Annotated in this window: 52 protein-coding genes, 1 tRNA gene and 1 riboswitch (2 of these 54 only partly in view); of the genes, 24 read left to right on the top strand and 29 right to left on the bottom strand. The window is 74.2% G+C overall.

The features are described from left to right. Positions 1-379: the 5' end (the start) of an alpha-amylase gene (locus V6U81_RS07020; protein ID WP_334485668.1), read on the bottom strand. The gene continues 1067 nt to the left of window position 1, outside the view; only the first 379 of its 1446 coding nucleotides appear in the window; it begins with the start codon at positions 377-379; the stop codon falls past the left edge of the window. A gap of 295 nt (positions 380-674) precedes the next feature. Between V6U81_RS07020 and V6U81_RS07025 the strand changes: the two genes are divergently transcribed. Genes V6U81_RS07025 through V6U81_RS07040 form a run of 4 tightly spaced genes read left to right on the top strand, consistent with a single transcriptional unit; the run spans position 675 to position 5108 of the window. Beyond that, positions 675-2102, top strand: coding sequence for a ferric reductase-like transmembrane domain-containing protein (locus V6U81_RS07025; protein WP_334485670.1), 1428 nt, complete (start codon positions 675-677; stop codon positions 2100-2102). After that, positions 2099-3565 carry an NADH-ubiquinone oxidoreductase-F iron-sulfur binding region domain-containing protein gene (locus V6U81_RS07030; RefSeq protein WP_334485672.1) on the top strand — a complete coding sequence of 489 codons (1467 nt, stop codon included), beginning with the start codon at positions 2099-2101 and terminating at the stop codon, positions 3563-3565. The genes V6U81_RS07025 and V6U81_RS07030 overlap by 4 nt, the downstream gene beginning before the upstream one ends. 23 nt (positions 3566-3588) lie before the next feature. Continuing rightward, entirely contained in the window at positions 3589-4227 is a 639-nt protein-coding gene (locus tag V6U81_RS07035; protein WP_334485673.1) for a TlpA family protein disulfide reductase, read from the top strand. Beyond that, complete coding sequence (locus V6U81_RS07040; protein ID WP_334485675.1) at positions 4227-5108, top strand: cytochrome c biogenesis CcdA family protein; 882 nt, start codon at positions 4227-4229, stop codon at positions 5106-5108. The genes V6U81_RS07035 and V6U81_RS07040 overlap by 1 nt, the downstream gene beginning before the upstream one ends. Here the strand turns inward: V6U81_RS07040 and serS are convergent. The 3 genes from serS to V6U81_RS07055 all read right to left on the bottom strand — a co-directional run bounded on the left by serS (position 5092) and on the right by V6U81_RS07055 (position 8610). Next, positions 5092-6378 carry a serine--tRNA ligase gene (gene serS / locus V6U81_RS07045; RefSeq protein WP_334485677.1) on the bottom strand — a complete coding sequence of 429 codons (1287 nt, stop codon included), beginning with the start codon at positions 6376-6378 and terminating at the stop codon, positions 5092-5094. The genes V6U81_RS07040 and serS overlap by 17 nt on opposite strands. A 482-nt stretch (positions 6379-6860) precedes the next feature. Beyond that, on the bottom strand, positions 6861-7946 hold the full coding sequence (locus tag V6U81_RS07050; protein WP_334485932.1) for a DNA polymerase III subunit beta family protein: 1086 nt from the start codon (positions 7944-7946) through the stop codon (positions 6861-6863). Positions 7947-7992: 46 nt separating this feature from the next. Beyond that, positions 7993-8610 (bottom strand): TetR/AcrR family transcriptional regulator, encoded by a 618-nt coding sequence (locus V6U81_RS07055; RefSeq protein WP_334485679.1) that lies wholly within the window; start codon positions 8608-8610, stop codon positions 7993-7995. A gap of 86 nt (positions 8611-8696) precedes the next feature. Here V6U81_RS07055 and V6U81_RS07060 point away from each other — a divergent pair, with 86 nt between their 5' ends. Next, a complete protein-coding gene (locus V6U81_RS07060; protein WP_334485681.1) occupies positions 8697-9377 on the top strand; it encodes a lysophospholipid acyltransferase family protein in 681 nt (226 codons plus the stop codon). 4 nt (positions 9378-9381) lie between these two features. On the opposite strand, the gene V6U81_RS07065 is transcribed toward V6U81_RS07060, so the two are convergent. Then, complete coding sequence (locus V6U81_RS07065; protein WP_334485683.1) at positions 9382-10563, bottom strand: saccharopine dehydrogenase family protein; 1182 nt, start codon at positions 10561-10563, stop codon at positions 9382-9384. Positions 10564-10592: 29 nt separating this feature from the next. Further along, on the bottom strand, positions 10593-11030 hold the full coding sequence (locus V6U81_RS07070) for a hypothetical protein (RefSeq protein ID WP_334485685.1): 438 nt from the start codon (positions 11028-11030) through the stop codon (positions 10593-10595). Between the two features lie 180 nt (positions 11031-11210). Here V6U81_RS07070 and V6U81_RS07075 point away from each other — a divergent pair, with 180 nt between their 5' ends. Next, positions 11211-13943: a winged helix-turn-helix domain-containing protein gene (locus V6U81_RS07075; protein ID WP_334485687.1), complete on the top strand. Its 2733-nt coding sequence runs from the start codon at positions 11211-11213 to the stop codon at positions 13941-13943. 24 nt (positions 13944-13967) lie between these two features. Here V6U81_RS07075 and V6U81_RS07080 read toward each other — a convergent pair whose 3' ends face one another. Genes V6U81_RS07080 through V6U81_RS07090 form a run of 3 tightly spaced genes read right to left on the bottom strand, consistent with a single transcriptional unit; the run spans position 13968 to position 15373 of the window. After that, complete coding sequence (locus V6U81_RS07080) at positions 13968-14516, bottom strand: DsbA family protein (protein ID WP_334485689.1); 549 nt, start codon at positions 14514-14516, stop codon at positions 13968-13970. Further along, positions 14513-14638, bottom strand: coding sequence for a hypothetical protein (locus tag V6U81_RS07085; protein WP_334485691.1), 126 nt, complete (start codon positions 14636-14638; stop codon positions 14513-14515). Before V6U81_RS07085 ends, V6U81_RS07080 begins: the two co-directional genes overlap by 4 nt. A 54-nt stretch (positions 14639-14692) precedes the next feature. Next, positions 14693-15373, bottom strand: coding sequence for a BON domain-containing protein (locus V6U81_RS07090; RefSeq protein ID WP_334485693.1), 681 nt, complete (start codon positions 15371-15373; stop codon positions 14693-14695). 189 nt (positions 15374-15562) lie between these two features. On the opposite strand from V6U81_RS07090, the gene V6U81_RS07095 reads away from it, so the two are divergent. Then, complete coding sequence (locus V6U81_RS07095; protein WP_334485695.1) at positions 15563-17278, top strand: hypothetical protein; 1716 nt, start codon at positions 15563-15565, stop codon at positions 17276-17278. An 88-nt stretch (positions 17279-17366) separates the two neighbouring features. Here the strand turns inward: V6U81_RS07095 and V6U81_RS07100 are convergent, their stop codons facing one another. Continuing rightward, on the bottom strand, positions 17367-17774 hold the full coding sequence (locus tag V6U81_RS07100; protein ID WP_334485697.1) for a hypothetical protein: 408 nt from the start codon (positions 17772-17774) through the stop codon (positions 17367-17369). Positions 17775-17893: 119 nt separating this feature from the next. After that, positions 17894-18040: a hypothetical protein gene (locus V6U81_RS07105; protein ID WP_334485699.1), complete on the bottom strand. Its 147-nt coding sequence runs from the start codon at positions 18038-18040 to the stop codon at positions 17894-17896. 294 nt (positions 18041-18334) lie between these two features. On the opposite strand from V6U81_RS07105, the gene V6U81_RS07110 reads away from it, so the two are divergent. Both V6U81_RS07110 and V6U81_RS07115 read left to right on the top strand, forming a co-directional pair. Beyond that, entirely contained in the window at positions 18335-18697 is a 363-nt protein-coding gene (locus V6U81_RS07110) for an STAS domain-containing protein (protein WP_334485701.1), read from the top strand. A gap of 229 nt (positions 18698-18926) precedes the next feature. Then, the gene (locus V6U81_RS07115; RefSeq protein WP_334485703.1) at positions 18927-19385 is read left to right on the top strand and encodes an SRPBCC family protein; all 459 of its coding nucleotides are present in this window, start codon (positions 18927-18929) and stop codon (positions 19383-19385) included. A 572-nt stretch (positions 19386-19957) separates the two neighbouring features. Here the strand turns inward: V6U81_RS07115 and V6U81_RS07120 are convergent. The 4 genes from V6U81_RS07120 to V6U81_RS07135 all read right to left on the bottom strand — a co-directional run bounded on the left by V6U81_RS07120 (position 19958) and on the right by V6U81_RS07135 (position 25515). Beyond that, entirely contained in the window at positions 19958-21031 is a 1074-nt protein-coding gene (locus V6U81_RS07120) for a coiled-coil domain-containing protein (RefSeq protein ID WP_334485705.1), read from the bottom strand. Positions 21032-21035: 4 nt separating this feature from the next. Beyond that, positions 21036-21166: riboswitch (cyclic di-AMP (ydaO/yuaA leader) on the bottom strand. Between the two features lie 154 nt (positions 21167-21320). Next, on the bottom strand, positions 21321-22235 hold the full coding sequence (locus V6U81_RS07125) for a cation diffusion facilitator family transporter (RefSeq protein WP_334485707.1): 915 nt from the start codon (positions 22233-22235) through the stop codon (positions 21321-21323). 115 nt (positions 22236-22350) lie between these two features. Further along, positions 22351-24468, bottom strand: a complete 2118-nt coding sequence (locus V6U81_RS07130) for a HelD family protein (RefSeq protein WP_334485709.1) — start codon at positions 24466-24468, stop codon at positions 22351-22353. A gap of 123 nt (positions 24469-24591) precedes the next feature. Further along, positions 24592-25515 carry an alpha/beta fold hydrolase gene (locus V6U81_RS07135; RefSeq protein ID WP_334485711.1) on the bottom strand — a complete coding sequence of 308 codons (924 nt, stop codon included), beginning with the start codon at positions 25513-25515 and terminating at the stop codon, positions 24592-24594. Between the two features lie 152 nt (positions 25516-25667). On the opposite strand from V6U81_RS07135, the gene V6U81_RS07140 reads away from it, so the two are divergent. Continuing rightward, positions 25668-26294 (top strand): carbonic anhydrase, encoded by a 627-nt coding sequence (locus V6U81_RS07140; protein WP_334485713.1) that lies wholly within the window; start codon positions 25668-25670, stop codon positions 26292-26294. 82 nt (positions 26295-26376) lie between these two features. Here the strand turns inward: V6U81_RS07140 and V6U81_RS07145 are convergent, their stop codons facing one another. Beyond that, entirely contained in the window at positions 26377-26706 is a 330-nt protein-coding gene (locus tag V6U81_RS07145; protein WP_088960914.1) for a hypothetical protein, read from the bottom strand. A 319-nt stretch (positions 26707-27025) separates the two neighbouring features. Between V6U81_RS07145 and V6U81_RS07150 the strand changes: the two genes are divergently transcribed. The 3 genes from V6U81_RS07150 to V6U81_RS07160 all read left to right on the top strand — a co-directional run bounded on the left by V6U81_RS07150 (position 27026) and on the right by V6U81_RS07160 (position 31754). Next, the gene (locus V6U81_RS07150; protein WP_334485715.1) at positions 27026-27517 is read left to right on the top strand and encodes a DUF3145 domain-containing protein; all 492 of its coding nucleotides are present in this window, start codon (positions 27026-27028) and stop codon (positions 27515-27517) included. Between the two features lie 97 nt (positions 27518-27614). Next, positions 27615-29357 (top strand): glycoside hydrolase family 3 protein, encoded by a 1743-nt coding sequence (locus V6U81_RS07155; RefSeq protein WP_334485717.1) that lies wholly within the window; start codon positions 27615-27617, stop codon positions 29355-29357. 120 nt (positions 29358-29477) lie between these two features. Further along, complete coding sequence (locus V6U81_RS07160) at positions 29478-31754, top strand: hypothetical protein (RefSeq protein WP_334485719.1); 2277 nt, start codon at positions 29478-29480, stop codon at positions 31752-31754. Positions 31755-31770: 16 nt separating this feature from the next. On the opposite strand, the gene V6U81_RS07165 is transcribed toward V6U81_RS07160, so the two are convergent. The 7 genes from V6U81_RS07165 to V6U81_RS07195 all read right to left on the bottom strand — a co-directional run bounded on the left by V6U81_RS07165 (position 31771) and on the right by V6U81_RS07195 (position 39295). Further along, the gene (locus V6U81_RS07165; RefSeq protein WP_334485721.1) at positions 31771-32484 is read right to left on the bottom strand and encodes a class I SAM-dependent methyltransferase; all 714 of its coding nucleotides are present in this window, start codon (positions 32482-32484) and stop codon (positions 31771-31773) included. Between the two features lie 162 nt (positions 32485-32646). Further along, positions 32647-34071 carry an acyl-CoA carboxylase subunit beta gene (locus V6U81_RS07170; protein ID WP_334485724.1) on the bottom strand — a complete coding sequence of 475 codons (1425 nt, stop codon included), beginning with the start codon at positions 34069-34071 and terminating at the stop codon, positions 32647-32649. A gap of 22 nt (positions 34072-34093) precedes the next feature. Further along, the gene (gene fabF, locus V6U81_RS07175) at positions 34094-35320 is read right to left on the bottom strand and encodes a beta-ketoacyl-ACP synthase II (RefSeq protein WP_334485726.1); all 1227 of its coding nucleotides are present in this window, start codon (positions 35318-35320) and stop codon (positions 34094-34096) included. Between the two features lies 1 nt (position 35321). Next, the gene (locus V6U81_RS07180; RefSeq protein ID WP_334485728.1) at positions 35322-35561 is read right to left on the bottom strand and encodes an acyl carrier protein; all 240 of its coding nucleotides are present in this window, start codon (positions 35559-35561) and stop codon (positions 35322-35324) included. Between the two features lie 66 nt (positions 35562-35627). Continuing rightward, on the bottom strand, positions 35628-36572 hold the full coding sequence (locus tag V6U81_RS07185) for a beta-ketoacyl-ACP synthase III (protein ID WP_334485730.1): 945 nt from the start codon (positions 36570-36572) through the stop codon (positions 35628-35630). Then, a complete protein-coding gene (locus V6U81_RS07190) occupies positions 36572-37741 on the bottom strand; it encodes an acyltransferase domain-containing protein (RefSeq protein WP_334485732.1) in 1170 nt (389 codons plus the stop codon). Before V6U81_RS07190 ends, V6U81_RS07185 begins: the two co-directional genes overlap by 1 nt. Before the next feature lie 78 nt (positions 37742-37819). Next, positions 37820-39295, bottom strand: a complete 1476-nt coding sequence (locus V6U81_RS07195) for a PucR family transcriptional regulator (protein ID WP_420883987.1) — start codon at positions 39293-39295, stop codon at positions 37820-37822. Here V6U81_RS07195 and V6U81_RS07200 point away from each other — a divergent pair. Continuing rightward, positions 39287-39655: a hypothetical protein gene (locus tag V6U81_RS07200; protein ID WP_334485736.1), complete on the top strand. Its 369-nt coding sequence runs from the start codon at positions 39287-39289 to the stop codon at positions 39653-39655. The genes V6U81_RS07195 and V6U81_RS07200 overlap by 9 nt on opposite strands. Positions 39656-39670: 15 nt before the next feature. Here the strand turns inward: V6U81_RS07200 and V6U81_RS07205 are convergent, their stop codons facing one another. Beyond that, the gene (locus V6U81_RS07205) at positions 39671-40327 is read right to left on the bottom strand and encodes a hypothetical protein (protein ID WP_334485738.1); all 657 of its coding nucleotides are present in this window, start codon (positions 40325-40327) and stop codon (positions 39671-39673) included. 275 nt (positions 40328-40602) lie between these two features. Between V6U81_RS07205 and V6U81_RS07210 the strand changes: the two genes are divergently transcribed. Next, on the top strand, positions 40603-41163 hold the full coding sequence (locus tag V6U81_RS07210; protein WP_334485740.1) for a copper resistance CopC family protein: 561 nt from the start codon (positions 40603-40605) through the stop codon (positions 41161-41163). Positions 41164-41268: 105 nt separating this feature from the next. Here V6U81_RS07210 and gltX read toward each other — a convergent pair whose 3' ends face one another. Genes gltX through V6U81_RS07225 form a run of 3 tightly spaced genes read right to left on the bottom strand, consistent with a single transcriptional unit; the run spans position 41269 to position 45321 of the window. Beyond that, positions 41269-42678, bottom strand: coding sequence for a glutamate--tRNA ligase (gene gltX, locus V6U81_RS07215; RefSeq protein ID WP_334485742.1), 1410 nt, complete (start codon positions 42676-42678; stop codon positions 41269-41271). A 43-nt stretch (positions 42679-42721) separates the two neighbouring features. Further along, positions 42722-43999, bottom strand: a complete 1278-nt coding sequence (locus tag V6U81_RS07220) for an MFS transporter (protein WP_334485744.1) — start codon at positions 43997-43999, stop codon at positions 42722-42724. After that, on the bottom strand, positions 43996-45321 hold the full coding sequence (locus V6U81_RS07225) for a GH1 family beta-glucosidase (protein ID WP_334485746.1): 1326 nt from the start codon (positions 45319-45321) through the stop codon (positions 43996-43998). The genes V6U81_RS07220 and V6U81_RS07225 overlap by 4 nt, the downstream gene beginning before the upstream one ends. Before the next feature lie 183 nt (positions 45322-45504). Here V6U81_RS07225 and V6U81_RS07230 point away from each other — a divergent pair, with 183 nt between their 5' ends. Then, positions 45505-45951 carry an SRPBCC family protein gene (locus tag V6U81_RS07230; protein ID WP_334485748.1) on the top strand — a complete coding sequence of 149 codons (447 nt, stop codon included), beginning with the start codon at positions 45505-45507 and terminating at the stop codon, positions 45949-45951. A 159-nt stretch (positions 45952-46110) separates the two neighbouring features. Here V6U81_RS07230 and aceE read toward each other — a convergent pair whose 3' ends face one another. Then, positions 46111-48855: a pyruvate dehydrogenase (acetyl-transferring), homodimeric type gene (gene aceE, locus V6U81_RS07235; protein WP_334485750.1), complete on the bottom strand. Its 2745-nt coding sequence runs from the start codon at positions 48853-48855 to the stop codon at positions 46111-46113. A 180-nt stretch (positions 48856-49035) separates the two neighbouring features. Between aceE and V6U81_RS07240 the strand changes: the two genes are divergently transcribed. The 7 genes from V6U81_RS07240 (at position 49036) to V6U81_RS07270 (ending at position 54517) form a co-directional block, all read left to right on the top strand. After that, a complete protein-coding gene (locus V6U81_RS07240; protein WP_334485752.1) occupies positions 49036-49443 on the top strand; it encodes a hypothetical protein in 408 nt (135 codons plus the stop codon). A 23-nt stretch (positions 49444-49466) separates the two neighbouring features. Continuing rightward, entirely contained in the window at positions 49467-49871 is a 405-nt protein-coding gene (locus V6U81_RS07245) for a YjbQ family protein (protein WP_334485754.1), read from the top strand. A gap of 76 nt (positions 49872-49947) precedes the next feature. Then, a complete protein-coding gene (locus tag V6U81_RS07250) occupies positions 49948-50427 on the top strand; it encodes a MarR family winged helix-turn-helix transcriptional regulator (protein ID WP_334485756.1) in 480 nt (159 codons plus the stop codon). 657 nt (positions 50428-51084) lie between these two features. Then, the gene (locus V6U81_RS07255; protein ID WP_420883990.1) at positions 51085-53259 is read left to right on the top strand and encodes a thiamine pyrophosphate-dependent enzyme; all 2175 of its coding nucleotides are present in this window, start codon (positions 51085-51087) and stop codon (positions 53257-53259) included. A gap of 111 nt (positions 53260-53370) precedes the next feature. Further along, complete coding sequence (locus V6U81_RS07260) at positions 53371-53808, top strand: DUF3052 domain-containing protein (protein ID WP_334485758.1); 438 nt, start codon at positions 53371-53373, stop codon at positions 53806-53808. Positions 53809-53891: 83 nt separating this feature from the next. Next, positions 53892-54359 (top strand): peroxiredoxin, encoded by a 468-nt coding sequence (locus V6U81_RS07265; RefSeq protein WP_334485760.1) that lies wholly within the window; start codon positions 53892-53894, stop codon positions 54357-54359. Between the two features lie 83 nt (positions 54360-54442). After that, positions 54443-54517 (top strand) — tRNA-Val (locus tag V6U81_RS07270). A gap of 492 nt (positions 54518-55009) precedes the next feature. Here V6U81_RS07270 and V6U81_RS07275 read toward each other — a convergent pair. Then, positions 55010-55375, bottom strand: coding sequence for a hypothetical protein (locus tag V6U81_RS07275; protein ID WP_334485763.1), 366 nt, complete (start codon positions 55373-55375; stop codon positions 55010-55012). A 480-nt stretch (positions 55376-55855) separates the two neighbouring features. Between V6U81_RS07275 and V6U81_RS07280 the strand changes: the two genes are divergently transcribed. Further along, on the top strand, positions 55856-56341 hold the 5' portion of the coding sequence (locus V6U81_RS07280) for a hypothetical protein (RefSeq protein WP_334485765.1). Its footprint extends 138 nt past the window's final position; the window shows 486 of its 624 coding nt (coding positions 1-486); the start codon lies at positions 55856-55858; its stop codon lies off the right edge, out of view.

Here is a 56341-nt window from a genome sequence, read left to right on the forward strand (position 1 = left end):
ACATGTGGTTGACCACGGTGTCGACGAGGACCTTCACGCCCGCGTTGTGGCAGGTGGTGACCATCGACTGGAACTGCGCCCGGGTGCCCTTCCGGGACTCGATCTTGTAGCTGACCGGCTGGTAGGCCACCCACCAGGGGCTGCTGTTGACGTGCTCCTGCGGCGGGGATACCTGGACGTAGCCGTAGCCCTTCGGGCCGAGGACGTTGGTGCACTCGCTGGCCACCGAGGTCCAGTTCCACTCGAAGAGCTGGACGATGACCTTCTTGGTGCCGGGCGTGGCCGCGCCGGCCGGGGGTGCCGCCACGGCGGTCGGTACCAGCAGGCTCGCGACCGCGGTGAGCGCGAGGAGGGCGGAGCGGCATCGACGTCGATGCATGGGGACTCCTGGGGTTCGGGGGATGGTGGCAGTGCGGGGGAGGGGTTCAGCTGACGGCTTCTTGCAGCCGGGGCTGAAATTTTTCCGAAAGGTTACAAGCGCGTTGCAGGGACTGTCAACGGATGGACATGCGTCGTTGCGTACCGCGCTACACGCGCTCCGGGCCGGGTCGGTTCGACGGGTCCGCCGAGAAATTCGCCACCGACGCTGATCCGTACGCGCCGGACGTCCGTACTGGATGAGGGAGCAGGGTCGGCCGGTGGCAGCGCCGCCGTGAGACACGATCGGGGAGCAGATGGCCCGGGCAAAGCAGAACCCGAAGGCGACGACCGTCCGGACCACCACGACCAGCCGTGGGGTCCGGACCGTGTCGAAGTCCACGATGGCCCTGTTGGCCGCGTCCGTCCTCGCCCTGGCCTGGGCGGGCGTGGAACTCACCGGAGCCGGCGGCGCGATGTACGCCTACGGCTTCTTCTTCACCGAGTTCTTCGCCGGGGTGGTGGCCCTGGTCTCGCTGAGCCTCACCGTGATGATGGGGCTGCTCGCCACCGACCGGCTGGTGCTGATGATCCGGCACCGGGTGCTGCTCCAGTCCGCGCACCGGGCCACCGGCATCCTCGGCGTCGCCGGGCTGGTCTTCCACGTGACCACGAAGATCGCCATCGGCCGGGCCGGGCCCACCGACGCGGTCGTGCCGTTCGTCGGCGGCCGGGGCCTCTACGTCGGCCTCGGCACGGTGGCCGCGTTCCTGATGGTGAGCGTGCTCTGGACCGGCATCATCCGGGTCCGCTTCGCCGGCGTCGGTCCGAAGTGGCTGTGGCGGGCGCTGCACTCGCTGGCGTACGTCTCCTGGCCGTTCGCGCTGGTGCACGGCCTCAACGCCGGGCGTACGGCGAAGTCCTGGGTCACCCTGAGCTACCTGGCCTGCGTGCTGCTGGTGGTGGTGGCGCTGATGGTGCGGCTCTCCGTCCACCTGGGCAAGCGCAGCCGGGAGCAGCACCAGGCCGCCGCGCTGAACCAGGCGATGACCGTCCGGGTGAGCGACGAGGGCAGCGGCCGGTCGCTGCTGGGCGGCCTCGGCCGGCGCAAGAGCGAGGCCCGGGAGGAGGAACGCTCTCGCAGCCGCGACGGCGGCTGGGCCGAGACCACGGCCACCTCGTGGAGCGCACCGACCGGCACCGCCCGCCGCCGCGACCCGGAGCGGTTCACCGTGCCGGTCGTCCCCGAGCCGGGCACCCTGCGCGAGCCGGTCCGCGCCGGCCGTACCCGCCGCGACGAGGAGCCGGAGCCGGTGCCCCGGCGCCGCCGCGACGAGGACGTCGCGCCGGTCTCCGCGGGCCGGCGGTCCCGGCGGGACGACGACGACCTGGTCGCCCGCTACTCGGTGCCGCCCCGGCTGGAGGAACCCGAGGAGCCGTGGGACAGCCCGCGCCGCTGGGAAGCCTCGCTGCCCGTCTCCGCCGAGCCGATCTCGGCCACCCCGCGCAGCGGCGCCGGCCGGCACAGCGTCGCCGACGACGTGCCGGAGGAGCCGGACTACTGGCGTCCGCCGGCCCGCTACCTCGGCGACGAACTGCCCGTCGACGACACCCCGACCCTGGTCGACCTGGCCTCCCGTCGGGCGCTGAAGGCCAACGCCGACAGCCGCCGTCGACGCCGGCGGGCCGACGCGGACGCGGTCGACGGCGCGTACTGGGCGGGGCTGCGGGGTGAGGCGAAGTGATGCGTACGAAGGTGCCCCCGGTGGCCTGCGTCGGGGAGCCCCGGCTCACCGCCGGCTTCGCCGAGTTCGGCCGCCTCGACCTGATCGCGCACGAGGAGGTGCACGGCCCGATCGGCCCGGTGGAGCCGGGCAACCTGCTGCGGCTGGCCGAGAGCATCCAGCTCAAGGGCAAGGGTGGCGCGGGTTTCCCGCTCTTCCGCAAGCTCAAGGCGGTGCTCGAGTCCTGCGAGCGGCAGAATCTCCCCGCCGTGGTGGTGGTCAACGCCTCCGAGGGCGAGCCGGCCAGTTGGAAGGACAAGGTGCTGCTCACCCGGGCGCCGCACCTGATCCTCGACGGCGCCGCGCTGGCCGCGTACGCGCTGGACGCCGAGGAGATCGTGATCGGCGTGGCCGACGACGACATCGGCCGTGCCTCGCTCACCGAGGCGCTGCAGGAACGGCGGATGCCGGTGCCGACCAGCATCGTCACCGTGCCGCACCGGTTCATCTCCGGTGAGGGCGGCGCGCTGGTCAACGGGATCAACGGCCTGCCGCACATCCCGCCGGGCACCAAGAAACGCTCCAGCGACTCCGGCGTCGGCGGGCTGCCCACCCTGCTCTCCAACGCCGAGACGTACGCCCAGCTCGCCGTCGCCGCCCGGCTCGGCCCGTACGAGTACGCGGCGCTCGGCACCGACGAGGAGCCCGGCACGGTGCTGCTCACGGTGACCGGCGCGGCGAAGCGCCCGGCCGTGGTCGAGTGCGCCGCCGGCACCCCGCTGCGGGAGATCCTCGACCTCTGCGAGGTGCCCGAAGGGCCCGGCATCCTGATGGGCGGCTACCACGGCAAGTGGATCAGCCAGGACGCCGCGGACCGGGCGGAGGTCTCCCGCAAGGGCCTCACCAGGGTCGGCGGCACGCTGGGCGCCGGCATCATCGTCCCGCTCGCCGACGACACCTGCCCGCTCGGCGAGGCCGCACAGGTGGTCCGCTACCTGGCCGGCGAGTCCGCCGGCCAGTGCGGACCGTGCAAGATGGGGCTGCCCGACCTGGCCCGCGCCGTCGACCTGGCGGTCTCCGGCAGCGCGCCGGTGGAGGTCGTCCGGGCCGCCGCCGGTGTCGTCAAGGGCCGTGGCGCGTGCAGCCACCCCGACGGTACGGCCCGGTTCGCGCTCTCCGCGATGGAGGTCTTCGCCGAGGACCTGCGGCTGCACACCACCGGTGAGGGATGCGGGCGGCGGGTCAGGGGCGTGATGGGGCTGCCCGGCGCGCCCGACGCCAACCCGCAGAAGCTCACCCTGGACTGGTCCCGCTGCGACGGGCACGGGCTCTGCGCGCACGTGGTGCCGGACTTCATCCGGTTGGACGCCAACGGATATCCCGCCTTCCCGCCCACCCCCGTGCCGACCTGGCTCAAGGAGGGCGCGATCAAGGCGGTCAAGGTCTGCCCCGAGCTCGCGCTGCGGCTGGCCAAGGCCGAGTAGCTCGCCCACTCAAGGAGACGCGGATGCGGTCGTCGTACCGGAGGAACCGACCAGGGGGACGAGCGCCCGCCCCGGCGCGGTCCGCCGCCACCGTCGCGGCGCTGGCCGCCGTCCTGCTGGCCGGCGGTGCCTGCGCGGTCGGCCCCGCCCCGGACCGGCCGTCCGCCGAGGTCGCCGTGCCGGTGGGCACCGCGTCCCCGTTGGCCGCCGGCTCACCCGCGGCGAGCGCGCCGGGCGCCGCGAAGCCGCCGGCCGCGGTGCCCGACACGCTGCGGTTCACCGGGAGGACCCTGGACGGTACGGCGTTCTCCGCCGCCGAACTGGCCGGCCGGCCGGTGGTCCTCTGGTTCTGGGCGCCCTGGTGCGCCACCTGCGCCAGCCAGGCGTGGACGGTCGCCGAGATCGCCCCGAAGTACCGGGACACCGTGCCCATCATCGGGGTGGCCGGGCTGGGCGAGCAGCGGGCGATGAAGGAGTTCGTCACCGAGTTCGACCTGGCCGGGACGCCCCAGCTCGACGACCGGGCCGGGACGCTCTGGCGGCGCTTCGAGGTGGTCGAGCAGAGCACCTTCCTGATCATCGACCGGGACGGGAAGGTCGTCCACCAGGGCTTCCTCGACGGGGAGGACCTCACCCGCCGGGTCGCCGCGCTGGCCGGCTGATGACCGCCCCGCTGCTGCTGGCGCTCACCGCCGGCATGCTCGGCGCGGTGAACCCGTGCGGCTTCGCGATGCTGCCGGCGTACCTGTCGCTGCTGGTCGCCGGGCCACCGGAGACCGGCGGCGCGGTCCGCCGGGCGCTGACCGCGACGGCCGGGCTGACCACCGGGTACGTGCTGGTCTTCGGCGCCTTCGGGCTGGCCCTGGCGCCGCTGGCCGACTGGCTGCGCCCCCGGCTGCCCTGGCTCACCGTGACCCTCGGGTTCGGGCTGCTGCTGGTGGGCTGCTGGCTGCTGGCCGGCCGGCGGCTGCCCGCCCCGCGGTGGGGTGGGCGGGCGCCCCGGCTGACCCGGTCGTGGGGGTCCATGGCGCTGTTCGGGATGGCGTACGCGCTGGCCTCGCTGACCTGCACGATCGCCCCGTTCCTGGCGATCGTGGTGACCAGCCTCCAGGCCGGCTCGACGCTGCGCGGGCTGGCGCTCTTCGTCGCGTACGCGATCGGGATGGGCCTGGTGGTCGCGGTGGCCGCGCTCGGCGTGGCGCTGCTGCGCGGCCGGGTGGTGGCCGGGCTGCGCGGCGCCGGCGCGTGGGTGCCCCGGCTCAGCGGCCTGGTGCTGCTGCTCGCCGGCGGCTACGTCGCCTGGTACGGCTGGTACGAGGTCCGGCTCGCGCAGGGCCGGCACGACGCGTTCGGCGACCCGGTGGTGGTCGGCGCGGCCCGGGTCCAGCGGGCTCTGGTCGCGGCCCTGGACGCGGTCGGTCCCGGGGTACTCGCGGTCGTGCTGGTGGCGCTGCTGGTCGCCGCCGTGCTGACCCGCCGGAGGGCGGGGGCCGGGAGAACCCGGGCCCCCGCCGATCGGAGCGCGGTCAGCGGGTCGCCGTGAGCCGGTCCGTGCCCAGCCGGTCGCGGAGCACCTCGGGCACCAGCACCGAGCCGTCGGGCTGCTGGAACTGCTCCAGGATGGCCGGGAAGAGCCGGCTGGTGGCCAGCGCCGAACCGTTGAGGGTGTGCACGAAGCGGGTCTGCTTGCCACCCGGCTCGCGGTAGCGGATGGCCGCCCGGCGGGCCTGGTAGTCGCCGCCCCAGGAGACCGACGAGACCTCCTTGTACTTGCCGGTGCTCGGCATCCAGACCTCGATGTCGAGGGTCTTCCGCATCGAGGCACTGGCGTCGCCGGCCGACAGCAGGGTGCGCTGGTAGTGCAGGCCGAGGCTCTCGACCAGGCTCTCCGCGTGGGTGACCATCTCCTCCAGCGCGGCGCCCGCCTGCTCCGGCAGGGTGAACTGGAAGATCTCCACCTTGTTGAACTGGTGGCCGCGCACCGTGCCCCGCTCGTCGGAGTGCGAGCCGGCCGCCTCCCGCCGGTAGCACGGCGTGTACGCGAACGCCTTCAGCGGCAGCTTCGCCGTCTCCAGGATCTCGTTCTGGTACGCCCCGAGGATCGCCGTCTCCGAGGTGGGCAGCAGGAACTGCCCGCGGGGGGCGGACTCCTTGTCCAGGTGGTAGACGTCGTCGTAGAACTTGGGGAACTGGCCGGCGGCGAAGCCGGCGCTGTCCAGCAGCAGGTGCGGCGGGAGCAGGAACTCGTAACCGGCCTCGATGTTCCGCTCGATCAGGAAGTTGAGCAGCGCCCATTCCAGCCGGGCGCCCATGCCGGTGTACATCCAGAAGCCGGAGCCACCGAGCTTGACGCCCCGCTCGTGGTCGACCAGTCCCAGCATCCGGCTCAGCTCGACGTGGTCGCGGACCTTCTCGATCACCGGCGGCTCACCGAAGGTCTTCACCACCCGGTTCGCCTCCTTACCGCCGGCGACGACGTCGTCGGCGGGCAGGTTGGGCAGCTCGCTCATCGTGCCGTGCAGCCGGGACTGCACCTGGTCCAGCTCGGACTCCAGCTCGGCCAGCTGCTTGCGGCCGGCCTCCGGCGCGGAGACCTCCGGCTCGCTGCCGGCGCGCTTCGCCGCCGCGTACGCCCGCGCGTCGGCCTTGCGGCGCTGCCGCTCGGCGTCGATTTCGGTGATCAGGGCACGGCGTTCCTGGTCGAGCCGCTGGATCTCGTCCAGGACCCGGTTGACCTCGGCGGGATCCAGTCGCTTCGCCAGCGCGGTCGCCACCGCCTCGCGATCCTTCCGGATCAACTCCATGTCGAGCATGCTGCTCCGTACGCTCCGTCCGGGATGTCGGGTGGACCCACAGATGCTACCGTCGCGCCTCTTCCCGCCCGGCCCCGCCCGGACGGCCGCTCCCCCGACCGGGTCCGGCGGGGACCGCCTCGGCCACCCGACGGCAACTGTCCGTCACCTGGCCCGCTCGGGTTCACGGTGTCACGTTGGGTGAGTGGCGTTCCGGCTCGCCCGATCCGCCGGCCGGGCGGCCCTCAGTCGAACGTCGCTGAGCAGGCCTTTCCGCGCCGCCCCGCCGACCAGATGACCTCTCCTTCGCGCGCTTTGCTCTGCTGCCGCCGACGCAACAGTCACCCAAGGTGGCTGTAGCCGGGAGGACAGCAGAGCAAAGGGACCGAACAGCGATGCGGGGGTAGGGGCCGGGTTGACCGTGGGTGACCGATCGGGAGGCCGCCTGGTGCGGCTCCCCACCAGCCCTGCCCGGCCGGCCGCCACGCCGTGGGTGCGGTCCGTCAGAGCCGGATCGGCATCAGCACGGAGAAGGCGTCCTCGTCCCCGGAGCGCCGCACGGCCAGCGGGGCGATCGGCCCGTCCAGCTCCAGCACCAGCTGCGCCCCACCGGCCGCGTCCAGCGCGTCCAGCAGGTAGCCGCCGTTCACTCCGATCCGCAGCTCGTCCGGGTGGCCGCCGGCCAGCTCGTCCGGCCCGAGCAGGCGCAGCCCGTCCCGGTCGTCCAGGCCGAGCACGGTCACCGCGAGCGGCGCTCCGTCGTACTCCTTCGCCACGGTGGGCGCATCCGGGCGCCGTAGTGCGGCCCGCAGGGCGGCCCCGTCGACCGGGATCCGCCGGGTCGGCCCGTCGCCGGCGGCCCGCCGCAACAGTCGGCGGTAGTCGGGGAAGTCGTACGGCAGCGCGGAGGTCGTCAGCTCGCGGCCGGCGACGGAGACGGTGACCTGCGCGCCGGTGACCGTCAGGTGCGCGTCCGGGGTGATCCCGACGCCGGTGTCCAGCAGGGCGCGGATCTCGTCGACCGCGTCCACCGGCAGCAGCACCGGCACCGGCGGGCCGTCCACCTGCCCCGCGGTCCGCGCCACCGCCAGCCGGTGCCGGTCGGTGGCGACCAGCCGTACGCCGTCCGGCTCGACGTCGAGCAGCACGGCCGACAGCACCGGCAGGTCGGGGTCGGTGCCGACGGCGAAGCGGACGGCGTCGACGGCCGCGGCCAGGTCGACGCGGGACAGGACGAGGCGGGTGGTCATCGGGTTCTCCTCGGGGTCGACCAGGGCGCGGATCCGGGAGAGCTCGCGGCGGGCGTCGGCGAGGCCGTCCTCGAGCCGGCGCAGGTGCGCGTCGAGCAGCCGCCCGACCACCGCCGGCTCGGCGCGGTGCCGCAGCGCGGCGGCTATCTCCGCCAGCGGCATGCCGACCCGGCGTAGCCCGGCCACCAGCCGGGCGGGCGCCACCTGTTCGTCGGTGTACCAGCGGTACCCGGTCACCGGGTCCACCAGCGCCGGGGCCAGCAGCCCGCAGCGGTCGTAGAACCGCAGGGCGCTGACGGTCAGCCCGCTGGCCCGGGCCAGCTCGCCGATGCTGCGCAGCTCACTCTCCACGTCGATGATCCTGTGGCCTCAACCTGGTCGAGGGTCAAGCCGTGGGCTGCACGGGCACGCCGAGCAGCCGGGCCATGCCCCGGCAGGCGCGGGACACCCCGTCGGGGTCGTGGCGCAGCCGCAGCGCCTGGTGCAGCGCCAGCACGAGCCCGGTCAGCTCGAAGACCAGTTGCTCCGGGTCGGTGCCGGCCGGCAGGTCACCGTCGGCCACCGCCCGACGGGCCTGCTCGCGCAGCTCCCGGTGCCAGCGCTCGGCGTACCCGAGGACCAGGTCGCGGACCGGGCCCGGCCGGTCGTCGAACTCGCTGGCGGCGGCGACGAAGAAGCATCCGCCGGGGAAGGCCGGGTCGGCGAGGTAGCGCACCCAGCTGCCGCAGACGGCGGCGAGTCGGGCGAGACCGGCGGGGCGGTCCGCCACCGGTTCCCAGATCTCGCGCCAGAAGACGTCGGCGGCGGCCTCGACGACCTGGAGCTGGAGGCTCTCCTTGCTGCCGAACGGCCCGAGCAGCCCCGACTTGCTCATCCCGAGGTCGGCGGCGAGCCGGCCGATGGTGAGCCCGGCCAGGCCCTCGACCGAGGCGACCGCGGCGCCGCGCGCCAGGATCGCGCTGCGGGTGCGGGCTGCCTCGGCCAGGGACGAGCGGGGACTCATCGGGTCAGTGTAGCCACGATTCGGCGTTATAGCGGCCGAACGTTCGTTCGCTATAGTGCGGACACCCTCTCGCCCCAGGAGTGCCCGTGCCCCGAGCCGCCGTCACCGTCCGCGCCGTGCTGCGCCCGCTGATGCGGATCGCCTGGCGACCGACCGTGGAGGGCGCGGGACAGGTGCCCGCCACCGGTCCCGTCATCCTGGCCAGCAACCATCTGTCCTTCCTGGACAGTGTGCTGATCCCGCTGGCCGCTCCCCGGCCGGTGGCGTTCCTGGCCAAGGCCGAGTACTTCGAGGGCCGGGGCGTCACCGGGCTGCTGAGCCGCCAGTTCTTCACCGGCCTGGGCGCGATCCCGGTACGGCGCGGGGTCAACCGGGACTTCCAGTCCTCGCTCGACACCGCCCTGGCGGTGCTCGCCGACGGCGGCGCGTTCGGCATCTACCCGGAGGGCACCCGCTCCCGGGACGGCCGGCTGCACCGGGGACGCACCGGAGTGGCCTGGCTGGCGCTGGCCTCCGGCGCTCCGGTGGTGCCGGTGGCGGTGACCGGGACGGTCCACCTCGGTTCGGCCGGGGTGGTGCTGCCCGGCGGCGGGAAACCCGGGGTGCGGTTCGGTCGGCCGTTGGCGTTCCCCGAACACGCGGGTCAGGCCGCCTCCGCCCGGGCCCGCCGTCAGGTCACCGACCGGATCATGGACGCGATCGGTGACCTCTCCGGGCAGGAGCGGGTCTCGACGTACAACCCGCCGCCCGGCGACGAGCCGGGTTGAGCGGTCAGCGGGGCTGGTCCAGCACCCGGAACGTCATCCCCGCCCGCACCAGCCGGTCCAGCAGGGCGTCGCCCATCGCGACGACCGGGGTGACCTGGCCGGCGGTCGCCGGCAGGTCGTCCAGGGCGAGGCAGAGCGCCGACTCGGCGAGCATCTTCGCCGTCTCGTCGTAGCCCGGGTCGCCGCCGGCCACCTCGGTGAGCACCGTGCGCCCGCCGCCGGTGCCGACGAACCGGACCGTGAACCAGGACTTCGCCCGGGTCGCCGCGCTCGGCCCCTGGCCCGAGGCGAGCCGGCCGAGCAGCCAGCGCCGGGTCGGCGGCAGCTTCACCAGGCCCACCAGGCCGGCCATCCCGACCCCGGCGGCCAGGATCGTCGGCAGCCGCTTCACCGCGGCGAAGTGCCGGTAGCGGAAGTCCGGGCCGTACTCCGGGCGGGCCGCGGCGGACCGGCGGACCACCTGCGGGTCGATGGTGGGCAGCGGCACCGCCCACATGCCGATCTCCTTCGACCGGCCCACCTTCCCGGGCACCGCGCGGACCCGGCGACCCTCCGGCCGCGGCTCGACCGCCCGGCGGGCCTTCGCCGCCCGGCTCATCTCCCCGGTACGAGAGAACGCGGTGAGCGCCGAGTGGTACGTCCCGGCGGAGAACTTCCCGCCCGCCCGGACGAAGCCGTCCACGGTGACCGGCCCGTCGGTGGGCAGCTGCTTGACCGTGTACCAGGCGCCCAGGTCGTGCGGGATCGAGTCGAAGCCGCAGGCGTGCACCAGCCGGGCCCCGGTCCGCACCGCCTCGGCGTGGTGCCGCACGTACATCAGGTCGACGAACTCCGGCTCGCCGGTGATGTCCAGGTAGTCGGTGCCGGCGGCGGCGCAGGCGGCCACCAGCGGTTCACCGTGGTGGATGTACGGCCCGACGGTGCTGGCCACCACCCGAGCGGCCGCCGCGACCGCCTGGAGTGAGGGGGCGTCGGTGACGTCGGCGGTGAGCAGCGGCAGCTCGGCCAGCGCCGGGTCGATGTCGGCGAGCCGGTCCCGGACCGTCGCCAGCTTCGTCGGGTTACGGCCGGCCAGGGCCCAGCGCAGCCCGTCGGGGGCGTGCCGGGCGAGGTACTCCGCGGTCAGCCCGCCGGTGAAGCCGGTCGCGCCGAACAGGACGAGGTCGTACGGGCGGTCGTCGCGCATCCGCCGAGTGTGCCATCCGTGAGCCGCGTTCACCCCGCCGGCCGGTCCCCCGGGGCGCGGTCCGGGAGCAGCAGCTCCCCGGTCTCGGCGAGCTGCCTGACCCGGCGCAGCACGTCCCGCAGGTACCGGCCGGGGTCGTCGCCGACCAGGTGGGCGGCCATCCCGGGCAGGGTGCGCACGCCGCCGAGCGGCCGGACCGCCAGCTCGGTGCCACGCCCGCCGGGGGCCGGCCGCAGGTACAGCTCCACCGCGCCGTCCAGCGGCCGCAGCGGCTCCGGCCACCGTCCGCCGGGCAGCAGCTCCGCGCGCGGGCGGGCCACCGTCACCACCTGCCAGCGGCCCGGGCGCGGGTCGTCACCGGTCGCGCGGGGCCAGCCGGACCGCCGGGGTACGACCAGGGCGCGCAGCGTGGCCGCGCCGAGCGCCGCCAGGGCAAGCGCGAGCCCGCCGCCGCTCAGCCGTCGCATCCGTACCACCCGCCCCTCCCGTCGTTCCGGCCGCCGTTCCTCGTCGGCTGCGGCCGGTGACCCGGTGCGGCCAGGCTTCCCGGTGCCCGGGTGAAGCGGGCTCGTCCCGAAGGGGTGAACGGGTTCCCGCCGGGTAACCGCCGCCCGCCGGGGGAGGACCGCGCCGACGGAGGTGGATGGATGCCGCAGCAGCTCAGCAGCAACGGGATCGCCGAAGCGGCGGCCGGCCCGGCCCCGCTGCTGACGTCCCGCCTCGCCCCGCCCGCGCTCCCCGAGCCGGTGCTGCTGAGACCCCGGCTGCTGCGCCGGCTCGACGAGGGGGCGGCCGGGGCGGTCACCCTGGTCCGGGCGCCGGCCGGCTGGGGCAAAACCACCCTGCTCGCCTCCTGGGCCGGCGCGGCACAGCCCGGGCCGGCCTGGGTGCAGGTCGAGGCCGGGGACAGCGGGGAGCGGCTCTGGGCGTACCTGGCGGCGGCGCTGCGCGGCGCGGCGGAGGGCGACAGCCCCCCGCTGCCGATCACCCCACCCCGCCCCGACCAGCTGGAACTGCTCGCCGCCGCGCTCGCCGCCCGGGAACGGCCCGTCCTGCTGGTCCTGGACGACCTGCACCGGATCACCGATCCGGCGGCGCTGAGCGGGCTGGACTTCCTGCTGCGCCACACCGACCAGCGGCTGCGTCTGGTCGCCGGGGCGCGTACCGACCTGCCGCCGGCGCTGCACCGGCTGCGGCTCTCCGGCGAGCTGACCGAGATCGGCCCCGACGAGCTGGCCTTCACCACCGACGAGGTGGCCGACCTGCTGGTCGCGCACGGGGTGCCGCTGCCGGCCACAGCGGTGGCCCGGCTGCGCGAGCGGACCGGCGGCTGGCCGGCCGGCCTGCGGTTCGCCGCGCTGGCGGCGCGGGACCGGCCCGACCCGGAGCGCTGGGCGGAGCGGTTCGGCGGGGACGAGCCGGCGGTCGCCGCGTACCTGCGGGCGGAGGTGCTGGACGGGCTCGCCCCGGAGGCCCGGGAGCTGCTGCGGCGAACGGCGGTGGCGGGCGCCGTCCGGGCCGACCTGGCGGACGCGTTGACCGGCCGTACCGACGGCGGGCAGCTGCTGGCCGGGCTGGCCCGGGACAGCGGCTTCCTGCGCCGGGACGACAGCGATCCGCCGTGGTACCGCTGCCACCCGCTCCTGGCCGACCTGCTCCGCGAGGAGCTCACCGGGCTCGCCGGGGACGAGCGGCGTGACCTGCACCTGCGGGCGGCGGGCTGGTTCGCCGGGCACGACCGGCCGGCCGAGGCGTTGCGGCACGCGCTGGCCGCCGGGGAGTGGGACCGCGCCGCCGAGCTGCTGCTCACCGGCTGGCCGGAGCTGGCCCCGTACGACGGGGAACCGGCCGGTGGACCGCCGCCGGCGCCGCCGCCGGAGGCGGTCCGCCGGGATCCCGAGCTGGCGTTGGCCCGCGCGGCCGAGCGGGCGTACGCCGGGGACGTCGCCGCCGCCACCGACCGGCTGCGGGAGGCGGTGGAGGCGGCCCGGCCGCTGCCCGCACCCCGCCGGGACCGGTTCCGGATGCTGGCCACCGCGCTGGAACTCAGCCTGGCCCGGCTGGCCGGTGACCACGCCGAGGTGCGCCGCGCCGCCGCCCGGCTGCTCGCCACCCGGGAGCCGCACGGGCGCACCGTGGGTGAGTCGGCGGGCGCGGGAGCCGAGGCCGGGACCGGCGCGGCGGTGGACGAGGATCCGCGCGCCGGTGCGGGCGAGGACGCCGACGTCCGCGCGGTGGCCGGGACGGCGCTCGGGCTGGTCGACCTCGCCGCGGGGGACCTGCGGGCGGCGGCGGCCCGGTTCGGCGCGGCGCTGCCGGCCGCCCGGCGGGGCGGCCGGCCGCGTACCGAGCTGGTCTGCGCGGCCCGGTTGGCGCTGCTGCACGCGCTGGCCGGGGAGCTGGTGGCGGCCGAGGAGACGGCCCGCGCGGCGCTCGCGATGCCGCCCTCCCACGGCTGGTCGAGCCGGGCCGACTGCGCCCACGCACACCTGGCGCTGGCCCTGGTGGCACTGCACCGGGACCAGCCGGAGGAGGCGAGCGCGCAGCTGGCGCTGGCCGGCCCGGCCGCCGGTGAGGCGACCGTCGCGGGTGCGGCGGCGCTGTGCCGGGGCGCGCTGCTGCGCGACGCCGGGGAGCCGGCCGGGGCGATCCAGGTGGTCGTACGGGCCCGGGAACGGCTCACCGAGCGGGGCGAGCTGGCCGACCGGCTGCTCGCCCTGGAGGCCGACCTGCGGGGCGAGCAGGGCGACCTGGACACCGCCCGGCGGCTGCTCGCCGACCGGGCCCGCGAGCCCGACCCGGCGCCCGTGCTGGCGCTGGCCCTGGCCCGGGTGGAGCTGCGCGCCGGTGACGTCCGGGCGGCCGGGTACGCCCTGCCGGACTGGGACGGCCCCGCCGCCGACGGCTGGCCGGTGTCAGTACGCCTCGCCGCCGGGCTGCTGGACGCGGTGCTGGCCCGCCGGGGCGGGGACGACCGGCGGGCCGGGCGGCTGCTGGAACGGGCCCTCGACCTGGCCGGACCGCAGGGGTACCGGCGGGTCTTCACCCGGTCGGAGCCGGTGGTCCGGGATCTGCTCGCCGCCCACCTCGACTCCGGCACCGCGCACTGGCCCATCGTCAGCGACCTGGTGCGGGGCGCCGAGGAGCCGGCGGAGGGCGGGCCCGCCGGTCCGCGCCGGGCGCTGGACGAGCCGCTCACCGAGCGGGAATTGACGATCCTGCGCTACCTGCAGAGCATCCTGTCCAACGTGGAGATCGCCAGCGAGCTGTCCCTGTCGGTCAACACGGTCAAGACCCACGTCCGCAACATCTACCGCAAGCTCGACGCCACCCGCCGCCGCGAGGCGGTCCGCCGAGCCCGCGAACTCCGCCTGATCTGACCCGTGCCCGCCTGTCGGTGGTGGTTACGCGGCGGCGGCGGCGTCCACCGCGGTGAGGAGTTCCGGCACGTCGTAGCCGCCCTCGTGGCGGATGCCGCCGATGAAGAGGGTGGGCGTGCCGTTCACCCCGCTGCGGATGCCGCCGACGAAGTCGTGCCGCACCCGGTCGGCGTACGCGTGCCGCTCGGTCTCCGCGCCGATCTCGGCCGGTGGCAGGCCCAGCTGCTCCACCCCGAGCGACAGATGCACCGGGTCGAGCTGGTCCTGGTGCTCGTAGAGCCAGTCGTGCATCTCCCAGAACCGGTCCCGCCGGCCGGCCGCCTCGGCGACCTCGGCCGCGTTCTCGGCGTGTGGATGCACGTTGGCGATCGGGAAGTGCCGGTAGACCAGCCGGACGGTGTCGGCCCGCTGGCGCAGCACCTCGGCCAGGTTGGGGTGGGCCGCTCCGCAGAACCGGCACTGGAAGTCGCCGTACTGGACGATGGTGACCGGCGCGTCCACCGGCCCGCGGATGTGGTCGACGTCGGTCACCGGGACCCGCAGCCGGGGGGTGGCCTGCAGCGGCGTGGTCATCCGGCCACCACCGGCCGGTCACGGAACTGCCCGGCACCCGTCCGACGCCCGTCCGGGGTGGCCGGCAGGGCGAAGTCGGGGGCCGGGCTCCCGGGGCGGATCAGCCCGTCGGAATCACTCATGCCCCCACCGTGCCGCCGGGCCGGGTGAGCACGGCTCACCCGGCCCGGGTGGTCTCAGCCGGCCACCGACAGGTGGTTGTGCACCTCCCGGATGCCCGGGGCGGACCAGACGATCCGTTCCACCTCGTCGCGCTCGGGCACGGAGTGGACCTGGCCGTTGAGGACGGCGGTGTCGCCGTAGATCCGGACGCTGACCCGGTCCGGGTCGGTGGCCCCGCTGCGGGCGAGCGCGTCGACGATGCGGACGGGCAGGTCGTCGCCGCTCGGCGGGGTCGCCGGCCGGACGGTGATGCCGTTGCTCACCCCGCGTACGCCGGTCAACCGGCCGACCACCCGTTCGGCGGCCCGGCGCTGGTACTCCCACTCCACCGCGCCGCGCAACGTCACCCAGCCGTTGGCGACGGTCACCTGGAGGTTCTCCACCGGCACGAAGGCGTCCCACGCGAGGGCGTGCTCGGCCGCGCCGGCCAGCTCCGGGTCGGTGCGCTCGGCCGACGGGCCGATCCGGACGGTCAGGTCGTTGGCGACCGCGCGGACGCGGGCCACCCGGTGCGCGGCCCGCTCGGCCGCCCACTTGGCGGCGTAGCTGTCCACCCACCCGGTCAGCGTCACCACCCCCTCGGTGACGGCGACGCCCACCTGGCTCGCACTCACCCGGGGCTCCCAGGTCAGCTCGTCGAGGACGTCGTTCTGCAGGTCCTGGTCGGTACGCGTGACGGTGCTGGCCGTGGCCATGCGTGCACTCCTCCCGGGAGGGTCCGCGGGCGCGGGTCGCGGCCCGCCGATGGCGAGCCTGTCACCGCCCGGGGTGAGCCTTCCTCCCCCGATCCGGGTGAGCGGACGGGTCGGCGGGCGTCCCGGCGGCGTCGACAAGCGGGCCCGGCGCGGGGCACGATCTGGCGGGTCGGTGGAGGGGCGGGGCGGATGGACCGGATGCGCCGGGCGGCACGGGCGATGTGGCGGTGCGGCCGGCACGAGTGGACCCTCGCCGTGCTCGCCGCGCTGGCCACGGCCGCCGCGCTGACCTGGCCCACCCTGCGGGACCCGGCCGGCACCATCCCGCAGGACACCGGGGACCCGACGTTGCAGGCGTGGCAGCTCGCCTGGGGTGGGCACGCGCTGGCCACCGACCCGGCGCACCTGTGGCACTCGAACACGTTCTTCCCCGAGCCGTACACCTACGCCTACTCGGACACCCTGCTGGGCTTCGCCCCGTTCGGGCTGGTCGGTGACGGGCCGGTGGCCGCGGTGGTCCGCTACAACCTGCTGTACGTGCTGGTGCACGCGCTCGCCCTGGTCGGGGCGTACGCCCTGAGCCGGCAACTGGGGGCCGGCCGGGCCGGTGCGGCGGTGGCCGGGGCCTCCTTCGCGTACGCCCCGTGGAAGCTGGCCCAGGCCGGGCACCTGCACGTGCTCTGCGTCGGCGGGATCGCCCTGTCGCTGGCCATGCTGGCCCGGGGGCACGGCTGGTCGCTGCGGCACGGCCACCGGGCCGACCGGGTGCGTCCCGGCTGGGCGGCCGCCGGGTGGGCGGTCGCCGCCTGGCAGGTCACCCTGGGCTTCGGCATCGGCCTGCCCTTCGCGTACGCCATGGGGGTGCTCTGCCTGGTCGTGGCCGGCGGGTACGCGCTGACCTGGTGGCGGCGGCGGCTCCGGCCGGCCCTTCCGCGCGGGCTGCTCCTGGCCGACGTGGCCGGTGTGGTCGGGTTCGCCGGGGTGACCCTGCTGATGGCCGCGCCCTACCTGGAGGTGGTGGCCCGGCACCCGGAGGGCCGGCGGACGGCGGCCCAGATCGCGATGTTCTCCCCGCCGTGGTCGGGCTTTCTGACCGCGCCGCCGCAGTCCTGGCTGTGGGGGGAGCGACACGAGGCGGCCCGGACGGTCCTCGGCTTTCCGGGGGAGATGACCCTGCTGCCCGGGATCACGCTGGTCGGGCTGGCGCTGACCGGCCTCTTCTTCTCCGTCTGGCGGGTGCGGCACCGGCTGGCGCTGGCCGCCGGGGTGCTGCTCAGCGTGGCCCTGGCCGCGGGTAGCACGTTCGGCGGGGACGGCGACCCGGGGTACCTGACGCTGGTCCGGCACGTGCCGGGCTGGGACGGGGTGCGCACCCCGGGGCGGTTGGTGCTCTGGACGACGCTGCTGCTGGGTGTCCTGGCCGCCGGGGGGTTGACCGTGCGGGAGGACTCGACGGCTGCCGGCCGCACGCGCCGGGTGGCCCGCTGGGCGCTGGTGCTGCCGGTGGCGCTGGTGCTGCTGGAGGGGGTCAACCGGACGCCGCACGTGCCGGTGCCGGCCGAGCCGGTGGCGCTGCACGGGATCGCCGGCCCGGCGCTGGTGCTGCCCAGCGAGGGCATCCGGGAGTACCACGTGATGCTCTGGTCGACCGACGGCTTCCCCCGGGTGGTCAACGGGTTGGCCTCGTTCACCCCGGCCTCGCAGGAGGCGATCCGCGCGGCGAGCGTGTCCTTCCCGGACGTCGGCTCGGTGGCGTACCTGCGGGCGGTCGGGGTGCGCACGGTGGTGCTGCTGCCCCGGTACGCGACGGGCACCCCCTGGCAGGACGCGGCCGGCCGGCCGGTGGACGGGCTGGGCGTGCGCCGCGAGGTGGTCGCCGACGGGATCGTCTTCCACCTGGACTGACGGCTGCCCGCCCGCAGAGGCCCCGGCCGACCCGTCCGTCGGCCGGGGCCCGGTCCCGGTGCGTGTGCCGCGGGCAGTGCGGTGGCGCTCAGCCGTCCAGGCCGGTGACCGGGGAGCTCGGCCGGTCCACGTCGACGAACTCGATGTCGTCGACGGCCCGGTCGCGGCTGCCGGCCGCCCGCGCGGCGGTGCCGGCGGCCCAGCCGATGGCGGCGCCGACGAGCGCCGCGCTGATCAGCAGCGTCCACGGCAGGGCCGGGCGGCGCCCGGCCAGCGCGTCGAAGGCCAGGGTGGCCCGCCGACGGGCCTCGTCCGCGGCCGAGCCGACCAGGTCGCCCGCGTCGGAGAGCCCGGAGCCCCCGCTGCCGCGGACGGTCCTGGCGGCGTCGCGAACGCTGTCGCCGGCGTTGCCGATCGCGGCGGCCAGTTGCTGCCAGGCCTGGTCGGCGATCCGCTCGGGCTTGCTGCGGCGCTCCAGCAGGTTGCTACCGAACATCGTGGTTACCTCCTCGGGGTGCCGAAGTCTGCGGCCACTTCGGACGTCGACGTCTCAGCGGCGCGTCACGGTCCGCTCTCCGGCCAGTGCCCAGCCGGGGCGGCCCGCAAACCCGCGTCCTAGCGCACCACGGCCACCGCGGCCGCGCGGGCGAAGTCGTCGTCGCCGTCGTCATCGTCGTCATCGTCCCCGCCACCGAAGCCGCAGGCCAGGACGAGAGCGAGCAGCGCGCCGACGCCGGCCAGGCCGAGCAGTCTCCTGATCATCGATGCGATCCTTCCGCCGTAGTGGTGACCCCGTCTCTCCCGTGAGCCTAGGCAGTCCGGGCAACCCGGGACGGCAACCTGGGACGACGAGCGGCCGGCGGCTCGCCGGGGGACCGGATCCCGAATCGGGTGGCGGGCGACCGCTACCCTGGGTCGGTTGGAGCGGGCCCGGTCCGTCCGGATCCGCGAATTGCTCATCCCGAGGGGTGGCGACCGAGGCCGTCGGAGGAATACTCTCGGTCGCGGCCCGCGTACTGATGAGGCGCCCATGGACGGGCGAGTGGAGGTGCTCGCGTGAGCCTGTCGATCGTGAAGTCGGTTCTGCAGGGTGGTGTCGTCGAGATCGCCCCGCGTGGCGAGATCGACGTCGACACCGCGTACGAGGTGCGTGAGGCGATCGCCGAGGTGCTCGCGAAGGGGCGTCCGGCTCGGATCGAGCTCAACATGCGGCTCGTCAGCTTCATCGACTCCGTCGGCATCAGCGCGATGGTGGCCGGCTTCCAGACCGCCGAGGTCAGCGGCGTCAAGCTGGTCGTCACCGAGCCGAGCCGGTTCGTGCACCGCCAGCTCTGGGTGACCGGCCTGCTGGGCCTCTTCGGTGCCCCCGAGCCCTACTTCGCCGGCGCCGCCACCCCCGAGGTCCTCCCCGGCGCCTGAGCGCGGTCGCGGCCCCGGGTCGTTTGTAGCGTCCAGAGGGACGCCCGCCCACCGGCCTCGCGCCTGCGGAGCCCGACCCGGGACGGGCCCGTCGGACACTACGAACTTGATGACGGGAACGAATCACGCCGCCAGGGCGCACCCGTCCACACCCCGCCGGCGCGCACGCGTTGCCAGGTCGCTCCGGTTACGGCACGATCGGGCCACCGACGAGGGTGGTGGAGGCGCAGTGGTCCGGCGGGAGTCGTTCAGCTACACGGTGCAGGCGCGCTGCTCGCGGGCGGATGCGGTGGCGCTGCTGAGCGACCCGGCCCGGCAGGAGGAGCTGCACCCGCTGATCGTCCGGGTCCGCCGGTTGCCGCCCCGCCCCGGCGCCCGGGCCAGCTACGCGATCACCGACCGGCTGGAGGTGGGGCCGCTGCGCTTCCCGGTCACCTACCAGGCCGACGTCCTGGTGGTCACCGACGACGAGATCGTCACGGTGGCCCGCCAACAGCCCGGCACGACCGTGCGCAACCACACCCGGCTCCGGGACGAGGCCGGCGTGCTGCGGATCGACGTGGAGATCACCCTGGCGGCGCCCGCGCCGCTGTTCGGGTACGCCTTCCGCCAGGCCCGGGCCGCCCACCTGGGACTGGCCAGCCGGCTCGGCGCGGTCCTGGGCCGGGAGGCCGACGGCGGGCCGTGACGCCGCGGCGGGTGCGTCCCCACGGCTTCCAGGTGGAGATCACGGTCAGCGCGACCAGTAGGACGGTGGAGACGCTCGGGGCGATCACCACGTCGGCCCGCAGGTGCGCGGTGGCGTCCGGAGCGGCGGCGGCCTGGATGCGCGGCGTGAGCTGGAACAGCACCAGGCCCAGCATCACCGTGGTCACCGCGAGCTTGACCAGCACCCATCGGTGCCGGAGCAGCCCCCACGGGGTGAGCAGCGCGCTGGCCACGCCGACCAGCCAGACCAGCACGCTCAGCGGCGCGAAGAGCCAGGTGACGAGCAGCGCGGCCGCCGGGTAGACCACCTCCGGGTCGGCCCCACGCAGCCCGGCGACGCCGAGGGTCAGCAGCACCAGGTCGGCGCCGAGCCAGCCCAGCGAGGTCACCAGGTGCAGGGTGAGCAGGGTCTTGCGGGCGTCGGGGGAGAGTCTGACCATGTCCCCGATGCTCGTCGGCCGGGAGCGGCCCGTCGTGGGCCGGGCGACGACATCCGGCGTACGGCCGGGGACGTACGCCGGTGGCCCGGGGCGGGCCACCGGCGTACCCGGGTCAGTACACCGACAGGTGCACGTGGTTGGTGTGGTCGCTGGACGGGTCCCCGCCCGCCCCGCTGTACGACTTCCAGCCGCTGCTGGGCAGCCAGATCTGCCGGTACCAGATCACGTAGAGCACACCGAGCCGGTCGGCGTTGCGGATGAAGTACGCGGCCAGGTTGTTGCCGTACGTCCTGTCCCCGCCGGTGGCGTCCCCGCCGAAGCCGCTGACCTGGGCGGCGAAGTCACAGGCCCGCCCCTTGGGGTGCTCGCCGGAGCCACTGGGCCGGTAGCAGGAGACGTACCTCTTGAAGCCGGCGGCCTGGGCCTGCTGGAGCGCGTTGAGCATCCGCGGGGTGATGCAGCCGTCGGCGGGCGTCGGGTCGTCGATGCTGCACGACTCCGGCGGCCAGGAGCCGTCGGGGTTGCGGGTCGCCGGCTTGGCGTTCGCGGTGGACGTACCCGAGGTGGACCCGCCACTGTCGGCGGCGGCGGGCGGGTCGGGCTTCTGGGCGGCGGCGACCTCGAGCGCCCGCTCGGCCTGCTGCTTGCGCTTGGCCATCACGGTGACCTGTCGGCGCTCCTCGATGACCTCGCGGTCGATCGCGGCGCGCGTCCGGGTGGCCTCGTCCCGGGTCCGGATGAGGTTGCGCAGTTCCCGGTCCTCGTTGGCGGCGACCGTCTCCAGCGCCGCGGCCCGGTCCAGGAAGCCCTCCGGGGAGGAGCTGCTGAGCAGCGCCGTGACCGGCCCGAGGCGGCCCGTCCGGTACGCCACGCCGGCGATCTCGCTGACCTTGCCGTTGCGCACGCCCAGCTCCGCCTCGACGGTCTTGAGCTGGGCGGTGAGCGCCTGCTGCCGCTTGGTGGAGCGGTCCAGCGCGGCCCGGGCGTCGAGCCAGCCCTTGCTGGCCGCGTCGAGCTGGGCCCGCAGCTCGGGGCTGCCGCCCTCGTCGTCGTCGCCGGGGGCGGCGAGCTGGGCGGTGCCGGGTGCGGCCATGGCCGGCGTGGCGACCGGCGCGGACGACACGCCCAGGGCGAGCGTCGCGGCGACCGCGGCCAGCAGCCGCGCGGTGGTGCGTCGTACGTGCATGCACATGTCCTTCCGTCAGCCGCCGACCGGGTTAGCTGACGGGTTCGGGACGGAAGATCCCTACCGCTGACGCGGCTGCACCCCACGAACATGGTTCCCCGGCTCGCCTCGAGGGCGATTAGGCGACGGCCACCGCCGGCGCCGATGGGCGCCGCCGGGCGGAGGCCGGGACCGAGCCTACCGGTACGGGTGTGACATCCGCCCATTTCGTGACTCACGGTACGCGAGGGAAACCTGTTGAAGCGGGGACAAGAGAATAAAACGGGTGGAAATCTTAAGGAGCCGCTAACTACCAGTGCGACGGCCCGCAACTGCCGGGCGACGCGCCCGGCTCGATCTGCAGGGTGGCGTGCTCGATGTGGAAGTCCTCGTGCAGGGCGCTGCGGGCGGCGGCGAGCACCGTCCCGACCTCGGCGCCCGGGATGGTGGTCAGGTGGGCGGAGGCCACGTCCATGCCGGAGGTGAGCGTCCAGACGTGCAGGTCGTGTACCTCGGCCACGCCGGGGACGGCGGTCAGCCGATCGTGCACCGCGGTCACCTGGAGGTGCTCCGGCGCGGCCTGGACCAGGATGCGCACCGCCGCCCGGCCGAGCCGCCAGGTGCGGGGGAGGATGAACACGCCGATCGCCACGGCCACCGCCGGGTCGGCCCACCACCAGCCGGTGCCGGCGATGAGCAGCGCCGCGCCGATCACGCCGAGCGAGCCGAGCAGGTCCCCGACCACCTCCAGGTACGCCCCGCGCAGGTTGAGGCTCTCCTTGGCGCCCGGGCGGAGCAGGGCGAACGCGGCGAGGTTGGCGAGCAGGCCGAGCAGCGCCACCGCGAGCATCGGGCCGGTGACCACCTCGGGCGGGTTGCCGAACCGGCGTACCGCCTCGATCAGGACGTAGACCGCGACCCCGCTGAGCAGCACGGCGTTGGCCAGCGCGGCGAGCACCTCCAGCCGGTAGAGCCCGAAGGTGCGCTGCGGGTCGCGGTCGGCGAGCCGGGTGGCGGTGATGGCGGCGAGGGCCATCCCGATGCCGAGCACGTCGGTGAACATGTGCCCGGCGTCGGAGAGCAGGGCCAGCGAACCGGTGCCGAAGGCGGTGACCGCCTCGACCACCATGAGCGCGGCGAGCAGCCCGAAGGCCGCCCAGAGTCGCCCCCGGTGCCGCTGCGCGGCGTTGGTGACCGCCCCGCTGTGGTCATGCCCTCCGCCCACGCCCACACCTTCCGTCCCCGCCGCGCACCCGACCCAACCTATGCTCACATCGCTATATATCCAACCCACCCTGACCCCAGACCGGGCATGGGTCTTGGGGTGGGGTGGGGGTGGGTCAGGGGGTGGGGTCGAGGGTGGTCAGGCGTTGGGTGGCGCGGGAGAGGGCCACGTAGAGGGTGCGCACGCCCGAGGGCTCCGCGCGGATCTCGCTGGGGCAGACCAGCACCACGCCGTCGTACTCCATGCCCTTGGCCTGGAGGCTCGTCACCACCTGGAGCCGGCCGCCGCCCGTACCACCGGCCAGCCAGCCGGCCACCTCGTCCCGGCGCGGCACCGGGGTGATCACCCCGACCGTCCCCTCGACCTCGGCGAGCAGCGTCTCCACCGCCTCCACCGTCGCGGCTGGCAGCTCCGCCGCCGGGACGGTCAGCGCGACCGGGTCGACCCCGGTGGAGCGGACCGCCGTCGGCAGCGCCAGGTCGGGGTGCAGCCGCCGGATCTCCGCCGCCGCCACCGCGAAGATCTCCGCGGAGTTGCGGTAGTTGGTGGTGAGCACGAACCGGTGCCGCCGGCGGCGGCCGAGTGCCTGGTCGCGGGACCGGTCCAGCTCCGCCGGGTCGCCCGACCACGCGGTCTGCGCCGGGTCGCCGACCACCGTCCAGGACGCCAGCCGGCCCCGCCGGCCGACCATCCGCCACTGCATCGGCGAGACGTCCTGCGACTCGTCCACCACCACGTGCGCGTAGTCGCGGTAGTCCTCCGGACGTTCCCGGGCCGCCGCCCGGGCGGCACGCTGCCGGTCGCCGAAGGTGCTCAGCTCCCGTACCCCGCCCGCCAGCTGGAACGGGTCGCGCTTCTGCTTCGTCGGCCGCACCGGCTTGCCCAGCATCGCGTCCAGCTCGTCCAGCAGGGCGATGTCGGCCACCGTGAGCCCCTCGCTGTCCAACGTCCGGTACGCCTCGCCGAGCAGGGTGATCTCCGCCCGGGACAGGACGCCCCCGGCGTACCCGCGCAGCCGCTCCGGGCGGGCCAGCCAGCCCAGCACGTGCCGGGGGTGCAGCCGGGGCCACCACGCCTTGAGGAACTCCCGGAACTCCGGCCGGTCGATGATCTCGTCCTCGAAGGCCGGCTGCTCCGGCAGGCGGGCGACGATCAGCCGCCGGGCCTGGGCGTACAGCGCGCCGAGTACCGCGTCGAAGCCGGCCCGACGCACCTCGTTGCGCCGCGCCCCCCGGGAGAGCACCCGGTCCCGGATCCCGTCCAGCTCACGGCGCTCCAGCCGCAGCAGCGTGCCCCGGTAGAGCAGGCGCAGCTCGTCCGGGCCACCCGGTACGGCGTCCCGCACCGCCCGTTCCAGCACCCGGCGAATCCGCAGCGAACCCTTCACCGCCGCCACCTCCGGCGGGTCGGTCCGGGTCGCCGACATGCCGGGGAAGAGTGAGCCGAGCGAGTGCAGGGTGGCGGTCTCCTCGCCCAGCGACGGGAGCACCGAGGCGATGTACTCGACGAAGACCGAGGAGGGGCCGACCACCAGGATGCCGCCGCCGGCGTACCGGCTGCGGTCGGAGTAGAGCAGGTACGCCGCCCGGTGCAGGGCTACCGCCGTCTTGCCGGTGCCCGGGCCGCCGGAGACGATCGTGACCCCGGAACCGGGGGAGCGGATCGCCTCGTCCTGCTCGCGCTGGATGGTGGCGACGATGTCCCGCATCCCGCGCCCGGTCGCCCTCGAGAGGGTGGCCAGCAGCGCCCCGTCACCGACCACCGCCAGGTCCGGCGGCGCCGACTCCGGGTCGAGCAGGTCGTCCTCGATCCGGGTGACCTTTTCGTTGGCCGAGCTGATGGTGCGCCGCCGCACCACGCCCAGCGGCTCCGCCGGGGTGGCCTGGTAGAAGGCGGCGGCGGCCGGCGCGCGCCAGTCGACCACCAGCGTCTCGGCGTCCTCGCCGCGCACCCCGAGCCGCCCGACGTGCAGCACCTGCCGGTCGCGCAGGTCCAACCGGCCGAAGACCAGCCCCTCGTGCTCGGCGTCCAGCATGTGCCGGCGCTGCGCGGCGTGGAAGACCATCGCGTCCCGCTCGACCAGCGCCCCGAAGTTGCCGACCCGGGCGAGCCGGTAGCCGTCCCGCTCCGCGCGGGCCGCCGCGAGACGGAGTTCGGCGAGGCGGGCGTACACCCGGTCGAGGTGCCGCTGCTCGGCGGCCATCTCCTGTTCCAGGGTGGTCTGGTCGGTCAACGTACGGGCTCCTGAGCGGCGGCGGCGGCCGGGCGCGGACGCGCCGGACGGAGAATGAGGGTACGGGCAGCGTACGGGCACCCGTCGAGGCCGCTGGAGCGGGCGCGCGACCACGGTGCCGGCTCAGCCCGCCGGGGTCGCTTCCGGAGCGCCGGTCAGCACCCGGCGCAGCACCCCGGCCAGGGCGGCGTTCACCTCGTCCGGTCGTTCCATCATCAGCATGTGCCCGGCACCCGGGCAGACGGTCAGCTCGGTCACCGGCAGCGCCGCCGCGATCGACTGTGCGCACGGCGGCGGGGTGAGCCGGTCCCGGTCGCCGACCAGCGCCGCCGCCGGCACGTGCGCCAGCGCGGCGAGGGTGTCCAGCCGGTGCTGGTCGCCGATCGAGGCGCGGAACCCGCCGATCGAGCGCAGCGAGGCCCGGGCCACCGCCGAGGTCACCAGGCGGATGTCCGACGGCTCGCAACGGTCGCCGAAGAGCATCCAGCGGATGCTCGGCTGGAGGGCGCGCAGCAGCGCCCGGGGTGGCCGCCACGAACCGCACCGGGCCAGCACCCCGGCGCCGGTGGTCTCGGCGAGCCGGATCAGCCGGGCGATGCGGGGGGAGAGGCCGTAGACGGTGTGCGTGTGCCCCTCGGCGGTGGTGGAGACGAAGACCAGGCCGGCGGTCCGGGCGGCGAAGTGCTCCGGGTGGCGGTGGGCGTACTCCATCACGGTCATCCCGCCCATCGAGTGCCCGACGAGCAGCACCGGGCCGGTCGGGGCCACCTCGTCCAGCACCGCGGCCAGGTCGTCGCCGAGCTGGGCCAGGGTCGCCGTGCGCAGCGTCATGCAGCTGGACCGGCCGTGGCCCCGGGCGTCGTAGGTGACCACCCGGACCGCGTCGCCGAAGCGCTCCCGCAGGTCGGTCAGCTGCCGGTGCCAGGCCCGCCCGTCCAGGGTCCAGCCGTGCAGCATGACCACGGTCACCGCCGCGTCCGCCGGGCCGGTCACCTCGACGTGCAGGCGTACGTCGTCCGGAAGCCGTACCTCCCGCTGCTCCGACATTCGCCACCTCCCCCGGGCCGCCCGGTTCCCACCACCGGAGTAGACCCGGTGGGTGACACACCGGCTACCCGTCATGACACCACGCCAACCGTGGTGGTGAGAAGATTCGCAACCCGCCCCGCGGCGTCGGATCGGTGACGAGGCTGGGGGACATGCGCCCGTCCACGCCACCGCCGGTCCCCGGACCGGGCCGGACCCCGCGGTCCGCCCTGGCCGAGCTGCTCGCCGGCAACCGGCGCTTCGTCAGTGGCCGCCCGGTGCACGGGCACGACGTGACCGCCGCGGCGGCCGTCGCCTCGGGCGACCAGCAGCCGTACGCGGTGGTGCTGGGCTGCATCGACTCGCGGGTTCCGCTGGAGGCGATCTTCGACCAGACCTTCGGGTCGATCTGCGTGATCCGCACCGGCGCGCACGTGCTGGACCGCGCGGTCTGCGGCTCCATCGAGTACGTGGTGCACCAGCTCGGGGTGCCGCTGGTGATGGTGCTCGGGCACGAGCGCTGCGGGGCGGTCGCCTCGGCGGTCGACACCCTGCGTACCGGGCGGCGCCCCGACGGGTCGCTGGGCTACCTGGTGGACCAGATCGCCCCGGCGGTGGCGGAGGTGGGCGCCGACGACCCCCGGGCGCACCCGCTGGCGGTCCGCCGGCACGTGCTGCGGACGGTGGCCGCGCTCGGCGCCGACGAGCTGCTCGCCGGGCCGGTCGCCGAGGGGCGGGTCGACGTGGTCGGCGCCCTGTACGACCTGGCCACCGGCGATGTCGCCCTGCTCGACCACTGACGGCCGCGGGGCGCTGGAAAGGCGGAAACCGCCCGCCGGGGTGACCCGACGGGCGGTTCCAGGTGTCGCTCTGGGGGAGGGCTCAGCCCTCGAAGACGCCGGCCTCGACGAGGCGCTTCTCGGTCTTGTCCCAGCCGTCGCCCGGGTGGGTGGCGGCGAGGTTGTTGATCTCAGCGCGGATCTTGGCGGCGTGGCCGGCGGCGGCCAGCACCCGGATCTCCTCGACGAAGGCGTCCGAGTCGGTCCGCAGGTGCGCGGTCTTGCCGTTGGTCAGGTTCCGCACGTAGGCGTGCTTGCCGCCGTTGAGCGGGATGAGGTACTTGAACTCGCCCAGCACGCTGAGGGCGCCACCCTGGCCAGCCTGGCCGGCCCGGACTGACGCGCGCGCGGTCTTAGAGGTGTTGCTCGCCACGGAGGTACTCCTTGCAAGACGTACGGGAGGACGGGAATCGTCCGGGGGCTGTATGCGGATGACGCCCGGATGAGCCTCAGCCCGCGAAGATGTACGGCGGCACAGAACCGCCCAGAGAACTGTACACGACCACGATGCCTGGCTGGCCACCGTGCCTGTCGGAGAGCACAACCGAGGTCACCGGTCCGGGTATTTCCGGCCGGCGAATTTTCCGATTCCCTGGCGCACCATCCGTCACAGCAGTCATGATGTGTCGCAGGAACCACTCGGGTGGTCGAGGTCGTAGGGGAAGACGCACCTCGGTCTCCGGGAGGTCACCGTGCCAACGCGTGGCGTCGTATACGTCCACTCGACCCCGCTCGCCGTGTGCTCGCACGTCGAGTGGGCGATCGCGCGCGTCCTCGCCGCGCCGGTCAACCTGCAGTGGACGGCACAGCCCGTCGATCCCGGCGCCCGCCGGGCCGAGTGCGGGTGGACCGGTAGCCCGGGGACGGGCGCCGAACTGGCTGCTGCCCTCCGGCAGTGGCCCATGATCCGTTTCGAGGTCACCGAGGAGCCCAGCTCGGGCGCCGACGGGGAGCGCTTCATGTACGTCCCCGGCCGCGGCCTGTTCCGGGCCACCGTCGGCGCGGCCGGGGACATCCAGCTCGGCGAGGACCGGCTGCGCAGCCTGATGGCCGCCGCCCGGGCCCCGGAGGCGCTGGCCCACGCCCTGGACAAGGCGCTCGGCACGGCCTGGGACGCCGAGCTGGAGCCGTACCGTTACGCCGGCGACGGCGCCCCGGTGACGCTGCTCACCCGTGTGGGCTGACCCGGGTCGGTGTACCAGGACACCCCGGTCCGGACGGGCACGCCCCGCACCGCCCGCCGTCCGGTCGGGTTGCCCCGATAAGTCGGCAACGGGTTTGATGGGCCATGTGTCGACCTCTCCGCGACGTGCCGGCGTCGCCCTCGCCACCCTGACCGCGCTGCTCGTCTCCGGGTGCTCGGCGGAGACAGCGCGACCCCGCCCGACGGCCAGCCCGTCGACCGCCGCCGCGAGCCCCACCGGCACACCGACGGCCATCCCCGTCGACCCCGCGGACCCGGCCGCCCGGGCCGCCGCGCTGGTCGGCACCCTCGCCGACGAGGACCTGGTCGGCCAGGTGCTGATGCCCTACGCCTACGGCAGCTCCGCCACCAAGGTGTCGCCCGGTTCCGCCACCGGTAACCAGGCCCTCGCCGGGGTCGACACCCCCGCCGAGATGATCGCGAAGTACCGCCTCGGCGGGTTGATCCTGGTCGGCTTCAGCGCCGACGACCCCACCTCCGGCAACCAGGCCACCACCAACGTCGACAACCCGGCCCAGGTCCGCGAGCTGACCACCGGGCTGCGCGCCGCCGCCGGGAAGCTCCCCGCCGGCCCGGCGCCCTTCCTGGTCGGCACCGACCAGGAGTACGGGGTGGTCACCCGGATCACCGACGGCGTCACCGCGCTGCCCAGCGCGCTCGCCGCCGGGGCCGCCGACAAGCCGGCGCTGACCGAGGCCGCCTGGCGGGCGGCCGGCGCCGAGCTGGCCGCGATGGGGATCAACATGGACTTCGCGCCGGTCGCCGACGTGCTCGCCACCCGCAGCAAGGTGATCGGCTCCCGCTCGTTCGGCGCCGACCCGCGACGGGTCTCCCCGCAGGTCGCCGGCGCGGTGAAGGGGCTGCAGAGCAGCGGTGTCGCGGCCAGCGTCAAGCACTTCCCCGGCCACGGGCTCAGCGCCGCCGACTCCCACCAGGAGGTGCCGGTGGTCGGCCAGTCCCGGGCCGAACTCGACGCCACCGCCTTCCCGCCGTTCCGCGCCGGGATCGACGCCGGGGCGATGGCGGTGATGTCCGCCCACCTCGACGTCCGGTCGGTCGACCCGGGCACCCCGGCTACCTTCTCGCACAAGCTCCTCACCGACGTGCTCCGTGGCCAGCTCGGCTTCACCGGCGTGGTGGTCACCGACGGGATGAACATGCCGCCGGCCAAGCGCTGGGCGCCCGGCGAGGCGGCCGTCCGGGCCCTGCTCGCCGGCAACGACCTGATCCTGATGACCCCGAACGTCGGCCAGGCGTACGACGGGCTGCTCGCCGGCCTGCGCGACGGCTCGCTGCCCCGGGCCCGGCTGGTCGAGGCGGCCACCCGGGTGCTGACCATGAAGTTCCGGCTCGCCGACCGGCCCGCCCCGGCCATGTCCACCCTGAACAGCCCCGCCCACCGGGCGGCGGCCGCCGACCTCGCCGCGGCCGCGGTGACCCAGCTGCGCGGCGCCTGCGCCGCACCGGTACGCGGCCCGGTGACCGTCACCTCGTCGGCCGGCCGGGACCGGACCCGGGCCGCGCTGACCGAGGCCCTGACCGCCGCCGGCGTGCCGGTGGTCCCGAGCGGCGGCACCAGCGTCCACCTGGTCGGGTACGGCGACGACAGCGGCGACCTGAAGGCCGGCGCGGCGGTGACCGTCGCCATGGACACCCCGTACGTGCTGGAGAAGGCGACCTCGCCGACCCTGCTGGCCACCTACACCTCCACCCGTACCGCGATGGACGCGCTCGCCCGGGTGCTCGCCGGTAAGGCCCGCCCCACGGGCCGCTCGCCGGTGCCGGTGCCCGGCCTGCCCGCCACCAGCTGCGCCGGCTGACCGGGGCCGTTCCGAACCGGGGAGCGCGGCCCGGCCCGGCTGATAGCGTGCGACCGTCCGCCAGCCGACGACGGGAGAGACGAGCGCCGTGACGGGACCCACGCCGGCCGGCGGCCCACGGTGACCGCGCTCGCCACCGGGGACGCCACCCCGTCGACCGCCGTCCCGCGCCGCCCGGCCGCGCTCCGGCTCGCTCCGGCGCTCGCCGGGTACGCGGTGATCGCGGTCGTGCTGCTCGCGGCCGGTACCTCCCCGGTCGACCTGCTCCGCTACACGGCGTACGCCGGGCTGGCCGTGGTGCTGCCCGGCACGCTGGTCTGGCGGGCGCTGCGCCGGCACCCGCACACCCTGGTCGAGGACCTGGCGATGGGCGCCGCCGTCGGGCTGGTGCTGGAGCTGGCCGGCTGGGCGGTGTTCACCGCCGTCGGGGCGCCGGACCGGCTGCGGCTCTGGCCGCTGGCCGTGCTGGTGCCGTTCGCCGCGGTGCCCCGGCTGCGTCGGCACTGGCGCCCCCGCGACCTGGTCCCGGTGCCCGCCGGCTGGGCCTGGTCGCTCGCCGCGGTGGTGGCCGGCTTCACCCTCTACCTGTACCACTCGTTCCTGCGGGTCAACCCGGTGCTGCCCACCGACGAGGGGCAGGCCCAGTACCTCGACCTGGCGTTCCAGCTCTCGCTGGCCGGCGCGGCCACCCACCAGGCGCCGCTGGACGTGCCGCAGGTCGCCGGTGAGCCGCTGCACTACCACTGGTTCGGCTTCGCCCACCTGGCCGCGGCCAGCCTGGTCAGCGGCGTGGACCTGCCCACGGTCTTCTTCCGGCTCGGGGTGCCGGCGCTCTGCGCGCTCGCCGCGGTGCTGGTCGCCGTGGTGGGCTGGCGGGTCACCGGCCGGCCGTACGCCGGGGTGGTCGCCGCCGCGCTGATGTTCACCGTGGGCGAATTCGGCTACGAGAACGGCGTCCGGCAGCTCTTCGGCACCCAGGCCACCTTCATCGTCTGGGGCAGCCCCTCGATGACGTACAGCTGGGTGCTGCTCTTGCCGCTGATCGCCGTGCTCGCGGAGATCGTGGGGCGGGCCCGGGGCACGACGGTGCCGCCGGTCGGCCGGGGCGCCTGGGTGCTCGCGGCGGTCCTGCTCGCCGCCGCCACCGGGGCCAAGGCCAGCTCGGTGCCGGTGGTGCTGGCCGCGTTGGCCCTCACCGCCGCGGTCACCCTGCTGGCCCGGCGGCGGTTGCCCCGGGCGGTGCTCGTCGCCGCGGGGCTGGCCGTGACGACGCAGGTCTTCGCCACCGCCGTGCTGTTCGCGTTCGAGAGTCACGGGGTGACCGTGGACCCGCTGTCCGGGCTGCGCCCGTACGTGGGCGAGGGGCACTCGGCCGGGGTGGGCGCGCTGCTCTGGACCGGGGTGGCCGTCGCCTTCCTGCTCAACCTTGAGCTCCGGCTCGCCGGCGTGCTGGCGCTGCTCCGGCTGCGCCGATGGCGGCTGGAGCCGGTGCAGGTGTTCCTGCTCGGCGGGGCGGTCGCCGGCCCGGCGATCTACCTGCTGGTCGGGCACCCCGGCAGCAGCAACCAGTACTTCACCCGGTCCGGGTTCGCCTTCGGGGTGCTGCTGTCCGCGTGGGGGTACGTCGAGCTGCTCGACCGGGCGGCGCTGACCCGCCGCGCCGGGGCGCTGCTCGGCGCGGGCGCCGCCGCCTTCGCGCTGCTGCTGACCGGGTACCAGTTGCGCTTTCCGACCACCGTGCCGCCCGGCCGGCCGTACGCCCCGGTGTTGCCGCTGCTCTGCTGGGCCGCGGCGCTGCTGGTGCTGGTCCTGCTGGTGGCGCTGCTCTGGCCCGGACTGGTCGGCCGCCGGCCGGGGCTGTCCGGCCGGGGCGGCGCGGTGCTGCTCACCGCGGTGCTGGTCGCCGGCGCCCCCGGGTTGGTGCTGGACGCGGCGGCGGCCCGGCAGTACCCGAACGGCGGGGCGTACCCGGTGGAGCGGATGCCGGCCTCCCGGGTGCAGGCCGCCCGCTGGGTGTACGCGCACAGCGCCCCGGACGACGTGGTCGCCACCAACGTGCACTGCCGCGCGGTCGTCAGCGGCTGGTGCGACGCCCGCTCGTTCTGGCTCAGCGGGTACAGCCAGCGGTCGGTGCTGGTGGAGGGGTGGGCGTTCGCGCCCCGGATGGTCGGCCTGCCCGGCGGCCCGTACGCCCCGTTCTGGGACCCGGCGCGGCTGCGCGCCAACGACACCGCGTTCACCGCCCCGACCGCCGACGGCCTGGCCGAGCTGCGCGACCGGTACGGGGTGCGCTGGCTGGTCGTCGACCGGCAGGAGGCGCCGGAGGCACCGGAGCTGGCCGCGCTGGCCGACCTGCGCTACGCCAACTCCCGGATGGCCGTCTACCGGCTCCGCTGACCGGGCCGGCGCCGGGTCACTCCGCCGGGCGGTGGGCCCGCAGCATCAGCGTGACGCCGGGCAGCGACCGCACCGGCAGGTACCGCTCGGCGGTGACGATCGTCCGCAGCCCCAGGTTGACCACCGGGTTGAGGTCGTCCAGGTCGCTGCCGGAGGAGTGGCGGCGCCGCCAGGCGGCCACCGGGCGGAGCAGCACGTTCCAGCTCCACAGCTCGTCCACCACCAGGCCGGCCTTCTCGATCACCGCGCGCAGCGACTCCCGGTCGTAGCGGCGGACGTGCCCCACCGCGACGTCGTGCGCCGACCAGAGCGCCATGTCGGCGGGGACGGCGATCAGCGCCGTGCCGCCAGGGCGCAGGGTGCGACGGATCTCCGCGGCGGCGAGGTGGTCCTCGTCGAAGTGCTCGAGGATGTCGAAGGCGACCACCAGGCCCAGCCGAGCCGACCGGACGGGCAGCCGCCGCGCGTCGGCCCGGATCACGTCCAGCCCGCGCTCGCGGGCCACCCCCGCGCCCTCCACGCTGTATTCCAGCGCGAGCGGTCGCCAGCCGTGCGCACGCAGCACCCGGGTGTTGCCGCCGCCGGCCGCGCCGATGTCCAGCGCCTCCGAGGGACGGACCCCGCCGGCGGCCAGCCGGTCCAGCGACCGTACGAGCAGCGCGCGCCGCTCGCGGTACCACCAGTGGGTGTCCTCGAGCGCGGCGAGTTTGCGGATCTCGGTCGCTTCCACGGCGTGCTCCTCGGGCGGGCTGTCAACGGCCCTCACCCTAGCGGTTCGGCGGGCGTACGGCCGCCCGGAGGAACCCGGACGCGGCACCGGCGGCGCAACCGGCGCCGGGACACGGTCAGGGCCCGCGCTCACCGAGCGCGGGCCCTGACCGCATCGACCTGCCTACAGCGGGATGTTGCCGTGTGCGCCCCGGGCGGCCGGGGCCGCGGCGAGCGCCTCGGCGATCCGGCGCCGGGTCTCCTCCGGCTTGATCACGTCATCCACCACGCCGATCTCCAGCGCCCGGTTCACCCCGCCGGCGACCCGGGTCTGCTCCTCGATCAGCTGTGCCCGCAGCGTCTCCCGCTGCTCCGCCGGCGCGGCGGCGAGCTTCTTGCGGTGCAGGATGTTGACCGCGGCGCTGGCACCCATCACCGCGACCTCCGCGTTCGGCCAGGCGAACACCGCGGTGGCGCCGAGCGAGCGGGAGTTCATCGCGATGTACGCGCCGCCGTACGCCTTGCGGGTCACCAGGGTCACCCGCGGCACCACCGCCTCGGCGAACGCGTGCAGCAGCTTCGCTCCGCGCCGGACCACGCCGTCCCACTCCTGGCCCAGGCCGGGCAGGTAGCCGGGGACGTCGACCAGCACGATCAGCGGCACCCCGAGCGAGTCGCACATCCGCACGAACCGGGCCGCCTTCTCGGCGCTGGACGCGTCGAGGCAGCCACCCAGCCGCAGCGGGTTGTTGGCGATCACGCCGACCGTCCGGCCGGCGAACCGGCCGAGCGTGGTGACCACGTTCGGCGCCCACTTCGCGTGCAGCTCCACGCCCGGCGCGTCGAGCAGCGCCTTGACCACCGGCTTCACGTCGTAGGCCCGGTTGGTCTCGACGGGCATCTTGGCGGTCAGGTCGTGGCCGTCGGCCACACCGGTCGGCACGTCGTCCGGACAGAGCCGGCCCTGGCGGCCCAGCAGCGCGGCGAGCTTGCGCGACTCGGTCATCGCCGCCTCGTCGTCCGCGCAGGTCACGTGCACCACGCCGGAGCGCCGGCCGTGCGGCTCGGGCCCGCCGAGGCGCTCCATGTCGACCTGTTCGCCGGTGACGCTGCGGACCACCTCGGGCCCGGTCACGAAGATCCGCCCGGCGCCGCTCATCACCACGATGTCGGTCAGCGCCGGCCCGTACGCCGCGCCACCGGCCGCCGGGCCGAGGACCACGGAGATCTGCGGCACCCGGCCGGAGGCCCGGACCATGGCGGCGAAGACCTGCCCGACGGCGTCGAGCGCGACCACGCCCTCGGCCAGCCGAGCCCCGCCGGAGTGCCAGAGGCCGAGCACCGGCACCCGCTCCCGAACCGCGGTGTCGATCGCGTCGACGACGTGCCGGCACCCGTCGGTGCCCATCGCGCCGCCCATCCTCGTGGCGTCGGTGGCGTACGCGATCGCCGGCGTGCCGTCGATCTCGCCCCGCGCCCAGAGCACACCGGAGGTGTCCCGCGGCGCCAGCAGGCGCAGGGAGCCCGCGTCGAACAGGGCCCGGAGCCGGACCTCGGGATCCCGGTAGTCGACTGTGGAGCTGTCCGCGCTGACGGCGGTCGCTGTCACTTGAGCCTCCAAGGCTGTGGTGTCAGGCACGCGTGAAGACGAGAGCCACGTTGTGACCGCCGAAGCCGAACGCGTTGTTCAACGCGGCGGGGATCTCCATGTGGCGCGCCTTGTGGGCGGCCACCTCCAGGCTCAGACCGTCGTCCGGGTCATCCAGGTTGATCGTCGGAGGGACGACACCGTCGCGGATGGCCAGGATGGTGGCGATCGACTCCAGCGCCCCGGCGGCGCCGAGCAGGTGACCGGTCATCGACTTGGTCGCCGACAGCACCGGGTGGTCACCGAGCGCCTTGTGCAGCGCGCCGATCTCCAGCATGTCGCCGACCGGGGTGGAGGTGGCGTGCGCGTTGACGTGGGTGATGTCGGTCTTCGCCACGTCCGCGTCGGCGATGGCCTTCGCGATCGCCCGGATGGCGCCCTCACCCTCGGCGTGCGGCTGCACGATGTCGTACGCGTCGGAGGTGATCCCCGCGCCGGCGAGGCGCGCGTACACCCGGGCGCCGCGGGCGGCGGCGTGCTCGGCGCTCTCCAGCACGATCACCCCGGCGCCCTCACCGAGCACGAAGCCGTCCCGGCCCTTGTCCCACGGACGGGAGGCCCGCTCCGGCTCGTCGTTGCGGGTCGACATGGCCCGCATCGAGGCGAAGCCGGCGATCGGCAGCGGGTGGATGACCGCCTCGGTGCCGCCGGCCACCACCACGTCGGCCCGGCCGGCGCGGATCATGTCCAGGCCCAGCGCGATGGCCTCCGCGCCGGTGGCGCAGGCGCTGGCCACCGAGTGCACGCCGGCCTTGGCGCCCAGCTCCAGCCCGACCCAGGCGGCCGGGCCGTTCGGCATCAGCATCGGGATGGTGTGCGGGGACACCCGGCGCGGACCGGACGCCTCCAGGATGTCGTCCTGGGCGAGCAGGGTCAGCGCGCCGCCGATGCCGGAGCCGACGCTGACGCCCAACCGCTCCGGGTCGAGCCCGGAGTCGGCCAGGCCGGCGTCCGCCCAGGCCTGCTGCGCCGCGATGATCGCGATCGCCTCGGAGCGGTCCAACCGGCGCAGCTTCACGCGGTCGATCAGCCCGGCCGGATCCACCGCGAGCGGGGCGGCGATCCGGACCGGCAGTTGCTCGGCCCACTCCTGGGTGAGGGCAGTCACCCCGGAGCGGCCGGCGAGCATGGCGTCCCAGGTCGACGCGACGTCCCCGCCCAGCGGGGTGGTCGCGCCGAGCCCGGTGACGACGACGTCGGGGCGACTCATATCAGGACTGCGCCTCGATGAAGCTGACGGCGTCCCCGACGGTCTTCAGGTTCTGCACCTCGTTGTCCGGGATCTTGACGCCGAACTTCTCCTCGGCGGCGACCACGACCTCCACCATGGAGAGCGAGTCGACGTCCAGGTCGTCGGTGAAGGACTTCCCCTCGGCCACGTCGTCCGGGTTCACCCCGGCAACCTCTTCGAGGATCTCGGCGAGGCCGGCGGTGATCTCGTCACGGGTCATTGCGGTTGGTTCCTCTCATAGGGGGTTTTCCCGCCGGTCGGCGGGACGGCGCGGGACGCGCCGGGTTCACGGGCAGCGGACGACCTGACCGGCGTAGGTCAGGCCGCCGCCGAAGCCGAAGAGCAGGACCGGGGCGCCCGAGGGCACCTCCCGCCGCTCCACCAGCTTGGACAGGGCGAGCGGGACGCTCGCCGCGGAAGTGTTGCCGGACTCGACGATGTCCTTGGCGACGATCGCGTTCGGGATGTTGAGCCGCTTGACGATGCCGTCGATGATCCGGGCGTTGGCCTGGTGCGGCACGAACGCGGCCAGCTCGGACGGGGCGACCCCGGCCCGCTCGCAGGCCTGCAGGGCCAGCGGCGCCAGCGCGGTGGTGGCCCAGCGGAAGACCGACTGCCCCTCCTGCTGGATGTACGGCCGCCAGCCCTCGATCCGGACCGCGTCGCTCTTCTCCGGCACCGAACCCCAGACCACCGGACCCACCCCGGCCGGCTCGCCGTCGGCGGTCGCGGTGACCACCGCCGCCCCGGCGCCGTCGCCGAAGATGATGCAGGTGGAGCGGTCGGTCCAGTCGGTGAAGTCGGAGAGCTTCTCCGCGCCGATGACGATCGCGTTGCGCGACGCGCCGGCCCGGATGGCGTGGTCCACGGTGCCCAGCGCGTAGGCGAAGCCCGAGCAGGCGGTGTTGAGGTCGTACGCGCCCGGCGCGGTGATGCCGAGCTTCGCGGCGACCCGGCAGGCCACGTTGGGGCTGCGGTCGACCGAGGTGCAGGTGGCCACCACGACCAGGTCGATGTCGGCGGCGGTGAGGCCGGAGTTCGCCAGGGCCTTGTCGGCGGCGGCCGCCGCCATGTCGGCCACCGTCTCGTCGCCGGCGATCCGCCGGGTGACGATGCCGACCCGGTCCCTGATCCACTCGTCGTTGGTGTCGACCAACTGGGCGATGTCGTCGTTGGTCACCACCCGGGACGGCTGGTAGTGCCCCATGGACACGATCCGGGAACCGGCCATCAGTGCTGTCCTCCGATGCGGGCGAGCGGTTGGCCCGGCGCGACCGGGTCGTCGTGGTGGGCGAGCCACTCGGTGAGCAGCCCGCTGTCGTGCGCGGTCACCTCGACCGGCCCCTGGCGGGTGGCGACGTGCCCGATCACCTGGCCGGCGCGCAGGTCGGCGCCCTCGGTGAGCTCCTCGGCCGGAGCGAAGGTGCCGGCGGCGGGGGAGACCACCACCCGGAACTGGATCACCGGCTCGTGGCCTTGCAGGCCGCTGTGCCGGGCGATCAGGTCCCGCGCGGCGGGCAGGTCGTCGGGGGTGTTCAGGGTGACGATCTCCGGCGCGCCGGCGCCCTTGAGCTCCCGCTTGACCAGACCGGCCAGGGTGCCGGCCGGCGGCAGCTCGATCACGCCGGTGACCCCGAGGTCGGCCAGGGTACGCATGCACAGGTCCCAGCGCACCGGCGCGGTGACCTGGCGGACCAGCCGCTGGAGGATCTCCCGGCCGTGGTTGACCGCCGACCCGTCCAGGTTGGAGACGAGGATCCGGGCCGGGTCGGTGGGGGTGATCCCGGCGGCCACGCCGGCCAGAGCGGCCTCGGCGGGCGCCATGTACGGGGTGTGGAACGCCCCGGCCACCTGGAGCCGGATGATCCGGGTCTTCGCCGGCGGCTCGGCGGCGAGCTTGTCCAGCGCGTCCAGCGCGCCGGCGGCGACGATCTGGCCGGCGCCGTTGCGGTTGGCCGGGTGCAGCCCGTGGGCGGCCAGCGCGGCGAGCACCTCCTCCGGGTCGCCGCCCAGCACGGCGGCCATCCCGGTGGGCTCCAGCGCGCAGGCGGCGGCCATCTCCCGGCCGCGTACCCCGGCGAGGGTGATCGCTGCCTCGGCGGGGAGCACCCCGGCGAGCGCGGCGGCGCCCAACTCGCCGACGCTGTGCCCGGCGGTGAGACCGACGTCGTACATCGGGAGGTGCTCGGCGGCGAGCAGGGCGGCGGCGACCAGCAGCGGCTGGGTGCGCGCGGTGTCTTTGATCTCGTCGGCGTCGGCCTTCGTGCCGAGGTGCACCAGGTCGACCCCGGCGAGCGCCGACCACCAGCGCAGTCGTGCCTCGGTGCCGGGAAGGTCGAGCCAGGGAGTCAGGAAGCCGGGTTTCTGGGAACCCTGGCCGGGCGAGAGTACGGCGAGCACGTCTATGACTCTCCCGGATACCAATGGGTAGCGCTGTGCCGCCCCCGACCAAACCGCACTAGAACCTTTGGAGGGATCCTACAAAGATCGGCGAGGATCATCACTTGTCTGTGATGTTTTCCTGACGGCTGGGCCCAATGTCTGGGTCGGGACCGCTGCGACGGCCGGGACGACCGGGTCCAGCCGACCCACCGTCAGCGCCACCTGGAGGGCGAACGCGTCCCGCGGCGACAGCGGCGAGAAGCCGGTCACCTCGGAGATCCGGCGCAGCCGGTAGCGGACCGTGTTCGGGTGGACGAAGAGCGCCCGGGCGGCGCTCTCCAGCGTCCCGCCGGCGGCGAAGAAGGCGTCCAGGGTCTCCAGCAGCTCCCCGCCGGCCCGGGCCAGCGTGGCGTACACGTCGTGGCGCAGCCGCCGGCGGGCCTCGCCGTCCCCGGCGAGGGCCCGCTCGGGCAGCAGGTCCGCCGCCGGCACCGGGCGCGGCGCGGTGGGCCAGGCCGGCGCGGCGCGGTAGCCGGCCAGCGCGGCCCGTGCCGACTCGGTCGCCTCGTCCAGGCTGGGCACGGCCGGCCCGACCACCACCGGTCCCTCGCCGAACGCGGTGAGCAGCTTCTCGGTGGCGGCCAGCGGGTCCGCCGCGCCGCCGAGCACGATGACCAGCCGGTCGCCGTGCACGCCGCCGATCACCTCCACGCCGATCCGGCGGGCCTGCCGGTAGACGGTGTGCAGCACGGCGGCCACCTCGCCGCCCGGGGAGCGGCCCACCGCCACCGCCACCGGCGGCGCGTCCGCCCAGCCCAGAGCGGCGGCCCGGCTGGCCAGCACGTCCGGGGAGTCGCCGCGCAGCAGCGCGTCGACCAGCAACGCCTGGAGCCGGGCGTCCCACGAGCCGCGCGACTCGGCGGCCCGGGCGTAGACCCGGGCGGCGGCGAAGGCGATCTCGCGGGAGAAGCGCAGCACCGCCTCGCGGAGCTGCTGCTCCTCGCCCGGCGCGGCCAGGTGCGACACCTGCTCCTCGACCACGTCGATGGTCACCTTGATCAGGGCCACGGTCTGCTGGAGGCTGATCGAGCGGGCGAGGGCCTGCGGGGCGGTGGCGAAGACCTCGTCGGAGACCTCCTGGGTGCTGTCGGCGGTGCCCCCGCCCTCCCGGAGCCACTGCACCAGCGACCGGGCACCCGCCTGCGCCACCAGCATGACCCAGGAGCGCTGGTCGGCCGGCAGCTCCCGGAACCAGGGCAGCGTCTCGTCCATCCGGGCCACGCTGGACGTGGCCAACGCCCCCGCCGCCCGCTCGATCCGGCGCAGGGTGGCCGACAGCTCGGTACCGCCCGGCTCGCTCACCGGTTCAGCCTGACACGTTTTGCGCAGGTCAGCCACGCCGGCCTGCCGACCCCGCCCCGCGCCGCGATGACGATCTCCCCGGTCGGACGGCGGCGGCGACCCGGGGGTGCGGCTGTATGCGCCGTCGGTGCCGGCCAGTACCGTGGCACTGCCGCCGGGGCGTCCTCCCGGCGCGCGAGGCGAGCGTGAGGAGAGACCGGGATGGCGCACGGGGAGGCCGATCACGGCTGCGCCCAGGGCGAGCCCTGCCGGCCGGGCCACCACGACCAGTCGGGGGCCGTCCGGCCGCACCGTCGGCTGGTCGCGCTGCCCGTGCCGATCGACCAGGTCTGCTGGGCGCCCGAGTGGGCCGACGAGGAGGTGTCGCTGCCCCGGCAGCGTGACGCCGAGACCGCCGTGCCGGGCGGCGTCGAGCCGGGCCCGCCTCCGCACGCCGCCGAGTCCGACCACTCCGCCCCTCGTAGCTGCCGCAGCGACCTGGCCGGCTGGGCCGGGGCGCACCGGCACGGCCCGGTCCGCCCCAGCCGCCGGCCGCAGCGCCGGGAGCGGCCGCCGCACCGCTGGTGCTGACGACCGGGGAGGGGGTCAGCGGGTACGGCGGCGGATCAGCAGCGCGATCCCGGCCAGCCCGCTGGTGATCACCAGCATCACGCCGGCGTTGAGCAGCAGCAGCCGCTGGAGTTCGCCGAAGGCGGCGCCGATGTCCTTGCCCGGGTTGAGGGAGTCCTCCGGGATGACCCGCTCGCCGCCGCCGATTCCGCCGCTGAGCGTGTCGAACTGCCGCTCCAGCGGCACCCCGGCGGTACGCAGCGTCTCGGACATGGTGAGCCGGCCCAGGAACCACCCGGCGTTGGTCTTGCGCCGGTCGGGCTGCTTCGCCGGCCGGTAGACCCGCGGCCCGCCCTTGGCCAGCGGGTAGAGGTCGAAGGTCTGCTTCGGCACGTTGCCGGAGAGCACCACCACCGTGTACTTGGGACCGAGGTTCGCCGGCGCCGGCCCGGTGCGGGATCCGGTGCGGCCGAACCAGTTGACCTGGTCGAGCACCGCCAGCACGTACGCGGGCTGGGTGTCGGCCCGCAGCCGCAGCGGCTCGGTCAGCCCGTCGCCGGTGATGTCCACGCCGGCCGGTGGCGCCGGCTTCGGCGTGACCCGGTGCGCCTGTGCCGCCGTCGCTGTCCCGACGGTCAGCGCCAGCACAACCGCCGCAACCGTGACGAGCAGTCGCCTCACCCTTATGACCATCGCCGCCTCCTCGCCCCGTTCGATGGATGGCTGTGCTGCGGGCCACGCGTCGGGTGGTCGACGTCGGTGACCGTGCCGGCAGGCCGGGCCATCACCTCAGAGACTCCGCGGAACGTCGTTCGGTTGCAGCTGTGGGAACTCTCTTTGGAACTATCTGGGATCCCGGGCCGACTAATGGGCAGCCGCGTGATCAGCGCGCGGATCGTACCTTCGCGGAGGGTCCCATGGGGGGCAGGGTCGCACGTGCGGCGTACACGTTTCCAGCGCTTATCGGCGTGGCGCTGGGTGTTTCGTTGCTGCCGGCCGCACCGGCATTCGCGCACAACTCGCTGACCGGCAGCAACCCGGCCGACGGGGCCCGGGTGGCGGCGGCGCCGGAGCGGATCGAGTTGCGCTTCCTGGCCCGGCCGCAGCCGGAAACGACGAAGATCACAGTGGTCGGACCGGACAACGTGCCGGCCGCCGGGGGCGCGCCGAGCTTCTCCGGCAGCCGGGTCAGCGTGCCGTTCAGGGCCGGGAAGGCCGGCCTGTACATCGTCGGCTACGAGCTGGCGTCGAGCGACGGCCACCCGGTGCGGGGGGAGGTGCGGTTCACCCTGACCGCCGGCACGGCTGCCCAGCCGCCCACCGGAACGCCGTCCACCCCCACCGCGCCGTCGGCGTCACCCTCCGCCGCCCCGACCACGGTCGGATCCACCCCGCCGGCCCAGGCCGTGCCGGCCGCCGACGACGCGGCTGGCGGGGGCGGTCGCGGCTGGCTCTGGGCCGTCGGCGCGCTGGTGGCGCTCGCCGCGCTCGCCACCCTGTTCCTGCGCCGCCGCTCCCCCCGCCCCTGACCCCCGAGCTCTGATCGAAGGCAGCAGCTTCCCGAAAGAGTGGCCTCCCCGCGCGGGGAGGCCACTCTTTCCGGGTGTGTGGCGGGCGGAGGGCCCGGCGGTACGTCAGATCAGGCGGAGCCGGGCGGCGCGGAGGCGGGCCAGGGTGCGCTCGCGGCCGAGTACCTCCAGCGACTCGAACAGCGGCAGCCCGACGGTGCGGCCGGTGACCGCGACCCGGACCGGGGCCTGCGCCTTGCCCAGCTTCAGGCCGCGCTCGGCGCCCACCGCCTCCAGCGTCGACTTGAGCGTCTCCGCGTTCCAGGAGCCCAGCCCCTCGTACCCGGCGATCGCCGCGTCGAGCAGCTCGGCGGCGCCCTCCTTCATCGCCTTGGCCCAGGCGGCCTCGTCGATCAGCGGGTCGGCCAGGAAGAGGAAGTCGACGTTCGGCACGATCTCGCTGAGCACCGCGATCCGGGTCTGCGCCAGCGGGGCGACCGCCGCGAACGCCGCGGGGTCGAACTCCTCCGGCTGCCACGGCGGCGGCGGGATGGTGTCGGTGCCGGTGAGCCAGGGCTGGCAGGCGGCGACGAACTCGTCGACCGGCAGCGCCCGGATGTACTCGCCGTTGAAGGCGCGCAGCTTCTTCTCGTCGAAGAACGCGGGGGAGGGGTTGACCTCCTCCAGCCGGAACTCCTCCTCGATGACCGACCAGGGCACGATCTCCCGGTCGCCGGACGGCGCCCAGCCGAGCAGCATCAGGTAGTTGCGCATCGCGTCGGCGAGGTAGCCCTCGTCCCGGTACGCCTCCAGGGCCACCTTGTCGCGCCGCTTGGACAGCTTCTGCCGCTTCTCGTTGACCACCACCGGCACGTGCGCCCAGACCGGCGGCTTGACCCCCAGCGCGTCCCAGAGGAGCTGCTGCTTCGGGGTGTTCGGGAGGTGCTCCTCAGCCCGGATCACGTGGGTGATCCCCATGGTCATGTCGTCGACCACGTTGGCCAGCAGGAAGACCGGCGAGCCGTCACCGCGGGCGATGACGAAGTCCTCGATCAGCTTGTTCTCGAAGGTCGGCTCGCCGCGGATCAGGTCGACCACCACGGTCTCACCCTCGTCGGGGGTACGGAAGCGCAGCGCGCGCCCCTCGCCCGGCTCCAGGCCCCGGTCTCGGCAGAAGCCGTCGTAGCCCTGGTACTGCGAGCCGGTGCGGGCCTGGACGGCCTCCCGGGTGCAGTCGCAGTAGTACGCCCGGCCGGCCTCGTGGAGCCGCTGGGCGGCGGCGCGGTGCTCGCCGGCGTTCGCCGACTGGAAGTACGGGCCCTCGTAGCTGCCCCGGGCGATGCCGATCCAGTCCAGCGCCGAGAGGATCCCCTCGGTCCATTCGGGCTTGTTGCGCGCGGCGTCGGTGTCCTCGATGCGCAGCACGAACACCCCGCCCTGCTGCTTGGCGTAGATCCAGTTCTGCAGCGCCGAGCGGGCGCCGCCGACGTGGAACATACCGGTCGGGGAGGGGGCGAATCGCACACGTACCGTCACGTCCCCAAGCCTACGGCGGTCGGCCAGCCGTTTACCCCAGGGGTCAGCGGACCGAGCGGATCTTGAGGACCAGGGCGCTGCCGAGCAGGGTGACCGCGGCGGTGACGGCGTACAGGGTGGGATAGCCCCCCAGGTGCACCACGATCGGGGCGGAGATCGCCGGGCCGAGCACCTGCGGCGCCGAGTTGGCGATGTTGATCACCCCGAGGTCCTTGGCCCGGTCGGTGGCGCGGGGCAGCACCTCGGTGATCAGCGCCGCGTCCACCGACAGGTAGACCCCGTAGCCGGCGCCGAGCAGCAACGCCGCGACGATCGCCATGGACCAGACCGGCGCGGCGGCCAGCAGGAGCGCCGCCACCGCCATCACCACGCCGGAGGTGATCACGAAGGCCTTGCGCCGGCCGGAGCGGTCGGAGAGCCGGCCGGCGACCACGGCGGTGAGGATCATGCCGAGGGTGTAGAGCAGGATCAGCACCAGCAGCGCGCCCTCGGGATCCGGGTGGCGCACCCCGTCGGTGAGGAAGTACAGCAGGTAGAGGGTGCCCAGGGCGTTGCCGATCTGGACCAGGAACCGGGTGATCCAGGCCCAGGCGAAGTCCGGGTGCCGGCGCGGGTCGATCCACATCGAGGCGGCCAGCTCCCGCAGCCGCAGCGCCGGCCGGTGCGCCCGGGGCAGCGGGTCGTCGGCGGTGAGCAGCGCGAACGGCAGCGACAGCAGCAGCACCGCCAGCGCGATCACCGCGTAGCCGGCGAGGGTGCCGCGGACCAGGGTGGTGACCAGCACCGCGCCGACGACCAGCCCGAGGGCCTGCGGGATGCCCACCCAGCCGGAGACCCCGCCGCGCTGCACGACCGGCACCCGGTCCGGGATGGCGGCGGTCAGGCTGGCCAGCATCGCGTTGAAGCAGACCTGGGCGGCCACCCAGCCCAGCGCGACCCCGGCGATGGTCTGCTGCCGGGCCAGCAGCACCAGGGCGAGCGCGCCGAGCACCGCGCCGCCGGCGGTCCAGACGTGCCGCCGGCCGAACTCCCGCCCGGCCAGTCGCAGGCAGGTACGGTCCGACAGCGCCCCGGCGAGCGGGTTGACCAGCACCGCGGCCAGCGCGCCCAGCCCGGTGACGACGGCCAGCATCGCCTCCTTGTCGGCCGGCGCGATCCGTTCCACCTGCTGCGGCAGGAGCACCTGGATCGGGGTGAAGAAGGCCATCCAGACGCCCAGGTTCGCCGCGAAGATCAGCGCGATCCAGCCGCGGCGCACCGGCACGACCGGTTCGGCCAGCGCCGCCGGCAGCGAGGCCGGCGTCGGGTTGACGGTGGTCATCGCCGGACGACCTGGTCCCGGTACCAGGCGTACGAGGACTTCGGGGTGCGGACCTGGGTGTCGAAGTCGACGTGCACCAGGCCGAAGCGCTTGGTGAAGCCCTCCGCCCACTCCCAGTTGTCCAGCAGCGACCAGACGAAGTACCCGGTCACGTCGACGCCCGCGTCGATCGCTGCCCGCACCGCGCGCAGGTGGCCGTCGAGGTACGCGATCCGCTCCGGGTCGTGCACCCGGCCCTCGGCGTCCGGGGTGTCGTCGTACGCGCAGCCGCCCTCGGTGATCTGGATCGGGGGAAGCGTGTCGCCGTACCGGTCGCGCAGGCCGACCAGCAGGTCGCGCAGCCCGTCGGGGGCCACCGGCCAGTCGAACGCGGTGCGCGGGTACCCGTCCAGCGGGACCAGGTCGAACGGCAGCGGCGCGTCCTCCTCGGGGGCCCGGATGCCGGTCGGGCTGTAGTAGTTCACCCCGAGCACGTCGATCGGCGCGGCGATCACGTCCAGGTCGCCGTCGCGCACCATCGCGGGGTCGAAGCCGGGCGGGTAGCCCCGGCCGAGCAGCGGGTCGGTGAAGAGCCGGTTGTGCAGCGCGTCGTACGCCAGGCCGGCGGCCCGGTCGGCGTCGGTGTCGCCCTTGAGCACCACCGGCGAGTAGTTGTTGGCGATGGCGACCGGGCTGGTGCTGCGGGCGCGCAGCGCGGCGACCGCCAGGCCGTGCCCGAGGAGCTGGTGGTGGGCCACGGGAAAGGCGTCGAAGAGCAGGAACCGCCCCGGGGCGTGCACTCCGGTGCCGTGCCCGAGGCTCATGTGGATGAACGGCTCGTTGAGGGTGATCCAGAGCTTCACCCGGTCACCGAGGCGGGCGCCGACCAGGTCGGCGTACTCGGCGAAGCGGTGCGCGGTGTCCCGGTTCAGCCAGCCACCGGCGTCCTCCAGGGACTGCGGCAGGTCCCAGTGGAAGAGCGTGGCCACCGGGTCGATCCCGGCGGCGAGCAGGTCGTCCACCAGGCGGTCGTAGAAGTCCAGCCCGGCGGGGTTGACCGGACCGGAGCCGGCCGGCTGGACCCGGGGCCAGGAGATCGAGAAGCGGTACCCGGAGACGCCCAGCCCGGCCATCAACGCGACGTCCTCGGCGTGCCGGTGGTAGTGGTCGCAGGCCACGTCGCCGGTGCTGCCGTCGGCGATCCGGCCGGGGGTGCGGGCGAAGGTGTCCCAGATGGACGGAGCGCGCCCGTCGGCGTCCGCGCCGCCCTCGATCTGGTACGCGGAGGTGGAGACCCCCCAGCGGAAGCCGGCCGGGAAGTGGGGCAGCGGCGCGGTCGTCATTCGCCCTCCTGGAAACGCGAAGCGTGCTCGCACTCTAGGGCTCGGCGTGGCGGCGCGCCATAGGCCGGCGACGATCCGGGCGCAAGGGTTTTCGGCGTGTCTTTACCGAACCCGTCCGGGTAAGTCCAAATTTGCGCATAGAGTGCGGAATATCGCGGATGTCCTCAGTGGGGGAAGAACAGAATGATCCTCGTGGAACGCAGTGCGCACGTGATGGCGCCGGTCGAAGCGGTCTGGGACGTCGTACAGCGGGCCGAGCAGTTGCCGGCCTGGCTGGCGGGGGTTCGCGCGGCCGAGGTCCTCTCGGGGGAGGGCTTCGGGCGGCGGCAACTGGTCCAGGCCGGGCGTGGCTCGGCGCACGAGGCCGAGGTGATCGCCTACCAGGAGCCGACCCTGATCGGCTGGCGGGAGCGGGCCAAGGGCGCCGGTGCCCGGGCCGAGGCGCGCACCGAGATCTACGTCCAGCTCACCGCGGACGAGGAGGAGGGCGGCACGATCGTCCGGCTCATCGTCGTCCGCTGGCCGGCCGGCCCGGTCAAGGCCGCGCTGCTGCGGCTCGGGCTGCGTCGGGTCGGCGCCGACCTGGAGGACTCGCTGGCCCGGCTCACCGACCTGGCCGCCGTCGGCTGACCGAGTCACATCCCCGGCGTCACCCGCACCGGCGGTGGCCCGGCCTCCCCGCCAGGGACGCCGGACCACCGCCGTCCCCACCCCACGCACCGGGGGAGGGGCGAGATGTGGAAAGGGGCCCGGCGCAACCGCGCCGGGCCCCTTTCGCGTACGCGGGGACTAGCTGTCGCCGCCGGTCTCGCCGACCGGGGCGGCGTTGACGTCCTCGATGGCGTACTTCTTGGCGGCCTCGGCCGGCACGTTCGCCGGTACGGTGCCACGGAGAGCGAGCTGCCGCAGCGCGGCCACCGTGATCGACTCGGCGTCGACGTGGAAGTGCCGGCGCAGCGCGTGCCGGGTGTCCGACATGCCGAAGCCGTCGGTGCCGAGCGAGGTGAAGTCGCCGGGCACCCAGCGGGCGATCAGGTCCGGCACCGCGCGCATCCAGTCGCTGACCGCGACCTTCGGCCCGTCGGCGTCGGCCAGCTTCTGCTCGATGTACGGCACCTTCGGCTCGCTGCCCGGGTGGAGCAGGTTGTGCTCCTCGCACTCCACCGCGTCGCGGCGCAGCTCGGTCCAGGAGGTCACCGACCAGACGTCGGCGGCCACCCCCCAGTCCTGGGCGAGCAGCTGCTGGGCCCTGAGCGCCCACTGCATGCCGGTGCCGGAGGCCATGATGTTCGCCCTCGGCGCGTCTCCGCCCACCTCCGGCGCGGCGGAGTAGCGGTAGATGCCCTTGAGCAGCCCCTCCACGTCCACGTCGGACGGCTCCGCCGGCTGGTGGATCGGCTCGTTGTAGACGGTGAGGTAGTAGAAGACGTTCTCCTGCTTCTCGCCGTACATCCGGTGCAGGCCGTTCTCCACGATGTGCGCGATCTCGAACGCGAACGCCGGGTCGTACGCGACCACCGCCGGGTTGGTGGCGGCGATCAGCATCGAGTGGCCGTCCTCGTGCTGGAGCCCCTCGCCGTTGAGCGTGGTCCGGCCGGCGGTCGCGCCGAGCACGAAGCCACGGGTCATCTGGTCCGCCGCCGCCCAGAACCCGTCGCCGGTGCGCTGGAACCCGAACATCGAGTAGAAGATGTACATCGGGATCATCGGCTCGTCGTGCGTGGCGTACGACGACCCGGCGGCGGTGAACGAGGCGACCGAGCCGGCCTCGTTGATCCCCTCGTGCAGGATCTGCCCGACGGTCGACTCCTTGTACGACAGGAACAGCTCCCGGTCGACCGAGGTGTACCGCTGGCCGTGCGGCGAGTAGATCTTCGCGGTCGGGAAGATCGAGTCGAGGCCGAAGGTGCGCGCCTCGTCCGGGATGATCGGCACCCAGCGCTTGCCGAACTCCTTGTCCTTCATCAGGTCCTTGAGCAGGCGGACGAAGGCCATCGTGGTGGCCACCTTCTGCTTGCCCGAGCCCCGCTTGATGTCGGAGAACCGCTCGGTGCCGGGGATCGCCAGCGACTTGAAACTGGTCCGCCGGGACGGCAGGTACCCGCCGAGCTGCTGCCGCCGCTCCTTGAGGTACGCCATCTCGTCGGACTTCTCACCCGGGGTGAAGTACGGCGGCAGGTAGGGGTTGTCCTCCAGCTGCTTGTCCGGGATGTCCAGGTAGAGGCGGTCGCGGAAGAGCTTCAGATCCTCCAGCGTCAGCTTCTTCATCTGGTGGGTGGCGTTGCGGCCCTCGAAGTGCGAGCCGAGCGTCCAGCCCTTGATCGTCTTGGCCAGGATGACCGTCGGCTGCCCGGTGTGCTCGGTCGCCGCCTTGTAGGCCGCGTAGAGCTTGCGGTAGTCGTGGCCGCCCCGCTTGAGGTTCCAGATCTCGTCGTCGCTGAGGTGCTCGACCATCTTGCGGGTCCGCTGGTCGCGGCCGAAGAAGTGCTCCCGGACGTACGCCCCGGACTCCGCCTTGTAGGTCTGGTAGTCACCGTCGGGGGTGGTGTTCATCAGGTTGACCAGCGCGCCGTCGGTGTCCGCGGCGAGCAGCGGGTCCCACTCGCGGCCCCAGACCACCTTGATGACGTTCCAGCCGGCACCCCGGAAGAACGCCTCCAGCTCCTGCATGACCTTGCCGTTGCCCCGGACCGGCCCGTCCAGCCGCTGCAGGTTGCAGTTGATCACGAAGGTGAGGTTGTCCAGCTCCTCGCGGGCGGCCACGCCGATGGCGCCGAGCGTCTCCGGCTCGTCCATCTCGCCGTCGCCGAGGAACGCCCAGACGTGCTGGTCGGAGGTGTCCTTGATGCCGCGGTGGTGCAGGTAGCGGTTGAACCGGGCCTGGTAGATGGCGTTCAGGCCGCCGAGGCCCATGGAGACGGTGGGGAACTCCCAGAAGTCCGGCATCAGCCGCGGGTGCGGGTACGACGGCAGGCCGCCACCCGGGTGGGACAGCTCCTGGCGGAACCCGTCGAGCTGGTGCTCGGAGAGCCGGCCCTCCAGGTACGCCCGGGCGTACATGCCGGGGGAGGCGTGGCCCTGGTAGTAGATGTGGTCCCCACCGCCGGGGTGGTTCTTGCCCCGGAAGAAGTGGTTGAAGCCCACCTCGTAGAGCGAGGCGGAGCTGGCGAAGGTGGAGATGTGCCCGCCGACGCCGATCTCCGGGCGCTGCGCCCGGTGCACCAGCATCGCCGCGTTCCACCGGACGTACGCCCGGATCCGCCGCTCGACGTGCTCGTCACCCGGGAACCAGGGCTCCCGCTCCGGCGGGATGGAGTTGATGTAGTCGGTGGTGGTCAGCGACGGCACCCCGACCTGGCGCTCGCGGGCCCGCTCCAGCAGGCGCAGCATGACGTAGCGGGCGCGCTTGGTCCCGCGTTCGTCGATGACACCGTCGAGCGACTCGACCCATTCGCCGGTCTCTTCAGGGTCGATGTCCGGAAGCTGGCTCGGCAGACCAGCGGTGATCACCGGGCGCTTGCGTTCCGTAGCCACAGGCGTTCCCTCAGTTGTGTGTGGGATAGGTCTCTAGCGCCATCCTGCCCCCTCGTGGCGCTCGTCGTCACGTCTCCCTCCCCCAGACGCGACGCTCAACACAGGTACCCACCAGTAACTTTGCGCGATCGGCGGCTGCGCCACGCGGGCCCCCTTGCCCCGGCCCCCTATCGTGCGGCCATGACGACGCGACGGGTGCTCGGGGCCGGCTCGGCCCTGCTCGGCGCCGTCGGCCTGGTCGTCGCGCTGGCCGGCGTGATCCGTGGCGATCTGGCCGTGGCGCCCTTCGGGGTGCTCGGGCTCCTGCTGCTCGGCGTCGGGCTGGCGATGGCCCGGACCCCCGCGCCGCCCCCGGTGCCACCGCTGATCGGCGCGCCCCGGATCGAACCGTCCGCGGGCGGCCCGACCGGGATCTTCGGCTTCGGCCTTCCCGACGGCGGTCGCGGCGGGGACGGTGGTGGGGGAGGTCCCGGTGACGGCGGTCCGAGCCCATCGGCGGGCGGCGGGTCCGGTGGCGACACCGGCTGGTCGGGTGGTGGCTGGTCGGGTGGTGGTGACGGCGGCGGGTCCGGTGGCGGCGGCAACTGAGCCGCTGGGGCAGAATGCGCGGTATGCGTAGTGAGGTGATCACCGTCCGGACCGGGTCCCGGCCGGCCGTCCAGGACATCACCGCCGAGGCCGAGCGATTCGTCTCCGGGCAGGGCGACGGCCTGCTGCATGTCTTCGTCCCGCACGCCACCGCCGGGCTGGCGATCATCGAGACCGGCTCCGGCTCCGACGACGACCTGCTCCGGGCGATCGACGACCTGCTCCCCGCCGACGACCGCTGGCGGCACCGGCACGGCTCGCCGGGCCACGGGCGCGACCACGTGCTCCCCGCCTTCGTCCCGCCGTACGCCACACTGCCGGTGCTCGGCGGCCGCCTCCAACTCGGCACCTGGCAGTCGATCTGCCTGGTCGACCCCAACGGCGACAACCCCACCCGCCAGGTCCGCTTCTCCTTCCTCCCCGCCTGAACCGAGGCGCTGCGGGATGTTGGGCGATGTCAATGGAAGAGCTCGTCAACCATTGACCGCAAGTACGATGTGAGTCATGACGCAGAGCACCGTTCCCGCCGGGTCTGACCTGGGCGACCGCTCCGGGCTGGCCGGCGACACGGTGCGCCGGATCATGCACATCGCCTCCGCGATCCGGCACTACCAGGACGTCGAGATCGGCCAGCTGGGGCTGACCCCGGCCGCCGCCCGGGCGTTGGCCGAACTCGACCCGGACCGCCCGCTCCCCGCCCGCGACCTGGCCGAGCAGCTGCGCTGCGACCGGTCCAACGTGACCGCACTGGTCGACAAGCTGGAGCAGGCCGGCCTGGTCGAGCGGCGGGTCGATCCGGCCGACCGGCGGCAGAAGACGCTGCTGGTGACCGAGGCGGGCCGCCGGACGCGTGACCGGGTGCACCGGGTGATGTCCGACTCGCGGCTGCTCGCCGGGCTGAGCACCGACGAGCTCGCCACCCTGCGCGACCTGGTCTTCAAGGTCTCCGACGGTGGCTGCCCGGAGCAGTGCGCGGCGGAGTGACCCCGCGCGGGCGGATCGTGTCTGAGTGGGCGACCCTGGCGTTCGTCGGTAATGCTGTCCGACGTGACCACGCCGCAAGATCTCGACGACCGGTTCCGGGAGACCCTGGGCGCGCTGCCCGAGCCCGAGCGGCGCGGTGACCCGGCCGAGCCGGTCGGTGCGGGCGCCGCGCTGACCGGGCGGCAGCTGCTCGCCCTCTTCGACGCGCAGGTCACCAGCCGCCAGCTCGACCTGGCCGGGCGCTGGCTGCGCAGCTTCGACGAGGGCTACTACACGATCGGCTCCGCCGGGCACGAGAGCAACGCGGCGGTCGCCGCCGCACTGCGCCCGTCCGACCCGGCGCTGCTGCACTACCGCTCCGGCGCGTTCTTCTGCCTGCGAGCCGCCCAGGCCGCCGACGAGTTCCCCGCCACCACGGGCCCGGCCGCCGGCGAGAGGGGCGAGGCCGCGGGCCCGGAGGACGCGGCAGGGGAGGCCGGGACCGACCCCGGCGTGGGTGCCGGGTCCGCGGGTCCCGGCGTCGACCCTGACGTCGAGGCCGGCTCGACCGGTCCCGGTGCCGACCCGGGCGCCGCCGCGGTGACCGGAGACCGGCCGGGCGCGCGCGCCGAGGGCAGGGGAGACCGCGCGCCGACGGTCGGCGGCCCGGTCGTCACCGTGTCGGCAACCGTGCCCCGTCAGCTCGGGGCGGCGGCCTACCAGGTCGACGCCGACGGCGTCACCGAACCGCTCGACGTCGACATCGCCGCCCCGACCGACTCCCCGGCCGGCTCCGAGCCGCACGCCGGCCTTGAGCCGCACGGCCTTGAGCCGCACGCTGGCGGCGACGCCGACGTCCTGCCGGGCGGGCCGACCGGGGACGCCGCCGGTGGCCGGGAGGACGCGTACGCCGGGGCGGCCCGGGACGTGCTGCGCGGGATGGTCGCCTCCGCCAGTGAGCCGATCGCCGGCGGCCGGCACAAGGTGTTCGGCCGGGCCGACCTGGCCATCGTCCCCACCACCTCCACCATCGCCTCACACCTGCCCCGGGCCGTCGGGCTGGGGCTGGCCGTGGAACGGCTGCGCCGGCTCGACACCGCCGGGCGCCGCGACGGAGGCGACACGCTCCGCTCGCCGTGGCCCCGCGACGCCATCGTGGTCTGCTCGTTCGGCGACGCCTCGGTCAACCACGCCAGCGCCACCGCCGCGCTGAACACCGCCGGCTGGTACGACCACACCGGGCTGCGCATCCCGGTCCTCTTCGTCTGCGAGGACAACGGGCTGGGCATCAGCGTCCGCTCCCCGCAGGGGTGGGTGGAGCGGACGCTGCGGGCCCGCCCCGGCATCCGGTACTTCTCCGCGGAAGGGGACGACCCGATCGGGACGTACGCGGCGGCGGCCGAGGCCGCGGCCTGGGTGCGCCGGCACCGCCGGCCGGCCGTGCTGCACCTGCGGACGGTACGGCTGATGGGGCACGCCGGCGCCGACGCGGAAACCGCGTACCGCAGCGCCGCGGAGATCGCCGCCGACGAGGCCCGCGATCCGGTGCTGGCCAGCGCCCGGCTGCTGGTGGAGGCCGGGGTGGCCACCGGTGCGGAACTGCTCGCCCGGTACGACGAGCGGGGCTGGCAGGTGCGCCGGATCGCCGAGGAGGTGCTGGACGAGCCGAAGCTCGCCACCCCCGCCGAGGTGGTCGCCCCGCTCGCCCCGCGCCGGCCGTCGCGGGTCTCCACCACGGTGGCCGATGCGGCGGCCCGGGCCGCCGGCCCGGACGCGGGCGCCCGGGCCGCGGCGTTCGCCGGTCGACCGCCGGAGCTGGCCGGCCCGCTCACCCTGGCGCAGAGCATCAACGCCGCGCTCGCCGACGGGATGCTCGACCACCCCGGCATGGCCGTCTTCGGCGAGGACGTCGCCGCCAAGGGCGGGGTGTACGGGGTGACCAAGGGGCTGCGCGAGAGGTTCGGCGCGGCCCGGGTCTTCGACACCCTGCTGGACGAAACCTCGGTGCTCGGTCTCGGGCTGGGCGCCGGCCTGGCCGGGATGCTGCCGGTGCCCGAGATCCAGTACCTGGCGTACCTGCACAACGCCGAGGACCAGCTGCGCGGCGAGGCGGCCACCATGCAGTTCTTCTCGGCCGGGGCGTTCCGTAATCCGATTGTGGTGCGGGTGCCGGGGCTGGCGTACCAGGAGGGGTTCGGCGGGCACTTCCACAACGACAACTCGGTGGCCGTACTGCGGGATGTGCCGGGCCTGGTGGTCGCGGTGCCGGCGCGGCCGGACGACGCCGCGCCGATGCTGCGGACCTGCCTGGCCAGCGCGGCGGTGGACGGCACCGTCTGCGTCTTCCTGGAGCCGATCGCGCTCTACCACACCCGTGACCTGTACTTGCCGGGCGACGGCGAGTGGCTGGGGCGGTACGCGGAGCCGGGTGCCTGGGCGGCCGGGCACGTGCCGATCGGCCGGGCCCGGGTCTACGGCGTCGGGTCGGCCGAGGACATCACGATTCTCACCTTCGGTAACGGGGTACGACTCTCGCTGCGGGCGGCGGCCACCCTCGCCGACGAGGGGATCGGCAGCCGGGTGGTGGACCTGCGCTGGCTGGCCCCGCTGCCGGTGGCGGACATCATCCGGGAGGCCTCGGCGACGGGCCGGGTGCTGGTGGTGGACGAGACGCGCCGCTCCGGCGGGGTGGGGGAGGGGATCATAGCGGCGCTGGTGGATGCCGGATATGTGGGCGCGGCGCGACGAGTAGCCGCAGTTGACTCGTTTGTACCATTAGGTCCGGCTGCCCGTCAGGTTCTGGTCTCGGAGGAAGCCATTACCCAGGGTGCCCGTACGCTGCTGGCACGGTAAATTCCGTTCCACCCGGTGCGCCGCTTGCGCGGTGGGCCGCAACTGTGTGGACTTTGCCTGACGGCGTCGCCCGACGCCGCGAGCAGGGACGAGATGAGGAGGCACGCGACAGTGAGCGCGACCGCTGGTCAGGCCGCCGACGGGGTACGCAGCCTGGCGGACCGGTTCGGGATCGAACCGGGGATGGTCGTCATGGAGATGGGGTACGACGACGACGTCGACCAGGATCTCCGGGACGCCCTGACCGACCGCTGTGGAGAGCTGGTCGACGAGGACACCGACGAGGTGGTCGACGCGGTGCTGGTCTGGTACCGCGACGGCGACGGTGACCTCTTCGAACTCCTCGTCGACGCCCTCGGCCCACTGGCCGACGCCGGTGTCGTGTGGCTGCTGACCCCCAAGGCCGGGCGCGACGGGCACGTCGAGCCGAGCGAGGTCGCCGAGTCGGCGCAGACCGCGGGGCTGCAGCAGACCTCGACGATCAACGCCGGCCGGGACTGGAGCGGCGCCCGCCTCGTGCTGCGCCGCGGCTCCAAGAACAAGAAGTAGCCGGCACGTCGGAGGCCCGGCGGCGGACGCCGTCGGGTGTGGCAGGCTGAATGCCACCGAGACTCAACTCCCGAGGAGCTTGCATGCCGATCGAGGTTGGCGCCGAGGCGCCGGACTTCGTGCTCAAGGACCAGAACAACCAGGAGGTCCGTCTCTCGGACTTCCGCGGCAAGCGCACCGTGCTGCTGGTCTTCTACCCGCTCGCGTTCACCGGCATCTGCCAGGGCGAGCTCTGCGAGGTGCGGGACAATCTCAACGAGTACGTCAACGACGACGTCCAGGTGCTCACGGTCAGCGTCGACTCGGTGTACAGCCACAAGATCTGGGCCGAGAAGGAGGGCTACCAGTTCCCGCTGCTGGCCGACTTCTGGCCGCACGGCGCGGTCGCCCAGGCGTACGGCGTCTTCAACGACGTCGCCGGCATCGCCAACCGGGGCACCTTCGTCATCGACAAGGCCGGCGTCGTCCGGTTCGCCGAGATGAACATGCCGGGCGAGGCGCGGGACCAGCAGGGCTGGCGCAAGGCCCTCGCCGAGGCCGTCGCCGCCTGACCCTCACCGGGGCACACCGTTCGACCGGGCCGGTGGCCGGCAGGTAAGCTTGCCAGCCTCCGGCCCGCTCCTACGGGCGTTCCGGGCGCGTAGCTCAGTGGGAGAGCACTCGCCTTACAAGCGAGGGGTCGCAGGTTCGAAACCTGCCGCGCCCACCACGATTGACCTGCAATGGAGCCAATCACAAGATCACGCTCGCGCCTCGTTTGTAGCAGCGCATGTAGCAACGAGGACGGCTCAGTGCACATGCGGAGGGGGCGGCGTGCGGCGGCAGCCTGGCCCCGGACTCAGCGCGCTTCGAGGACGAAGAAGATGAAGCAGAGGAACGACGTGCGGTCCACGAGATGTGGAGGCAGGAGTTCGCGCGGTGCTGCCTCGCGGCACATCCCGTCGTCCAGATCCCTGAGTGACTAGCTGAGTGACGACCGAGAGGCGCAAGGCCGGACGCCGATGGACCACGGTGGGCGAGAGCGCCAGCGTGGCCGTTCGTTGCCGCAGGCCGGCGGGCGCCGATCGTTGCCTGGGGTCAAGGGGTTGGTGTCACAGGCGGGCTCTCTGGTTGCGATGAGCTCGATCAGCTGATCCAGGGACAGCCATGGGCGAGACCGGTGAATCATCCGATGGCAGTTCGAGCGGACGGAGTGTCCGTGCTATCCGACGTACCAGTCGAGCAGGTCCCAGCCTGGCGGTGTCGCCATGACGAGCAGCATGGCGATGCTGGCGGCGCTGACCATGGCCAGCAGACGCCACCGGGGCTGCTCGGCCCGGAAGTCGGCAGAGGTCAGCAACGGCAACGCCACCAGCAGGCAGAGCAGGGCCGGGATGAAGCCCACGCCGACCGCGACAACTGCTGGCCAGGACCAAGCGGGCGGCGCCTGCTCGGGGAAGTATTCAGCATCCGTTATGAGGTATGCGACTACCGCGTAGCTGTAAGCCGCAAGAATGAGTAGCTGTATCCACACGAGCGTCCACACCCGTCGGCTGGTACCCGCTGCTCGCTCCGCCGTCGCCTGCATGGCGGCAGGATAGCGGTTTACGGTGACCGCAGCCTCCCTCGCTTTGACGTCCTGATGAGGACGTAGCCGCCGGCGGGACGGCTGTCGACAGCAACGCTGACAGCAACGCCGCCGGACGGCGGCACGCTGACGAGTGCTGGCACGGACGAAGCTCCGAGGGTGCAGCCGTTGCCGGACGCGTGCGGACGCGACGCCCAGGGCTTGTGATCGAGGAGTCCGTCGATGACCTCGCGGGCCGTGCTGGGCCGGGCCGTCAGATGAGGTTGTTGCCGGGCAGATCCCAGCCTCATGCCCGATCCGTGCCCGATGCAGGGTTCAATACTGGCCTCCAATCGCACGCCGGCAGCCGCAATCTGAACGCTCCGTGCAAATTGACCAACCAGCACGGCTACCCATCGTGGACGGTTGGAACGACAACGGACTCGGTCAAGTGGCCGAACAGGTACTGGCGCGGCCATCGGCAACAGGTGAGCATGCCTCATGGATCCTGCTGCGGCGGCCGTCGCTGCCAACCCGCTACGGCCCCGCCGCACCTCGTACCTGGTCGCCGCGCTGATCGCCGTCGGTAGTGTGCTGGCCGCCCCCGCGGTGCTGTTCCTGATTCCCGCCGGGGGTGATCTCGGACAGCGCATCACGCCCGGCCAGCCGGTCACCGTGCACGTGCCCGAGGCCGGGAAGATGGTGTGGGCCAAGGACAGAGGCCCCCAGAACTTCCCCGGCGTTGGCTGCGCCCCCTCCCCGGCGGACACCCAGGAACTCGGGTGGACCACGGTCTCGATGCGTCCCGACGATGTCACCTTGAACGCGAACGGTGAGCGCTGGCGCGGCGTGATGGTGGTGCATGCCCAGCCCGCCGGAACGTACACGGTGACCTGCACGGCCTCGGCTGCGGACGGCACACCGTCGCTCTCAATCGGTGATCCTCCCCGGTTCCACAACCCGCGTTCGAAGGCACTGGCGGTGCTG

The sequence above is a fragment of the Micromonospora lacuserhaii genome (assembly GCF_036902735.1).
Taxonomy (GTDB): domain Bacteria; phylum Actinomycetota; class Actinomycetes; order Mycobacteriales; family Micromonosporaceae; genus Micromonospora.

Excerpts from the sequence above, each read along its gene's own strand:
- V6U81_RS07070 (WP_334485685.1), bottom strand. The coding sequence starts at position 11,030 with ATGCGACGGCTGAGCGGCGGCGGGCTCGCGCTTGCCCTGGCGGCGCTC.
- V6U81_RS07155 (WP_334485717.1), top strand. The coding sequence starts at position 27,615 with ATGGGCCATGTGTCGACCTCTCCGCGACGTGCCGGCGTCGCCCTCGCC.
- V6U81_RS07080 (WP_334485689.1), bottom strand. The coding sequence starts at position 14,516 with ATGACCACGCCGCTGCAGGCCACCCCCCGGCTGCGGGTCCCGGTGACC.
- V6U81_RS07220 (WP_334485744.1), bottom strand. The coding sequence starts at position 43,999 with ATGACCACCGTCAACCCGACGCCGGCCTCGCTGCCGGCGGCGCTGGCC.
- V6U81_RS07200 (WP_334485736.1), top strand. The coding sequence starts at position 39,287 with ATGGCGCACGGGGAGGCCGATCACGGCTGCGCCCAGGGCGAGCCCTGC.
- V6U81_RS07025 (WP_334485670.1), top strand. The coding sequence starts at position 675 with ATGGCCCGGGCAAAGCAGAACCCGAAGGCGACGACCGTCCGGACCACC.
- V6U81_RS07245 (WP_334485754.1), top strand. The coding sequence starts at position 49,467 with ATGCGTAGTGAGGTGATCACCGTCCGGACCGGGTCCCGGCCGGCCGTC.
- V6U81_RS07240 (WP_334485752.1), top strand. The coding sequence starts at position 49,036 with ATGACGACGCGACGGGTGCTCGGGGCCGGCTCGGCCCTGCTCGGCGCC.
- V6U81_RS07230 (WP_334485748.1), top strand. The coding sequence starts at position 45,505 with ATGATCCTCGTGGAACGCAGTGCGCACGTGATGGCGCCGGTCGAAGCG.
- serS (WP_334485677.1), bottom strand. The coding sequence starts at position 6,378 with ATGCTCGACATGGAGTTGATCCGGAAGGATCGCGAGGCGGTGGCGACC.
- V6U81_RS07055 (WP_334485679.1), bottom strand. The coding sequence starts at position 8,610 with ATGAGTCCCCGCTCGTCCCTGGCCGAGGCAGCCCGCACCCGCAGCGCG.
- V6U81_RS07275 (WP_334485763.1), bottom strand. The coding sequence starts at position 55,375 with ATGCAGGCGACGGCGGAGCGAGCAGCGGGTACCAGCCGACGGGTGTGG.
- fabF (WP_334485726.1), bottom strand. The coding sequence starts at position 35,320 with ATGAGTCGCCCCGACGTCGTCGTCACCGGGCTCGGCGCGACCACCCCG.
- V6U81_RS07140 (WP_334485713.1), top strand. The coding sequence starts at position 25,668 with ATGCGCCCGTCCACGCCACCGCCGGTCCCCGGACCGGGCCGGACCCCG.
- V6U81_RS07090 (WP_334485693.1), bottom strand. The coding sequence starts at position 15,373 with ATGGCCACGGCCAGCACCGTCACGCGTACCGACCAGGACCTGCAGAAC.
- V6U81_RS07100 (WP_334485697.1), bottom strand. The coding sequence starts at position 17,774 with ATGTTCGGTAGCAACCTGCTGGAGCGCCGCAGCAAGCCCGAGCGGATC.
- V6U81_RS07040 (WP_334485675.1), top strand. The coding sequence starts at position 4,227 with ATGACCGCCCCGCTGCTGCTGGCGCTCACCGCCGGCATGCTCGGCGCG.
- V6U81_RS07265 (WP_334485760.1), top strand. The coding sequence starts at position 53,892 with ATGCCGATCGAGGTTGGCGCCGAGGCGCCGGACTTCGTGCTCAAGGAC.
- V6U81_RS07205 (WP_334485738.1), bottom strand. The coding sequence starts at position 40,327 with ATGGTCATAAGGGTGAGGCGACTGCTCGTCACGGTTGCGGCGGTTGTG.
- V6U81_RS07105 (WP_334485699.1), bottom strand. The coding sequence starts at position 18,040 with ATGATCAGGAGACTGCTCGGCCTGGCCGGCGTCGGCGCGCTGCTCGCT.
- V6U81_RS07065 (WP_334485683.1), bottom strand. The coding sequence starts at position 10,563 with ATGCGCGACGACCGCCCGTACGACCTCGTCCTGTTCGGCGCGACCGGC.
- V6U81_RS07225 (WP_334485746.1), bottom strand. The coding sequence starts at position 45,321 with ATGACGACCGCGCCGCTGCCCCACTTCCCGGCCGGCTTCCGCTGGGGG.
- V6U81_RS07095 (WP_334485695.1), top strand. The coding sequence starts at position 15,563 with ATGGACCGGATGCGCCGGGCGGCACGGGCGATGTGGCGGTGCGGCCGG.
- V6U81_RS07085 (WP_334485691.1), bottom strand. The coding sequence starts at position 14,638 with ATGAGTGATTCCGACGGGCTGATCCGCCCCGGGAGCCCGGCCCCCGAC.
- V6U81_RS07180 (WP_334485728.1), bottom strand. The coding sequence starts at position 35,561 with ATGACCCGTGACGAGATCACCGCCGGCCTCGCCGAGATCCTCGAAGAG.
- V6U81_RS07185 (WP_334485730.1), bottom strand. The coding sequence starts at position 36,572 with ATGGCCGGTTCCCGGATCGTGTCCATGGGGCACTACCAGCCGTCCCGG.
- V6U81_RS07250 (WP_334485756.1), top strand. The coding sequence starts at position 49,948 with ATGACGCAGAGCACCGTTCCCGCCGGGTCTGACCTGGGCGACCGCTCC.
- V6U81_RS07035 (WP_334485673.1), top strand. The coding sequence starts at position 3,589 with ATGCGGTCGTCGTACCGGAGGAACCGACCAGGGGGACGAGCGCCCGCC.
- V6U81_RS07120 (WP_334485705.1), bottom strand. The coding sequence starts at position 21,031 with ATGCACGTACGACGCACCACCGCGCGGCTGCTGGCCGCGGTCGCCGCG.
- V6U81_RS07135 (WP_334485711.1), bottom strand. The coding sequence starts at position 25,515 with ATGTCGGAGCAGCGGGAGGTACGGCTTCCGGACGACGTACGCCTGCAC.
- V6U81_RS07075 (WP_334485687.1), top strand. The coding sequence starts at position 11,211 with ATGCCGCAGCAGCTCAGCAGCAACGGGATCGCCGAAGCGGCGGCCGGC.